This is a genomic window from Scandinavium sp. M-37 (genome assembly GCF_043558715.1).
Taxonomy (GTDB): Bacteria; Pseudomonadota; Gammaproteobacteria; order Enterobacterales; family Enterobacteriaceae; genus Scandinavium; species Scandinavium vulneris_A.
Genome location: NZ_JBIGIN010000006.1, coordinates 114,967 through 172,637 on the forward strand (window position 1 = coordinate 114,967; position 57,671 = coordinate 172,637).

At 57.3% G+C, this 57,671-nt stretch carries 36 protein-coding genes, 1 tRNA gene, 1 other RNA gene and 3 pseudogenes (2 of these 41 only partly in view); 27 read left to right on the forward strand and 14 right to left on the reverse strand.

The window, feature by feature from the left end; genetic code table 11:
• Positions 1-537: the 3' end of an ABC-F family ATP-binding cassette domain-containing protein gene (locus ACG0Z5_RS06875; protein WP_394446259.1), read on the forward strand. It extends 1,086 nt beyond the left edge of the window; the window shows 537 of its 1,623 coding nt (coding positions 1,087-1,623); the start codon falls outside the window, past its left edge; the stop codon is at positions 535-537.
• 32 nt (positions 538-569) lie between these two features.
• On the opposite strand, the gene ACG0Z5_RS06880 is transcribed toward ACG0Z5_RS06875, so the two are convergent.
• Together ACG0Z5_RS06880 and ACG0Z5_RS06885 are read right to left on the reverse strand one after the other, a co-directional pair.
• Complete coding sequence (locus tag ACG0Z5_RS06880; protein ID WP_319627166.1) at positions 570-860, reverse strand: HTH-type transcriptional regulator; 291 nt, start codon at positions 858-860, stop codon at positions 570-572.
• Between the two features lie 250 nt (positions 861-1,110).
• Entirely contained in the window at positions 1,111-2,478 is a 1,368-nt protein-coding gene (locus ACG0Z5_RS06885; RefSeq protein WP_394446260.1) for an MFS transporter, read from the reverse strand.
• A 387-nt stretch (positions 2,479-2,865) separates the two neighbouring features.
• Here ACG0Z5_RS06885 and ACG0Z5_RS06890 point away from each other — a divergent pair, with 387 nt between their 5' ends.
• Positions 2,866-3,576: a DUF3053 domain-containing protein gene (locus ACG0Z5_RS06890; RefSeq protein WP_319627164.1), complete on the forward strand. Its 711-nt coding sequence runs from the start codon at positions 2,866-2,868 to the stop codon at positions 3,574-3,576.
• Positions 3,577-3,623: 47 nt separating this feature from the next.
• Here the strand turns inward: ACG0Z5_RS06890 and ghrB are convergent, their stop codons facing one another.
• From ghrB to ACG0Z5_RS06920, 6 genes are all read right to left on the reverse strand, one after another.
• A complete protein-coding gene (ghrB, locus tag ACG0Z5_RS06895) occupies positions 3,624-4,595 on the reverse strand; it encodes a glyoxylate/hydroxypyruvate reductase GhrB (RefSeq protein ID WP_394446261.1) in 972 nt (323 codons plus the stop codon).
• A 22-nt stretch (positions 4,596-4,617) separates the two neighbouring features.
• Positions 4,618-5,898 (reverse strand): MFS transporter, encoded by a 1,281-nt coding sequence (locus ACG0Z5_RS06900; protein WP_394446262.1) that lies wholly within the window; start codon positions 5,896-5,898, stop codon positions 4,618-4,620.
• An 80-nt stretch (positions 5,899-5,978) separates the two neighbouring features.
• Positions 5,979-6,920, reverse strand: a complete 942-nt coding sequence (locus ACG0Z5_RS06905) for a sugar kinase (RefSeq protein ID WP_394446263.1) — start codon at positions 6,918-6,920, stop codon at positions 5,979-5,981.
• A 3-nt stretch (positions 6,921-6,923) separates the two neighbouring features.
• Complete coding sequence (locus ACG0Z5_RS06910) at positions 6,924-7,670, reverse strand: sugar phosphate isomerase/epimerase family protein (protein WP_394446264.1); 747 nt, start codon at positions 7,668-7,670, stop codon at positions 6,924-6,926.
• Positions 7,671-7,780: 110 nt separating this feature from the next.
• Complete coding sequence (locus tag ACG0Z5_RS06915) at positions 7,781-8,797, reverse strand: LacI family DNA-binding transcriptional regulator (protein WP_394446265.1); 1,017 nt, start codon at positions 8,795-8,797, stop codon at positions 7,781-7,783.
• 132 nt (positions 8,798-8,929) lie between these two features.
• Positions 8,930-9,592 (reverse strand): OmpA family lipoprotein, encoded by a 663-nt coding sequence (locus tag ACG0Z5_RS06920; RefSeq protein ID WP_394446266.1) that lies wholly within the window; start codon positions 9,590-9,592, stop codon positions 8,930-8,932.
• Between the two features lie 167 nt (positions 9,593-9,759).
• Here ACG0Z5_RS06920 and ACG0Z5_RS06925 point away from each other — a divergent pair, with 167 nt between their 5' ends.
• On the forward strand, positions 9,760-12,093 hold the full coding sequence (locus ACG0Z5_RS06925) for a molybdopterin guanine dinucleotide-containing S/N-oxide reductase (RefSeq protein WP_394446267.1): 2,334 nt from the start codon (positions 9,760-9,762) through the stop codon (positions 12,091-12,093).
• Here ACG0Z5_RS06925 and ACG0Z5_RS06930 read toward each other — a convergent pair.
• Both ACG0Z5_RS06930 and tag read right to left on the reverse strand, forming a co-directional pair.
• Positions 12,062-12,502: an N-acetyltransferase gene (locus ACG0Z5_RS06930; RefSeq protein ID WP_394446268.1), complete on the reverse strand. Its 441-nt coding sequence runs from the start codon at positions 12,500-12,502 to the stop codon at positions 12,062-12,064. The two genes, ACG0Z5_RS06925 and ACG0Z5_RS06930, sit on opposite strands and share 32 nt — an antisense overlap.
• The gene (gene tag / locus ACG0Z5_RS06935) at positions 12,480-13,061 is read right to left on the reverse strand and encodes a DNA-3-methyladenine glycosylase I (protein WP_394446269.1); all 582 of its coding nucleotides are present in this window, start codon (positions 13,059-13,061) and stop codon (positions 12,480-12,482) included. Before tag ends, ACG0Z5_RS06930 begins: the two co-directional genes overlap by 23 nt.
• A gap of 142 nt (positions 13,062-13,203) precedes the next feature.
• Between tag and ACG0Z5_RS06940 the strand changes: the two genes are divergently transcribed.
• The 8 genes from ACG0Z5_RS06940 (at position 13,204) to ACG0Z5_RS06975 (ending at position 30,230) form a co-directional block, all read left to right on the forward strand.
• Positions 13,204-13,914 (forward strand): autotransporter domain-containing protein, encoded by a 711-nt coding sequence (locus tag ACG0Z5_RS06940; protein ID WP_394446270.1) that lies wholly within the window; start codon positions 13,204-13,206, stop codon positions 13,912-13,914.
• 232 nt (positions 13,915-14,146) lie between these two features.
• On the forward strand, positions 14,147-15,349 hold the full coding sequence (locus ACG0Z5_RS06945) for an MFS transporter (protein ID WP_394446271.1): 1,203 nt from the start codon (positions 14,147-14,149) through the stop codon (positions 15,347-15,349).
• 244 nt (positions 15,350-15,593) lie between these two features.
• The gene (gene eptB / locus ACG0Z5_RS06950) at positions 15,594-17,276 is read left to right on the forward strand and encodes a kdo(2)-lipid A phosphoethanolamine 7''-transferase (RefSeq protein ID WP_394446272.1); all 1,683 of its coding nucleotides are present in this window, start codon (positions 15,594-15,596) and stop codon (positions 17,274-17,276) included.
• Between the two features lie 90 nt (positions 17,277-17,366).
• Positions 17,367-17,443 (forward strand) — tRNA-Pro (locus ACG0Z5_RS06955).
• A gap of 34 nt (positions 17,444-17,477) precedes the next feature.
• Positions 17,478-17,611, forward strand: a non-coding RNA gene (locus ACG0Z5_RS06960) — RtT sRNA.
• A 428-nt stretch (positions 17,612-18,039) separates the two neighbouring features.
• Complete coding sequence (locus ACG0Z5_RS06965) at positions 18,040-19,701, forward strand: ShlB/FhaC/HecB family hemolysin secretion/activation protein (protein WP_394446273.1); 1,662 nt, start codon at positions 18,040-18,042, stop codon at positions 19,699-19,701.
• Between the two features lie 12 nt (positions 19,702-19,713).
• Positions 19,714-29,802: a hemagglutinin repeat-containing protein gene (locus tag ACG0Z5_RS06970; RefSeq protein ID WP_394446274.1), complete on the forward strand. Its 10,089-nt coding sequence runs from the start codon at positions 19,714-19,716 to the stop codon at positions 29,800-29,802.
• Between the two features lie 8 nt (positions 29,803-29,810).
• Entirely contained in the window at positions 29,811-30,230 is a 420-nt protein-coding gene (locus ACG0Z5_RS06975) for an SMI1/KNR4 family protein (protein ID WP_394446275.1), read from the forward strand.
• Positions 30,231-30,276: 46 nt separating this feature from the next.
• Here ACG0Z5_RS06975 and ACG0Z5_RS06980 read toward each other — a convergent pair whose 3' ends face one another.
• Positions 30,277-30,702 carry a SymE family type I addiction module toxin gene (locus ACG0Z5_RS06980; protein WP_394446276.1) on the reverse strand — a complete coding sequence of 142 codons (426 nt, stop codon included), beginning with the start codon at positions 30,700-30,702 and terminating at the stop codon, positions 30,277-30,279.
• A gap of 319 nt (positions 30,703-31,021) precedes the next feature.
• Between ACG0Z5_RS06980 and ACG0Z5_RS06985 the strand changes: the two are divergent.
• The 9 genes and pseudogenes from ACG0Z5_RS06985 to dppF all read left to right on the forward strand — a co-directional run.
• Positions 31,022-33,736: pseudogene (locus ACG0Z5_RS06985) on the forward strand (hemagglutinin repeat-containing protein); the annotation flags it as partial.
• Between the two features lie 309 nt (positions 33,737-34,045).
• Positions 34,046-34,375 (forward strand): annotated as a pseudogene (locus tag ACG0Z5_RS24070) (toxin glutamine deamidase domain-containing protein); the annotation flags it as partial.
• Positions 34,375-34,653, forward strand: coding sequence for a YrhB domain-containing protein (locus ACG0Z5_RS06995; protein ID WP_271130389.1), 279 nt, complete (start codon positions 34,375-34,377; stop codon positions 34,651-34,653). The pseudogene ACG0Z5_RS24070 and the gene ACG0Z5_RS06995, both read left to right, overlap by 1 nt.
• 88 nt (positions 34,654-34,741) lie before the next feature.
• Positions 34,742-35,051, forward strand: a pseudogene (locus ACG0Z5_RS07000) (integrase core domain-containing protein); the annotation flags it as partial.
• A gap of 599 nt (positions 35,052-35,650) precedes the next feature.
• Complete coding sequence (gene dppA, locus ACG0Z5_RS07005) at positions 35,651-37,258, forward strand: dipeptide ABC transporter periplasmic-binding protein DppA (RefSeq protein WP_394446277.1); 1,608 nt, start codon at positions 35,651-35,653, stop codon at positions 37,256-37,258.
• Between the two features lie 165 nt (positions 37,259-37,423).
• Positions 37,424-38,443 carry a dipeptide ABC transporter permease DppB gene (gene dppB / locus ACG0Z5_RS07010; RefSeq protein ID WP_394446278.1) on the forward strand — a complete coding sequence of 340 codons (1,020 nt, stop codon included), beginning with the start codon at positions 37,424-37,426 and terminating at the stop codon, positions 38,441-38,443.
• Positions 38,444-38,452: 9 nt separating this feature from the next.
• Positions 38,453-39,352 (forward strand): dipeptide ABC transporter permease DppC, encoded by a 900-nt coding sequence (dppC, locus tag ACG0Z5_RS07015; RefSeq protein ID WP_319627143.1) that lies wholly within the window; start codon positions 38,453-38,455, stop codon positions 39,350-39,352.
• Positions 39,353-39,362: 10 nt separating this feature from the next.
• Positions 39,363-40,346: a dipeptide ABC transporter ATP-binding protein gene (gene dppD / locus ACG0Z5_RS07020; RefSeq protein WP_319627142.1), complete on the forward strand. Its 984-nt coding sequence runs from the start codon at positions 39,363-39,365 to the stop codon at positions 40,344-40,346.
• Complete coding sequence (dppF, locus tag ACG0Z5_RS07025; protein WP_394446279.1) at positions 40,343-41,356, forward strand: dipeptide ABC transporter ATP-binding subunit DppF; 1,014 nt, start codon at positions 40,343-40,345, stop codon at positions 41,354-41,356. The genes dppD and dppF overlap by 4 nt, the downstream gene beginning before the upstream one ends.
• Before the next feature lie 156 nt (positions 41,357-41,512).
• Here the strand turns inward: dppF and bcsG are convergent, their stop codons facing one another.
• Genes bcsG through bcsE form a run of 3 tightly spaced genes read right to left on the reverse strand, consistent with a single transcriptional unit; the run spans position 41,513 to position 44,938 of the window.
• Positions 41,513-43,192: a cellulose biosynthesis protein BcsG gene (gene bcsG / locus ACG0Z5_RS07030; protein WP_394446280.1), complete on the reverse strand. Its 1,680-nt coding sequence runs from the start codon at positions 43,190-43,192 to the stop codon at positions 41,513-41,515.
• Positions 43,185-43,382 carry a cellulose biosynthesis protein BcsF gene (gene bcsF / locus ACG0Z5_RS07035; protein ID WP_394446281.1) on the reverse strand — a complete coding sequence of 66 codons (198 nt, stop codon included), beginning with the start codon at positions 43,380-43,382 and terminating at the stop codon, positions 43,185-43,187. The genes bcsG and bcsF overlap by 8 nt, the downstream gene beginning before the upstream one ends.
• Complete coding sequence (bcsE, locus tag ACG0Z5_RS07040) at positions 43,379-44,938, reverse strand: cellulose biosynthesis protein BcsE (protein WP_394446282.1); 1,560 nt, start codon at positions 44,936-44,938, stop codon at positions 43,379-43,381. Before bcsE ends, bcsF begins: the two co-directional genes overlap by 4 nt.
• Before the next feature lie 218 nt (positions 44,939-45,156).
• Between bcsE and bcsR the strand changes: the two genes are divergently transcribed.
• From bcsR to hmsP, 7 genes are all read left to right on the forward strand, one after another.
• Positions 45,157-45,345 (forward strand): cellulose biosynthesis protein BcsR, encoded by a 189-nt coding sequence (gene bcsR, locus ACG0Z5_RS07045; RefSeq protein ID WP_394446306.1) that lies wholly within the window; start codon positions 45,157-45,159, stop codon positions 45,343-45,345.
• Positions 45,346-45,355: 10 nt separating this feature from the next.
• On the forward strand, positions 45,356-46,108 hold the full coding sequence (gene bcsQ / locus ACG0Z5_RS07050; protein ID WP_394446283.1) for a cellulose biosynthesis protein BcsQ: 753 nt from the start codon (positions 45,356-45,358) through the stop codon (positions 46,106-46,108).
• A complete protein-coding gene (gene bcsA / locus ACG0Z5_RS07055; protein ID WP_394446284.1) occupies positions 46,105-48,723 on the forward strand; it encodes a UDP-forming cellulose synthase catalytic subunit in 2,619 nt (872 codons plus the stop codon). Before bcsQ ends, bcsA begins: the two co-directional genes overlap by 4 nt.
• Before the next feature lie 10 nt (positions 48,724-48,733).
• Positions 48,734-51,112, forward strand: coding sequence for a cellulose biosynthesis cyclic di-GMP-binding regulatory protein BcsB (gene bcsB / locus ACG0Z5_RS07060; RefSeq protein WP_394446285.1), 2,379 nt, complete (start codon positions 48,734-48,736; stop codon positions 51,110-51,112).
• A 6-nt stretch (positions 51,113-51,118) separates the two neighbouring features.
• The gene (gene bcsZ / locus ACG0Z5_RS07065) at positions 51,119-52,225 is read left to right on the forward strand and encodes a cellulose synthase complex periplasmic endoglucanase BcsZ (RefSeq protein WP_394446307.1); all 1,107 of its coding nucleotides are present in this window, start codon (positions 51,119-51,121) and stop codon (positions 52,223-52,225) included.
• The gene (bcsC, locus tag ACG0Z5_RS07070) at positions 52,207-55,521 is read left to right on the forward strand and encodes a cellulose synthase complex outer membrane protein BcsC (RefSeq protein ID WP_394446286.1); all 3,315 of its coding nucleotides are present in this window, start codon (positions 52,207-52,209) and stop codon (positions 55,519-55,521) included. Before bcsZ ends, bcsC begins: the two co-directional genes overlap by 19 nt.
• Positions 55,522-55,673: 152 nt before the next feature.
• Positions 55,674-57,671, forward strand: the 5' portion of a protein-coding gene (gene hmsP, locus ACG0Z5_RS07075; RefSeq protein WP_394446287.1) for a biofilm formation regulator HmsP. The gene runs 9 nt beyond the window's last position; 1,998 of the gene's 2,007 nt are visible here — the first part of the coding sequence; its start codon is at positions 55,674-55,676; the stop codon falls past the right edge of the window.

The following is a 57,671-nucleotide window of genomic DNA, read 5'->3' on the forward strand; positions in this document are numbered from 1 at the left end:
TGGCGTCTCGACGGCCCGATGCGGGTGGCGCTCCGTGGTCCGAACGGTTGCGGAAAAACCACCTTACTCAAAACCATTTTGGGCCTGGAATCCCCGGCGAGCGGCAGTTGCAAACTGTCAGTCAATGCCGCCTGGCTCGATCAGCATCTGAGTCAGCTCAGTCTGTCGCAGTCGGTGATGGAACACTTGAGTCTCGCGGATACGCCGCTGGAAGAGGGCGTACTGCGCAGCCGCCTGGCACAGCTGCAGTTGACCGCAGATAAGGTGGGATTACCGCTATCATCGCTCAGCGGCGGTGAGCGCCTGAAGGCCGCCCTTGCCAGCGTGCTCTGGCGGCGGGAAGCTACCCAACTGCTGCTCCTGGATGAACCGACCAATCATCTGGACCTGGCGTCGACGCAGGCCATCGAAGCCGCGCTGGCGAACTTCCCCGGTGCGATGCTGGTGGTGTCTCATGACGAGGCGTTTTTAAAGGGTTTGAAGCTGACCCACAGCCTTGAATGGCAGGCGTCAGGCTGGGTGTTCAGTGAGAGGTAAACAAAAACCCCCGCAAGGCGGGGGTCGTCACTTCATTCCATCAGCTGCTTACTTAATCGTGGATCGGCCTGAATCAAGCGCATCAGCTTCAGTTCGGCGGGCGACGGTTTCTCTCGTCTCGACTCCCACTCCTGCACCATGGCAACGCTGACGCCCATCGCACGGGCAAAATCATCAATTTTCAAACCGGAGCCTTTACGCAGTTGCTCAAACTCAGTAAAGGCTGTGGGCTTTTGGGTCAGGGTAATTCTCTGCGAATCGTCTTTGAAAATGATTTGTTCAAGACTGCTCAACAGTTCAAACATAGGATCTTTAGATTCCATTGAGAACTCCTCTACATCACACGGTGGATACGTGAACAACTCAGAGCCTCTTAAGAATAGTCAGTAAAAAGGATGAGGAGTGGTCACGGAGGTGACTATTCGTGCGATATCGGTTCCCTGACCCGTTTCAGCCCTGGGCAGACGCCGACTAATTATTTGATAAAGAAACGGGAAAGTTATTCAGAACGTTTTTTGTAAATCGTTAGTAAATATCCGGCAAAGGCGGGTGCTGGCACCCGCCGCGTGCGTATCAGGCTTTTTGTGTCGCCTTAGGGAGATCGCTGGTGGTGTTTGCGGCCTGACGATTTGGGCGGGTCAGGGCGTATTTCACCATTAACGCCGTGGCCGATAGCAGCGCCGGAATAGCCAGCAGCATAAAGATGGTTTCAAACGACAGCTGGGCCTGCATCAGGAATACGCCGCTGAAGGCTCCGAGAATGCCACCGAAACGCCCGATGCCGAGCATCCACGCCACGCCGGTCGCCCGGCCCTGAGTCGGGTAGAAACCTGCCGCGAGCGCGGGCATTGACGACTGCGCGCCGTTCATAATGCTGCCCGCGATAAACACCATCACCCCCATCAGCACCAGGCTACTGGTGGAGAATCCGACCAGGCACACGAATACCCCGGTCAGCAGCCAGCCGACGGCCACCACTTTATTCGGATTGAATTTATCCATCAGCGCGCCGAGCACCAGCACCCCAATCCCGCCGCCGAGGGGGAACAGGGCGGTGATAATCGAAGCCTGGCTTAGGGTGGCACCCGTTTCGCGGATCAGCAGCGGCAGCCAGCTGGTGAGTAAATAGAAAATCAGCAGGCCCATAAAGTAGGTCAGGCACAGCATCACCGTGCCGAGCGCGTAGCGTGGGGAGAAAATCACGCCGAGAGCCGTTTTATCCGGCATGCCGCCGGTTTCATGCAGTACAAAGTGGGGATCGGCGGGCAGCGGGGCGATGCGTCGCAGAATGGTCGCCACCTGTGCCTGCGATTTGTTTTTCGCCACCAGATAGCGCACCGATTCCGGCAGCAGGAAAATCAGCACCACCGCTAAGATCAACGGCATGACGCCGCCGAGGATCAGCACGCTCTGCCAGCCGTAAAGCGGAATAAGCCAGGCCGAAATAAACCCGCCCAGCGACGAGCCAATCGGGAAGCCGACGAACATCAGATTGACCAGCAATGCCCGACGGCGTTCCGGCGCATATTCACTCATCAGCGTGGCAGCGTTAGGCATTGCCGCTCCGAGGCCCAGCCCGGTCAGGAAGCGCAGCAGCGTCAGCTGATTGAGGCTGGTTGCCGCCGCGGTCAGCAGGCTGAAACTACCGAAGACGATAATGGAAAGGATCAGCACTTTTTTACGGCCAATGCGGTCCGCCATCGGGCCTGCGGTCAGGGCACCCACCGCCAGCCCGACCAGCGCGGCGCTCATTACCGGGCCGAGGGCGGATTTTTGCACCCCCCATTCCTGCACAAGGTCAGAGGCGATAAAGCCGATGATGGCGGTGTCGAACCCGTCCATCGCGACGGTGATAAAGCACAGCACGAGGATCATCCACTGGTATTTGGTGAATGGGTTGTCGTTAATAAAGGCCTGGATATCGGTTGTTGTTTTGGTCATGGCGCGATTCCTGGGAGGTAAAATGTGCGATTACCGAACATCTATCCGTTAATCGTTCATTCAATCAAACCATCCGCGCGCTTTTTCGACAACGGGGTGGGCGGGGGAAGCGTGCGATTATCGTCCGTCGCGTGGCGATGATAATGCGGGCGATGAAGAAAAGAGTAGTCTTTCAGCAAGTTAAGCGTGAAGTGGCGCAGAGCGATAAAGATGTGATTTGTGATGTGGGCAACAAATAATTAACATTTATCCCGCGAGAGGAAAGTGTGCGACTTTTCCCTGCGTGATTGAAGGAAAGTCTATCCTGCGAGGCGCTCGTCGACTATCCTTGTCAACGTCAGGCACGTGTGTGCCAGTTTGCGCTTTTTTGGCTGAAGGAGTATGAAAATGGCGACAGGAAAGTCCTGCTCTCGCTGGTTTGCGTCTATTGCGGCGTTATTGATGGTAGTTAGCCTGAGTGGATGTTTCGATAAAGAAGGCGATCAGCGCAAAGCGTTCATCGACTTCCTACAGAATTCCGTGATGCGTAGCGGCGAACGTCTGCCAACGCTGACCACCGATCAGAAAAAACAGTTCGGTCCATTCGTCTCCGATTACGCGGTGATTTATGGCTACTCACAGCAGGTGAGCCAGGCGATGGATGCTGGTCTGCGTCCGGTAGTGGACAGCGTGAATGCCATTCGCGTCCCGCAGGATTACCTGACCCAGCGTGAACCGCTGCGTCAGGCCAATGGTTCGCTCGGCGTACTGAGCCAGCAGCTGGAAAACGCCAAAATGCAGGCCGATGCGGCCCATGCGGCGCTGAAACAGAACGACGATCTGAAGCCGGTCTATGACCAGGTGTACAACAAAGTCGTGACCTTGCCAGCCAATGCGATGCAACCGCTGATCCCGGCGGCACAGATCTTCACCCAGCAGCTGGTGCAGGTGGGCGATTTTATCGCGCAGCAGGACACCCAGGTGAGCTTCGTTGCCAACGGCATTCAGTTCCCGACCTCTCAACAGGCGAGCCAGTACAACTCGCTGATTGGTCCGCTGGCTTCCCAGCACCAGGCGTTTAATCAGGCCTGGACCGCGGCGGTTAACGCCACGCGTTAAGTGAAATAGCCGGGCGGCACCTCTGCCAGCCCGGCTCCTCTCTTCCGTCAAGCCACCTGCGGGTTGACGCAGTTTTTCTCCACGTTACCGTTCAGCGCATCAATCAGATTATCTACCGCCGTGGCCGCCATGTTGTAGCGCGTCTCATGCGTTGCGGAGCCAATGTGCGGCAGCGCCACCACGTTAGGCATCGACAGCAGCGGAGACTCTACCGACAGCGGTTCCTGCTCGAAGACATCCAGCCCTGCGGCCAGAATCTCGCCCTCTTTCAGCGCGGCGATCAGCGCTTTCTCGTTCACTACCGGGCCACGTCCGGCGTTGATAAATATCGCCGAGGATTTCATTTTGGCGAACTGCGCCGCGCCGAAGAGATGACGCGTTTCGTCAGTCAGCGGCAGGATAGAGCAGACAAAATCGGCTTCCTGCAACAGGGTGTCGAGGTCACAGTGGCGGGCGTTGAAACGCTCCTCGGCCTCCTTGTGCTGGCGACGGGCGTTATACAGCACCGGCATCCCGAAGCCCAAGTTCGCGCGTTGCGCCAGCGCCAGACCGATTCGGCCCATGCCGACGATGCCGATGGTTTTATGATGCACATCGGTGCCAAACCAGTCCGGGCCGATGCTTTTGGTCCATTCACCGGCTTTGACGCGTTCGGCCACTTCCACCACCCGACGCGCGCTGCTGAGGATCAGCGCCATCAGCGTATCGGCCACCGTTTCGGTCAGCGCGGTGGGGGTGTGCATCAACAGCACCTTGCGGGCGTTGAGCGCCTCGACGTCGAAATTGTCGTAGCCCACGGAAATGGTCGACGTAGCCCGCAGGGCGGGCATACTGTCCAGCAGCGCGGCGTCCACTTTTTCACTTGAGCCGAGCAGGCCCACGGCCTCTTTAAATGTCTGCGCGTGACTGCGGACGGTCTCTTCCCTCAGGTCGTGGACGCGGGTCACCGTGAAGTGGGCTTCCAGGCGGCGTAATAAGTTGTCAGGTAACTTTTTGTAGAGAATGACGGACGGTTTCATTCCTCTCTCCAGTGTCAAAGGTTCAGGCGTGGCGTGCGCCGACAGGGATTGTCTGATTATTAGCAGGCTTAACAATTAAAGTCAGCCACACAGAGACGAAAAGTGCCACCCCCATAAAAATGTAGGAGGCGGACGGCGAGCCGGTGGCCCCATTAAGGTAACCGACAAACCATGAGCCGAAGAACGAGCCGAGGGCGCCCATGCTGTTGATCAGCGCCATCGCGCCACCGGCGACGTTACGCGGCAGCATCTCCGGCACAATCGCAAAGAAAGGCCCGTATGGGGCGTACATCGCGGCCCCGGCAATCACCAGCAGGGTGTAAGAAATCCAGAAGTGATCGGCCCCAACGGCCCACGAGCCGATAAAGGCGCAGCCCGCGATCAGCAGCAGCGGCCAAACGAACAGCTTGCGGTTTTGCATTTTGTCCGATGCCCATGAGGCAAGGATCATCGCCACGGTGGCGGCCAGATAAGGCACCGACGACAGCCAGCCCACTTCCACCATGCCTAAGTTTTCCCCGCCGCTGCGGAGTATCGATGGCAGCCACAGTACAAAACCGTACACCCCAATACTCCAGGCGAAATATTGCAGGCACAGTAAAATCACGTTGCGCGAGCGGAAGGCCTCGCCATAGTTCCGCACCGCTTTGATGCCTTGCTGTTCGCGATCGAGCTGTTGCTGTAAATCGGTTTTTTCGGCCTCGGACAGCCAGCCAACTTGGGTCGGTTTGTCTTTCACCAGCACCCACCAGCAGAACGCCCAAATCACCGCCGGAATGCCCTCGAAGATAAACATTTCCCGCCAGCCGAAGGACTGGATCAGGTAGCCGGAGACCACCGACATCCACAGTACCGTCACCGGGTTGCCGAGGATCAGGAACGTATTGGCGCGCGAGCGTTCTGATTTCGTGAACCAGTTACTGATATAAATCAGCATTGCGGGCATGACTGCGGCTTCCACCACCCCGAGAATAAAGCGGATCGCCGCCAGCATTGGGATGTTGCTTACCATCCCGGTGAGCGACGCGCAGCCGCCCCACAGGATCAGGCAGACGAAAATCAGCTTGCGCACGCTACGGCGTTCGGCGTACACCGCCCCGGGGATCTGGAAGAAGAAATAGCCGAGGAAGAACAGCGCCCCGAGCAGCGAGGAGACGCCTTTGGTAATGCCGAGATCGTCATTAATCCCGGCGGCGGAAGCGAAACTGAAGTTTGCGCGGTCGAGATACGCCAGGCTGTACGTGATAAACACGATTGGCATGATGTACCACCAGCGTTTGGTTGCATGGCTTGAACGGTTCATAAGCGAGCCTCTGTTGGTGAGGTGTGTGCTACCGCTGTTTGTAGGGTACAGGGTAGCGTTGTTGGGTCATGTTCTGAGCGTTATGCCTCGCCGAGCGCGTCCCGAGTGGGCAGACCTTCGCTGTCGCCCTGCACCTGAATCGCCAGCGAACCAATTTTGTTCCCGCGCGTAACGGCCTGCGCCACGGTTTTCCCTTCCAGCAGGGCGCTAATCACCCCCACGGCAAAACCATCGCCTGCACCGACGGTATCGACGACGTTTTCGACTTTTACCGCTGCGATAGCGCCTTTTTCACCGCTTGCGGTTTGATACCACGCCCCGTCGGCTCCGGTTTTAATCACCACCGTTTTCACGCCCCGGCTGAGGTAAAACTCAGCAATGCCTTCGGGCGAGCGCTCGCCGGTGAGGATCTGCCCCTCTTTTTGACCCGGCAGCACCCAGTCGGCCTGGCAGGCGAGTTGATTGAGCTTCTCGACCATCTCGGCTTCACTTTTCCACAGCACCGGGCGCAGATTCGGATCAAAAGAGAGTGTTTTCCCGGCTTTTTTCATGACCTTCGCGGCATGATCGAGTAATTCAAATGAACTGGCTGACAACGCCGCCGCCACGCCGCTGAGATGCAAATGACGAGCGCGAGTGAACAGCTCGAGGTTAAAATCGTCCGGGCTGAGGTGGCTGGCCGCCGAGCCTTTGCGGAAGTATTCCACAATGGGATCGGTTCCATTTTCAACTTTAGATTTGAGCTGGAACCCGGTCGGATAGCGCCCGTCGAGGGTGACGCCTGCGGGGTCGATCCCTTCCTTTTGAAGGGATTCCAGCACGAACTGGCCGAAGCTGTCATCGCCCACGCGGCTGACCCAACTGACGTTCAGCCCCAGCCGTGCCAGGCCGGTAGCGACGTTCAGCTCGGCACCCGCAATACGTTTCACAAAGGTTTCACCCTGGCTGAGCGGGCCGGGTTGCTGGGCGACAAACATCGCCATGGCTTCGCCAATGGTAATGACATCCAGTGCCTGATTCATGGCTTACTCCTCGCGTAACCAGTGGACATAACGCCGGGTGACGGCAACCAAATCCTCGCCCTCGAGCGGGAACTCAATGCCACGCGGCACGTCGTTGGGTAAGGATTGCAGCAGGGCAGCCCAGCGCGGATCGGCATCCGGCGGCACGGCACGCCAGCCGTTGTGATGCGGGACCGCGGCTTTGACATGCACATAGCCCACCGACGGCGCCAGATGACGCGCGGCCTGTTCAGGGGAATCACCCAGCCACAGCCAGTTGCCCATATCAAAGGTTAGCCTGACCGATAAATTCTTCACCTGAACGGCGGCCTGGAAGCGCTGCATCGGGGCTAGCTTGCCGTATTCACTCTGATCGTTTTCCACCACCAGCGGAACGTTGCACTCCGCCAGAATAGCGCGCAGCGTATCCAGCGTGGTGGGCTGGGTGAAATTGCCGAGCGACAGTTTCAGCCACAGCGCGTTAAGGGCTTTGGCTTCCCGCAGCAGGGCATGAAGACGTGGGTTCAGGCTACCGTCAGCCTCGAACAGCGCTTCTGGCGCGGAATAACAGGCCAGCAGTGAGTGTTGGGCGATGTCTGCGCCCAGCAGCGGCAGGGCGTCAATGTCCTGCGGGGTGAACAGTTCACGGCGAATTTCAACGCCGTCGGCACCCGCGGCGGCAATCACGGGCAAAACGGCACGCTGACCGCCCAGAGCCTGCAGACGATCGTGGCCGTAAGCGGCGGTGACAACGATAATTTTTCTGGCCATCCGGTCACTCCAGAGCGAAAAGAGAAGGGGTTTCTCTTTAATACGCTAGATGGAACCGGTTCCAAAGAAAAGATCGGCTTGCCCGAATTATGATCGCCATCACACGGGAATTAGCGGCTGGTGGATCCGCGGACGATCAGTTCGCCCGAGAAAACCTGCTCGCGAATAGGTTCGTTGCTGCCTTCGATCCGGCGTACCACCTGCTCTACGGCGGCATGGCCGATTTTCCAGGTGGGCTGTTTGAGGGTGGTGATGCCCACGCCCGCCAGTTCGGCCCATTCCAGCTCGTCAAAGCCGAGCAGGCCGATGTCGCTGCCCCAGTGCAGGCCGAGGCGTTTGAGCGAGCGGGCCACCTGTAACGTCAGTGCGCCGTTGGCAGAGATAACCGCTTTGCGCATTCCGCGATGGGTAGCGTGGAACTGGCGTAGGGCGTTATCAATCATCGCCCCGTCGTTGAGCGGCACTTCGCTGTTTGCGGCGCTGATCCCCGGATAGCGGGCCAGCGTAGCGTGAAATGCGGCCAGACGCTCCCGGCGCGTATTGACGCTGCCGAGCGGTTCGCTGAGAAACAGCAGCGCTTCGAAGCCCTGCTCGACCAGGTGTTCGGTGGCGGTGGTGGCGGCCTGGGTGTTATCCAGCCCGACCACGTCGCAGGCGAAATCAGGAATTTTACGGTCGATAAGCACCATTGGCAGCGCCGACTGTTGCAGACGATTCAGCCCTTCCTCATGCATCCCCACGGCGTTGACCACGATCCCTTCCACCTGATAACTGCGCAGCAGGTCGAGATAATGGCGTTCCTGATCCACCTCGTTATTGGTGTTACAGACCAATGGGGTGAACCCTTGTTCGCGGCAAGCGGCTTCAATGCCGCTGAGCACGTTGACGGAATAGGGATTGGTGATGTCGGCGATGATAAGACCTATCAGACGGGTACGGCCATGCTTCAGGCCGCGTGCCATCAGGCTTGGGCGGTAATCGAGATTGGCAATTGCGGCTTCAATCCGCGCCAGAAGGGCATCGGAGAGCAGATGCTTTTCGCCATTAAGATAACGTGACACGCTGGTCTTGCCGGTTTTTGCCGCTTTCGCTACGTCGCTGATGGTGGCTCGTGCCTTGTTCGCCATGAGGGCTTCCTTCACCTGAATGTGTGAACACCTTAGCGCGAAAATAGACGATGGCAAGCCGTTAATCGCGGAGGGGTTATGGCAAGGCGAGGTGTTGACCGGGGGCGACAGCGCCGCCGCCCGGCACAACGATTACTGCAGCGGGCTGAGGGTGATTTCTACGCGACGGTTCTGCGCTTTGCCTTCGGCGGTGCTGTTGCTGGCGATAGGGTTCGCCGGGCCCATCCCGGTGGTGCGGATGCGGTTGGCGGCCACGCCCTGAGTGATCAGCGCGCTGGCGACCGAGTCGGCACGCTGCTGAGACAGGCGCATGTTCAGGTCCTGGCTGCCGGTGCTGTCGGTATAGCCCACCACATTCACGGCGGTTTTTTCGTACTCTTTCAGCACCATTGCCACTCCGGTGAGGGTGTTGGCACCGGCCGGTTTCAGGTTGGCGCTGCTGCTGTCAAAGGTGACGTTATTTGGCATGTTCAGCACGATGCTGTCCCCGCTACGGGTGACGCTCACGCCGGTGCCCTGCATTTTCTCACGCAGTTTTGCTTCCTGCACATCCATGTAATAGCCCGCGCCACCGCCGACGGCGGCCCCGGCGGCGGCACCAATCAGAGCGCCTTTACCGCGGTCTTTCTTCGAGGAAGAGAGCATCCCGATGCCCGCACCCGCTAACGCGCCAATGCCCGCCCCAATGCCTGATTTCCCGGCTTCACGCTCGCCGGTATACGGGTTGGTGGTACAGCCTGAAAGGGCCAGCGCACCGCTTACCATTGCTGCAATCATGATCACGCGTTTTTTCATCTTCTTTCCTTAATCCTTTTTATTCTTTGCCAGCGCAGACGTGGCGGTTGATTATGACGTGCGATTGTGTGGAAAATTCCAGAACGATCCGAAAATGTGTAAATAAATCGAACGGTGATGAAAAATACGCCGTCGCAACACCTGCATCCGTTAACCAGGAGCCCGTTTTGGCAAACTCATCTACAACAAAAACCGTTCTGACCGCCGCCCATTGGGGGCCGATGCTGGTCGAAACCGATGGCGATACCGTGCTGGCCTCGCGCGGCGCATTATCGGGCACGTTTGAGAACTCGCTGCAAAGCGTGGTCCGTGACCAGGTACACAGCAAAACGCGGGTGCGCTTTCCGATGGTGCGTAAAGGTTTCCTCGCCTCACCGGACAGCCCAAAGGGCGTGCGCGGCCAGGATGAGTTTGTCCGTGTAAGCTGGGATCACGCGCTGGATTTGATTCATCAGCAACATCAACGCATTCGCACCGCCCATGGCCCGGCGTCGATTTTCGCCGGATCATACGGCTGGCGCTCGAACGGGGTATTGCACAAGGCTGCCACTCTGTTGCAGCGTTACATGAGCCTCGCAGGCGGCTACACCGGGCATCTGGGGGATTACTCCACCGGAGCCGCGCAGGCCATCATGCCGTACGTGGTTGGCGGAAATGAGGTGTATCAGCAGCAGACCAGCTGGCCGCTGATTCTGGAACATACCGACGTGGTGGTGCTGTGGAGCGCCAATCCGCTTAACACCCTGAAAATTGCCTGGAATGCGTCCGATGAGCAGGGTATTACCTTCTTCGACAAACTGCGCAACAGCGGTAAACGCCTGATTTGCATCGACCCGATGCGCTCAGAAACCGTCGACTTCTTTGGCGACAAAATGGAGTGGATTGCCCCGCACATGGGCACCGACGTGGCGCTGATGCTCGGCATCGCCCATACCCTGGTGGAAAACAACTGGCATGACGCAACGTTCCTGGAACGCTGCACCACCGGCTATGACCATTTTGCGGAATACCTGACCGGGGAACGCGACGGCGTGGCAAAAAACGCCGAATGGGCGGCAGAGATATGCGGCATTGATGCGACGAAAATTCGCGAACTGGCGCAGTTATTTCACGAAAATACCACCATGTTGATGTCCGGGTGGGGAATGCAGCGGCAGCAGTTTGGCGAGCAGAAACACTGGATGCTGGTCACGCTGGCGGCGATGCTGGGGCAAATTGGCACCCCGGGCGGTGGCTTCGGCCTTTCTTATCACTTTGCTAACGGCGGCAACCCGACCCGGCGTGCGGCGGTTCTGGCGTCGATGCAGGGCAGCGTGGCCAATGGCACCGATGCGGTGGATAAAATCCCGGTGGCGCGCATTGTTGAAGCCCTGGAAAACCCCGGCGCGCCGTATCAGCACAACGGCATGGACCGCCATTTTCCGGATATTCGTTTTGTATGGTGGGCGGGCGGGGCCAACTTTACCCATCATCAGGACACCAACCGGCTGATCCGCGCCTGGCAGAAGCCGGAACTGATCGTCATCTCCGAGTGTTTCTGGACCGCTGCCGCGCGTCATGCGGACATCGTCCTGCCCGCGACCACCTCGTTTGAACGCAACGATTTGACCATGACCGGCGACTACAGCAATCAGCATCTGGTGCCGATGAAACGCGTGGTGTCACCGCGTGATGAGGCGCGGGATGATTTTGAGGTCTTCGCCGAGCTCAGTGAACGCTGGGAAACGGGCGGGCGCGAACGCTTTACCGAAGGCAAAACCGACCTGCAATGGCTGGAGACCTTCTATCAGATTGCCGCGCAGCGCGGGGCCAGTCAGCAGGTGACGCTCCCGCCGTTCCCGTCGTTCTGGGAGGCCAATCAGCTGATAGAGATGCCGCAGAGTGAGCAGAACGCGCAGTTCGTGCGCTTCGCCGCCTTCCGGGACGATCCGCAGGCCAATCCGCTGAAAACCGACAGCGGCAAGATTGAGATTTACTCGCAGCGTATCGCCGGATTTGGCTATGCCGATTGTCCAGGCCATCCAACCTGGCTTGAACCAGATGAATGGCACGGCAACGCGCAGCCAGAACAGCTTCAACTGCTGTCGGCGCATCCGGCGCACCGGTTGCACAGCCAGCTTAATTACACCTCGCTGCGCGAGCGTTATGCGGTAGCCGGGCGTGAGCCGCTGACGCTTCATCCTGATGATGCTAGCGCGCGCGGGATTGCCGATGGCGACCTGGTGCGGGTGTGGAACGGGCGCGGGCAGGTGTTGGCCGGGGCGGTGGTCACCGACGGCATTCGTCCGGGCGTGATTTGTCTGCATGAAGGCGCATGGCCAGACCTTGACCCTGAAGCGGGGGGCATTTGCAAAAACGGGGCGGTGAACGTGCTGACCAAAGATATCCCCAGCTCGAAGCTGGGGAATGGCTGTGCGGGAAATACGGCCCTGGTGTGGCTGGAGAAATACCGCGGACCGGCGCTGCCGCTTACAGCATTCGATCCGCCTGCCAGCGCATAATCCACGTCGGCTGCCGGGTTTCATCCTGCCATGCGCTGTCTTCAATCCGAAAACCCTGCGCATGGTAGAAATTCACCGCCCGGCTGTTTTTCTGATACACCTCAAGGCTTAAATCCGGGTAGCGATCGCAGACGTAGGCGATCAGCGCCCGGCCAATACCGCGCCCGATGCAGGCCGGGGTGACAAACAGCGCTCCGATAAAGCGCTGGTCCATCACGCTGATAAATCCCTGCAGCTCGCCGTCTTCTTCCCACACCCACGTATGGGCGGTGGGAAGATACACGTCGCGCACCAGCGGCTCGCTGTCGTACCAGTAACTTTCTTCAATAAACGGATGCGCGTAAATGGTGCTTTCCAGCCACAGCGTTAACAGCGGCTGGCGATCGCTACTTTGCCATTTGCGGATCATTATCCCCTCCTGGATAGCAGAAGCAGCCGGTGGTGTGGTCATTCACTAGCCCAGAGGCCTGCATGAAGGCGTAACAAATGGTGGTGCCGACGAACTTAAACCCGCGCTTTTTTAGCGCTTTTGCCAGCGCATCTGACGCGGGGGTGTGGGCGGGGATTTCTGCCAGGGTGGTGGCGTGCCTCACCTGCGGCTGGTTATCGACAAACGACCAGACGAAATCAGCGAAGGGTTCGCCGTTGGCTTCCATCGCCAAAAAGGCACGGGCATTACCGATGATGGCCTGAATTTTTCCCCGGTGACGAATGATCCCCGCGTTGAGCACCAGTTTTTCAACGTCTTCTTCATTCATTTCCGCCACTTTTTTCGGGTCGAAGTGGTGAAAGGCTTCGCGATAGTTTTCACGTTTTTTCAGCACCGTTATCCACGAAAGCCCCGCCTGCTGACCTTCCAGACAGATCATTTCAAACAGTTTTTGGTTATCCCGCTGGGCGACGCCCCATTCGTTATCGTGATAGTCGATATAAAGCGGGTCCTGACTGACCCAACCGCAACGTTCCATCTGATTCTCCCACTGTTTGATATCGATGAAGAATTGTTCAACCTGCCTTGACGACAGAAATAAAATGACAATATTTAGTAATACGCAGTCGCGAAAAAAATCATAACAACAATGCCGGATTCGGCTCTTTCGGAGTCGCAAAATGAGTGTTAAGAGATGCAATGGCTTCCGGGGTGGTCTCTACCCGGTATCTGTTTTTGTGTGGATGTCGTTGGTGACATCTTCATTTGCCTGGCAACAGGAATATATCGTTACTGACCCACAAAGTAATACGCCTGAACGCTATACCTGGGATAGCGATCACCAACCGCGTTATGACGATATTCTGGCGGAGCGCATCAGCGCGGCGCAAATTCAGCCCGGCGTAGCCATGAATCTCCCTGATGATACACCGATGGATGCGACGCGCACCCTGAGCATGGTGTGGAATATCCCCCTGAGCGCGTTGTTCACCACCGGGCCGGTGGCGAGCTGGCACTATGACGGGTCCGCCACCTCAACCTGGAATGAGTTTGGCGACAGCGGGAGCAGCCCCACCGCGCTCAACGATCCGATGTGGCACGCCAGCATCAGTACCCTGGGCTGGCGCTTTGATTCACAGCCGCTGTGGGGCGTGCATCCGTGGGCGCAAATCAGCTACAACCAACAGTTCGGCGACAATCAGTGGAAAACGCAGTCGGGTTTAAATCGTACCCCGACCACCACGCAGGACGGTAACTGGATGGATGTCACCGTGGGAGCGGATATGCTGCTCAATCCGAGCATCGCCGCCTATGCGTCATTATCGCAGGCCGACAATTTGAGTGAAGGCCCGAACTACCTCTATATCATGGGCGTGAGCGCCCGTTTTTAACATTTATTCAGCGTTTTAAACACATCATGTTTTCCGTTGGTTCACAATGGCGGCGGCTTTTAGCGCGATAGTAAGCACTAACAAATCGCTTATTTCGTTTTCCGCAATGTCATTCATTCTCCCCTCAATGCATTTCATTCCGCACTGACGGCAGTTCATGCCTTTTTTAACCTGGCATGAACGGCACTTCGTTATTTTAGGCAGCAGTTAATCTTGATAAGGCAAATACGCGATGAACGCTGCAATCCGCCCTTCTACTCGCTGGCTGACGCTGGTCGGGACCATTATCACCCAGTTTGCACTGGGCTCGGTGTATACCTGGAGTCTGTTCAACGGTGCGCTGTCCGCGAAGCTGGATGCGCCGGTGAGTCAGGTGGCATTTTCCTTCGGCTTGTTAAGCCTCGGTCTGGCGATTTCGTCCTCCATCGCCGGGAAATTGCAGGAACGTTTTGGCGTGAAACGCGTCACGATGGCCTCTGGCATTCTGCTCGGGGTCGGTTTCTTCCTCACCGCCCATGCGAACAATCTGCTGATGCTGTGGCTGAGTGCGGGCGTGCTGGTGGGTCTGGCGGACGGCGCGGGCTATCTGCTGACGCTGTCGAACTGCGTGAAGTGGTTCCCGGAGCGTAAAGGGCTGATCTCTGCGTTTTCTATCGGGGCATACGGCCTGGGCAGCCTCGGCTTTAAGTTCATCGACACGCATCTGCTGGCGACCGTCGGCCTGGAGAAGACCTTTATTATCTGGGGCGCGATTGTGCTGGTGATGATTGTCTTCGGCGCGACCCTGATGAAAGACGCCCCGCAGCAGGAAGTGAAAACCACCAACGGCGTGGTTGAGAATGACTTCACCCTCGCGGAATCGATGCGTAAACCGCAGTACTGGATGCTGGCCGTGATGTTCCTCACCGCCTGCATGAGCGGTCTGTATGTGATTGGCGTGGCGAAAGACATCGCCCAGGGCATGGTCCATCTGGATGTGATGACGGCGGCGAATGCGGTGACCGTGATTTCCATCGCCAATCTGAGTGGCCGTCTGATACTCGGTATCCTGTCCGACAAAATTGCCCGTATCCGCGTGATTACTATCGGGCAGGTTATTTCCCTGGTCGGTATGGCAGCACTGCTGTTCGCCCCGCTGAACGCGGTGAGCTTCTTCGCGGCGATTGCCTGTGTCGCCTTTAACTTCGGCGGCACCATCACCGTGTTCCCATCGCTGGTGAGCGAGTTCTTCGGTCTGAACAACCTGGCGAAAAACTACGGTGTGATTTATCTCGGCTTCGGGATTGGCAGCATCTGTGGTTCGATTATCGCCTCCCTGTTCGGCGGTTTCTACGTGACCTTCTGCGTCATCTTCGCCCTGCTGATCCTGTCTCTGGCGCTGTCGACCACTATTCGTCAGCCAAAAAACCAGGTTCTTCAACAGGTTCACGCCTGATACTGCGAACCGGTTAACCCTCTCATAACACATTGCTGCAATTAATCATTCGGTCCGGGTAATTATTTTTGTAAATATTGCCCGGATCACACTTCCTGATGACACTTTTCCCTTCCGCTATGGTCTACTTGTGGCGCTTATAGACGTTTCTGATAACTGTTCCTTACGCGATTCCTTAATCTGCTTACTGTCATACCGATAGATAAGTCGGTTTTTGTACCCCCTTTCCCAGGGTTTTGCTTGAATGAAATATATTAAATCGTTAACGCAACAACGGCTGTGTCTGTTCCTTGCGCTCTACATCGGCCTGTTCCTGAATGGTGCGGTGCTGGTCCGTCGTCTGTTGGGCTACTTCGAAGATTTCTCCGCACAAAACGGAATTTTTGCCGTCATCGAACTCTGTGGTTCAGTCCTTGCCACCTTCTTCTTACTGCGCCTGCTGTCACTGTTTGGTCGCCGCCCGTGGCAGGTTCTTGCCTCGCTGGTGGTGGTTATCTCCGCAGCCGCCAGTTATTACATGACCTTTATGAACGTGGTCATTGGCTACGGCATCGTGGCCTCGGTGATGACCACCGACGTTGACCTGTCCAAAGAAGTGATGGGTCGCGGCCTGATGATGTGGACCGTGCTCTCAAGCCTGCCGCCGCTGTTCTTCATCTGGAGCAACCGCTGCCGCTATACGCTGTTGCGCCAGCTTCGCACCCGTGGACAGCGCGTGCGTAATCTTGCCGTGGTGCTGATGGCCGGGCTGCTGGTCTGGGCGCCGATCCGTCTGATGGATCGCCATCAAAAACAGGTTGAGAAAACGTCTCAGGGCGATATGCCGAGCTACGGGGGCGTGATCGCCAACTCCTATCTGCCCTCGAACTGGGTCTCGGCTCTGGGGTTATATGCCTGGGCGCAGGTGGATGAATCCTCTGACAGTCGCTCCTTAATCAACCCGGCGAAAAAGTTCACCTACGTGGCACCGGGTAAAGACCTGGATAACACCTACGTGGTGTTTATCATCGGGGAAACGACCCGCTGGGATCACATGGGCATTCTCGGTTATGACCGAAATACCACGCCGAAGCTGTCGCAGGAGAAAAACCTGGTCGCCTATCGCGGCACGTCCTGCGACACCGCCACCAAGCTGTCACTGCGCTGCATGTTTGTGCGCCAGGGCGGGGCGGAGGACAATCCTCAACGTACGCTGAAAGAGCAGAACGTGTTTGCGGTGTTGAAACAGCTGGGCTTTAGCTCAGACCTGTTCGCGATGCAGAGTGAGATGTGGTTCTACAGCAACACCATGGCCGACAACATCGCTTATCGCGAGCAGATTGGCGCTGAGCCACGTAACCGTGGCAAAGACGTAGCGGATAAACTGCTGCTGCCGGAAGTGGCGCAGTCGCTGGAAGGCCATCCGAACGGCAAGCATTTGATTATCCTGCACACCAAAGGGTCGCACTGGAGTTACTACCAGCGCTACACCCGTGATTTTGCCCAATGGCAGCCAGAGTGTGTCGGCATCAATGATTATTGCAGCAAGAAAGAACTGATTAACGCCTACGATAACTCAGTGCTGTACGTGGATACCTTTATCAGCGACGTGCTGGACCAGTTGCGCGATAAGAAGGCCATCGTCTTCTACGCTGCCGATCACGGTGAGTCGATCAACGAGAAAGAGCACCTGCACGGCACGCCGCGTAACCTGGCCCCGCCGGAGCAGTTCCGGGTACCCATGCTGGTGTGGATGTCTGATAAGTATCTGGAAAACCCCGCGCATCAGCAGGCGTTTAAACAGTTGAAGAAAGAAGCCGACATGAAGGTGCCACGTCGTCACGTGGAGCTATATGACACCATCATGGGCTGTCTCGGATACACTTCGCCAGACGGCGGGATCAACGAGAACAACAACTGGTGTCACGTTCCGGCAAAAGGTCAGTAAATCAATGGCGAGTTTATCGCCAATCAGTCTGGCTTTTGTGGAAAAGGGATTGACGGGGTAGCATCGCAGCAGTAAGATGCGCTCCGCATTCGGCGAGTAGCGCAGCTTGGTAGCGCAACTGGTTTGGGACCAGTGGGTCGGAGGTTCGAATCCTCTCTCGCCGACCACATTCGAAAAAACCGCTCTTTTGAGCGGTTTTTTTTCGTCTGGAATTTGACGAGGATGAGAAGCTCCGGGGAAGGAGGTTCGACTCGAGCGCAGCGAGAGAACGTTGCTTCAGCAACGGCCCGAAGGGCGAAGCCACGCAGTGGCGAGTCATCCTCTCTCGCCGACCACATTCGAAAAAACCGCTCTTTTGAGCGGTTTTTTTTCGTCCAAATTTTGACGCCCACTTGTAGGCCCGCGCAAGCGCAGCGCCGCCGGGCGCTCGCTTCCATTTCTATAAATAAACTTCCGTTATTATTTATCTTTGGCACTTATTCTTCCCAATACTTCCTGTTTTTGATGAACATCCGCAAGATATATCCTCTTGTGGCACGTTTATTAGAGGGATTAAGTATTAAGAATATGACTATTAAGCAATACTAAAATTTTAATTTAGTCATTTGAAAATGAATGATTTTTAGTTTTGTCTTTTTCTTAAAATGTCTTAACTAATAAGAATAACTTGTCCATACATTCACAAATGCAAAAAAGTGTGTTTAAAATGCGCTCACGCATAAAGCCAGAAGTTTCCTAATAACGATTATTAACAGGAACAGGGATGAAAGCTCTATATCCGGTATGGATATTATTGTTGTTGAGTCAGACGGCATCCGCCGCACTTCTGTCACCCGCCGATCGCGACAGCATTGAACAGCAGCAGCAACAGTTACTGCGCCAGAACCAGCAGCAGCGTGACGCGCTGGAGCAGGTACAGCCGTTGCCGAAACCCACTACGCCCGCAACGCCGGGAGTCCTCAAAGGCCCGTGCTTCACTATCCAGCGCATCGTGTTGGATGGGGCGACGTTGATTGATGAACGTCAGCAGCAAAAACTCTTCGCGCCCTGGCAGGGCGAATGCCTCGATATGGCGCGTATTAATGAGATCACTAATAGTGTTTCCGACTGGTATATCAGCCGGGGATATATCACCAGCCGAGCTTTCCTGACCGAACAGGATTTACGTTCAGGGGAATTACACCTGTTTGTGCTGGAAGGTCGACTGGAAAAAATCCGCATGGATAATGCCCCGGCGCGCGAACTGGCGATGACCTTCCCAGGACTGGAAGGCAAAATTCTTAATTTGCGCGATATTGAACAGGGCATGGAGCAAATTAATCGCACCCGGACCACACCGGTGCAGATTGAAATTCTTCCCGGCACTCAACAAGGCTGGTCGGTGGTGCATCTGACGGCCACGCCGGAATTTCCCCTCAGTGGCGCAGTCAGCTTCGATAATAGTGGGCAAAAAAGTACCGGAGTCGGGCAGATTAATGGCTCGCTGACCGGGAACAACCTGCTGGGACTGGCCGATAGCTGGTTTGTCAGCGGCGGTCGCAGCAGTGCGTTTTCAAATTCAAAGGATGCGCAGAACGTGGCCGCCGGGGTCAGTATTCCCTACGGTTACAGCCTGCTCGACTACAGCTACAGCTGGAACAACTACCTCAGCACCATTGATAACAATGGCTATCTGTGGCGTTCCAGCGGAGACACCGAGACGCATCGGGTCAATTTATCCCATGTGCTGTTCCGCAACGGCGACATCAAAACCGGCGTCTCTGTGGGCCTGAGCCACCGCATCAACCGAAACTATCTGGATGACGTGTTGCTCCAGAGCAGCAGCCGGAAGCTCACCAGCCTGCTGTTTGGCCTCAATCATACGCAAAAAATCCTCGGCGGGGTCGCGACCTTTAACCCGACCTTCAGCCGCGGCATGCCGTGGTTTGATGCGCAAAGTGACGGCAACCAGAATGGTGATTTACCGAAAGCCGAGTTCCGCAAATGGAGCCTGAACGGCAGTTACCAGCGGCCGGTCGCCAACGATTTGTGGTGGCTGGCGAGCGTTTACGGGCAGTGGACGCCGGACCGTCTGTACGGCAGCGAACGTATGACCATTGGCGGTGAAAGCTCCGTTCGCGGTTTTAAAGAGCAAAGTATTTCCGGGGATAACGGCGCGTACTGGCGGAACGAACTCAATTACACCCTGTTTACGCTGCCGGTTATCGGCCAGGTCAGCACGCTGGTTGCCCTGGATGGCGGCTGGCTGCATTCCGACAAACTGGACAGTTATGCGGGGGGCACCCTGTGGGGAACCGCCGCCGGGCTGAGTACCGCTAATCGTTGGGTTTCAACGTCGTTCACCGTGGGGCTGCCCCTGGTGTATCCGGACTGGCTTGGTCCGGATCATGTCAGCGTTTATTACCGCGTTGCCGTCGCATTTTAAGGATAAAAAAAGATGAATCAGCCTCCTGTCCGTTTGTCATTCCGTCTGCTGAGCTATGTGATTAGCGCCCTGATTGCCGGGCAACCGCTGTTGCCTGCGGTGGGCGCGGTGATCACGCCGCAGGGGAAAACCTCCACGGACAAGGCGGCAAACGGCGTGCCGGTGGTGAATATCGCCACCCCGAACGGGGCCGGGATTTCGCACAACCAGTTCAGAGATTACAACGTTGGCAAAGAGGGGCTGATCCTCAATAACGCCACCGGCAAACTCAATCAGACGCAACTGGGCGGGATAATCAACGGCAACGCGAACCTGAAAGCGGGCCAGGAAGCGAAAGGCATCATCAACGAAGTGACCGGCGGCAACCGGTCACAGCTTCAGGGTTATACCGAAGTGGCGGGGAAAGCGGCGAACGTGATGGTCGCCAACCCGTACGGCATCACCTGTAACGGCTGTGGGTTTATCAACACCCCGCAGGCCACGCTGACCACCGGGAAGCCGGTCTTTGACGCGCACGGTAATCTGCAGGCGCTGGATGTCAAAAAAGGTAGCATCAGCATCGAAGGCCAGGGCATTGACGCCAGCCACAGCGATGCATTGTCGATTATTTCCCGCGCCACAGAAGTGAATGCTGCTATCCATGCCAAAGATTTAAAGGTGATTGCCGGGGCAAACCGGGTGAATGCCAACGGCAGCGTGCAGGCGCAGCAAGGCGAGGGCGCGGCCCCAAGGGTCGCGGTGGACACCGGGGCGCTGGGCGGCATGTACGCCAACCGGATCCATCTTATCTCCAGTGAGAAAGGCGTCGGCGTTAACCTCGGCGACCTGAACGCCCGCCAGGGCGATATCACTCTCGATGCCAACGGTAAACTGACGGTTCACAACAGCCTTGCCAGCGGCGCAATCGCGGCGAAGGGGCAGGATATCGCCCTGACCGGCGACCATAAAGCGAGCGGCAATATTGCACTCGACAGCCAGGGCGATATCGCGTTGGGGAATGGCTCGCTGAACAGCGATCAGGATCTGGTGCTGAACGCCAACGGCAGTCTTACCCAGCGCAATGAAAAACTCACCGCCGGGCGGGACGTGTCGCTTGCGGCGAAAAATATCAGCCAGGATGCCGGGAGCCAGGCCAACGCCGCGCGCCATATCACCGCCAACGCCCGCGATAACCTGATCAACCAGGGGCAGATGACCGCCGGGCAGAACCTGAACGTCAACGCCAGCACCCTGACCCAGAGCGGCAAAATGCTGGCAGGCGGGAACGCACAATTGAACGCCAGCACGCTGACTAACAGCGGCCAGATGCAGGGCAATGCCCTGGCGGTGAGCAGCACGACCCTCAATAACAGCGGTTCGCTGTTGAGCGGCACGACGCTGAACGTTCAGACGCAGGATTTCACGCAAACAGGTAGCGCGGGCGCGAAGGGCAAGGCCGACATTACCGCCAGTCGCAGCCTGACCAACAGCGGTTCGCTGGTGACGGATGACGCGCTGACCCTGAAGGCCGGAAACGTTACGCAGAACGGTACGCTCTCGGGGGGTAAAGCGCTGACGCTGAACGCCAGTACCCTGAGCAGCGGAAAATCGTCCCTGACCCACAGCGGTAACGCGCTCTCCGTTCAGACCACAACGGCGACACTGGACGGTGAGTTCAGTGCGGGCGGGGATATACAGCTGAGCGCTGACCGGCTCAGCACCGTCGGCGGCGCCCAGGTTCAAAGCGGCAATAACCTGAGCATCACCGCCCGTGAGGCTTCGCTTGCCGGTACACAGGCGGCCAGAAACGCGTTGGCCGTGAACGCCAGCGGGACGCTGAACCACAGCGGCAACAGCAGCGCGAACGCCGTCACGCTGAATGCCCCGGAATTGAATAACAGCGGTACGGTGGTGGGATCGACCCTGCGCTCGCAGTCGCAGACGCTGACCAACAACGGCATGCTGCAGGGCGACAACTTGCTGGCGCTCGGCACGGATACCCTGAACAACCTGCATAACGGCACTTTGTACAGCGCCTCCGCGCTGACGCTGGATATCCCGGATATCACCAGCCACGGCGTGATAGCCAGCGATGCCGCTCTCACCGTGCGCGGCGACACGCTCATCAACAGCGGGCAGGTGCTGGGCAGTGCGCTCTCTTTTGACCTCCGTTCGCTCAGCAACAGCGGGGCGCTGCAAAGTGATTCCCAGCTTACCCTGAACGGCGGCACCTTCAGCAACAGTCAGAGCGGGACGCTCTCCAGCGCCGGGGAGATGGCTCTCACCGGGACGGATATCAGCAACAGCGGGCTCATTACCAGTGACCGTGGCCTGACGCTGAATGCCTCCTCATTGACGAACCCCGGTAAAATCACCGCCAACGCGCTGGAGGTGAATGCCGACACGCTGCACAGCGACGGGCTGTTGCAGGGTACGAACGAACTGACGCTGTCAGGGGATAGCCTCTATCAGGGGGCGGGGGGACGTTGGCTGACGGCGGGGGATTTATCTCTCACGGGCAACACGCTGACCACCGCGGGCACTACCCAGGGTCAACAGCTTAGCGTCAATGCCGGAGACTGGACCAGCCCCGGCTCGGTGCTCGCCACCGGTGCGCTCGAGGCCACCCTGCGCGGCACTTTGCTGAACAACGGGGACCTGATGAGTCAGGGCCAATTCACTCTTCAGGCTCCGACGCTGACCAACCACGGCAAGATCCTCTCCGGCGGTGAGATGCGGCTTAGCGGCACGCAGTTCACCAGCGACGGCAGCTTACAGGGCGACACCCTGGGGCTAACCTACAACGGGGTGAATAACCAGGGCACGGTCATCGGCCTGCGCGAGCTGACGCTAAACGGCAACGGGACGCTGAATAACGGCGGCAGCCTGTTGAGCCAGGGCACGCTTGCCATCAAGGCGGGCGAGGTTACCAACAGCGGTCTCTGGCAGGGGCAAAATATGACCCTCGACGCGGCCCGTTTGAATAACAGCGGGGCTATCCAAAGCGCGCTGGATTTGGCGCTGACCCTCAGCGGGGACGTGATAGCGGCCACGGGCAGTAAAATCACCGCCCTTGGCGAGGCGCGCATTACCGGCAAAGCCTTGAGTAATCAGGGCCTGATCAGTGCCTCAACGCTTGCCTTACAGGGCGATTCCCTGACCAACAGCGGTGAAATCAGCGGCGTGAAAAGCCTGAGTGCCGATCTCAACGGGGCGCTGCAACAGCAGGGCAAACTGCTGACCGGTGGTGCGCTGTCGGTTGCGGCAGCCGATATCACCAACAGCGGGCAGATTCAGGGAGCCAGCACGCAGCTTCGGGCCAACCGTCTCGATAACAGCGGCCGGGTTCAGGGCGACAATGGCCTCACGCTCACCCTGCTTAATGCGCTGACCAACCGCGCCAGCGGCGTTATTCTCAGCCCGACGACGTTGAACATCAGCGCCCCGGTCTTCACCAATGACGGCACGATTCAGGGCAACGGGCAAACGACCCTCACCGCTGCGACGCAAACCCGCAACAACGGCAAAATGCTCTCCGGCAGCGACCTCACCCTGACTACGGCTGACTACGGCGGGAACGGTTGGCTGCAGGCCACCAATCTGGTGCTCAACGTCGCGAAGCTTGCCAACGGCGGCACGGTGATGGCGACGAATAAGGCCACCCTCAGCGGGACGACGTTCAACAACGCCGGGATGTTCCAGGCCGGGATGCTGGACGTGAATTACCAGACCCTGAATAACAGCGGCACGCTGTTGGGCAACCAGGGCATGCGGTTGACGGGCAACACCCTCAACAACAGTAACGGTAAACTGTTCAGCGGCGGCGATATGATGGCGGATGTCGCCTCCCTGAGCGGCATCGGACAACTGGTGGCGCTGGGTAATCTGACCCTGAAACTCACCAACAGCTTCACGGCGCAGGGCGTGATTGCGGCGAACAAACAGCTTTCGCTGACCAGCCAGGGCGATATCACCAACGGCGGGACGCTGCAGGGGAATGGCATCACCCTGAATGCGGCGGGCAACCTGAGTAATAACGGACACATCACCGCCGGTTCGGGAACGACCGCGCTCAGCGGTCGCAGTGTGGCGATGAACGCCAGCGGCAGCCTGCAGGCGGGCGGCGATGTCAGCCTGACCAGCCTCGGCAATATCACCCTGGACGGTTTCACGGGCACGGCAGGCAATCTTGTGCTGAACGCGCCTGCGGCCATTATCAACACCGCCCTGCTGTATGCAGGCAAAAATCTCTCTCTGTACGGCAACAGCATCCAGAACCTGCGCGGCGATATTCTGGCGGGCAACAATCTGCTGATGCAAAAGAATGCCTCCGGTGCGGCGAACGCGGAGGTGATTAATACCTCTGGCTCGATTGAGACCCAGACCGGTGATATCACGATTAACACCGGGCATCTGTTGAATCAGCGCGATGGACTGGAGACGAAAACAACGCAGATTGAGGGGGCTCAGACCATTGCCGGAATGGGTGATGCCACGATTAGTGTCGATATCAGCCAACTGGCGGACGGCACCTATGGCATGACCAGCCGGGTGATGGAGCGTCAGGTGGGGCCATGTAACGGTCACGGGGCCTGTAACTACATTCACTGGAATCAGTTCTCTTACGCGATGTTCCAGGAGACTGCCGAGCAGCGGTTTATCGGCAGCCAGACACGTACCGATGTGACCAGCACAGGTGGCGCGGCACGCATCGCATCAGGCAATAATCTGACGATCAACGCCAGCACGATGGATAACCTGGCGAGCAATATTCTGGCTAACGGTGATATCCGATTGGCAGGGAACACGCTTAACAACCAGAGCTGGCAGTCGGGAACGACAACCGACTGGTATGTTTATCAGTATGCCACCGACAGGCTGGGGTATGCGGTAAACCCAATGAACGGCTACCCAACGGACGGTAATAATTACAACGATGTGATGCCGACCAGCACCAAGCTGGGGTTTCAGCTTATCGGGCATGACAGCACTACCGAGCAGGGCGAAATCTATCGCTCCGTCATCCAGGCGGGGGGCAATGTTAACGCGAATTTTGCCAGCGATATCAGTAACACCAACACCACCGCCAACGCGGGCAAAATCAGCAACACCATTACCGCGCCAAGCCTGAACACCCCGTCGGCGCAAAGCATCGGCGACGGTGCCAGCCAGCAAGCGCTGGACGATGCCGGAACGCTGGCGATAACCACTCCGACCTGGCAGGACGCAGGTAATAACGGACAGTCGATTGCCGATGGCACCGGCCTGGCGCCTGCCGGGATCGACGACAGCTATCCGCTGCCTTCCGGTAAGAACGGTTATTTTGTTCCGTCGAGCGACCCGGACAGCCCGTATCTGATCACCGTCAATCCGAAACTGGACGGCCTTGGTCAGGTGGATCAAAGCCTGTTTGGTGACCTGTGGAAACTGCTCGGCATGAATCCGGGGGCGGCCCCACGAGAAACCAACAGCCAGTACACCGACACCAATCAGTTCCTGGGCTCGTCGTACATGATGGACAGGCTGCATCTCAACCCGGATAACGACTACCGATTCCTCGGCGATGCGGCGTTTGATACCCGATACGTGTCGAACTACGTGCTGAACCAGACCGGCAGTCGCTACATCAATGGCCTGGGCTCCGATCTGGACCAGATGCGTTACCTGATGGACAGCGCCGCCGAGGCGCAGACCTCTCTTGGCCTGAGGTTCGGGGTGGCACTCACCGCTGACCAACTGGCCGCGCTCGACCACAGTATCCTGTGGTGGGAGACCGCCACCATCAACGGTAAGACGGTGATGGTGCCGAAAGTCTACCTGTCACCCAAAGACACCGAAGTGCATAACGGCAGCGTGATCGGTGGCAACACTGTGCAGCTGGCAGGCGGCAAGGTGACCAACGACGGCAGCTCGCTGCTGGCACAAAACGGGCTGACTATCGACAGCAGCAACAGTCTCGATAACCTCAATGCCGGGCTTATCAGCGCAGGCGGCGGGCTGAACCTGAGCGCGCTGGGCGATATCAACAATATCGGTTCCGCGATCAGCGGCAAAACCGTCCAGCTCGAAAGTACCACCGGCAGCATCAACAACATCACCCGCACCGAACAGTGGCGTGGCGGCAGCAGTGGCCGCAACGGCAGCGTGTTCATCAGCGGCACCGACGTGGGTGAAACGGCGTCGATCAGCGCCACCGATGGCCTTTCTATGGCGGCGGCGAAAGACATCAATATCACTGGGGCGAACGTTAGCGCGGGTGGCGACCTGGCGATGGGCGCAGGCGGCAACATCAATATTGCCGCCAATCAGCTAAACGACACCAGCAGTGCATCCGGCTTCTGGGGGCAGAAAAATACCCGCTCTGCATCGACAGAAAATGAGGCCAGCAACATCACCGCAGGCGGCAATCTGGGGATGCAGGCCGGGAACGATCTGACCGTGACGGGCAGCGCCCTCAGCGCTGGAAAAACGGCGCAGCTGGTGGCGGGCAATGACCTGAACCTCAACGCGGCAGATAACAGCCAAAGCAGCCAGCGCGGCAGTAAAGAAACCCATCACAGCAGCGCAGACCGCACCACGGTGAGTGCGGGCGATAACGTGACGCTGGTCGCGGGCCGGGATATCACCAGCCAGGCCGCAGGCATCGCGGCTGAAAATAACGTCGGCATCCAGGCCGGGCGCGATGTGAATCTGCAGGCTGAGGCAACGGTCGATGGCAGCAGCACGCGTGAGAAAAAGAAGACGGTCATCGACGAATCCGTGCGCCAGCAGGGAACCGAAATTGCCAGCGGTGGCAACACCACGATCCTCGCCGGACGTGATGTGAATAGCCAGGCGGCACAGGTCACGGCCAGCGGTGATATTGGCGTGGCCGCCGGGCGCGACGTGAATCTCACCACCGCCACCGAAAGTGACTATCACTACAAAGAACAGACTAAGACTAAAAAAGGGTTCCTTAGCAGCAAAACGACACATACCATCGAAGAGGACAGCGCCACCCGTGAAGCGGGCACCCTGCTGAGCGGCGATAATGTTCAGGTGCAGGCGGGCAACAACCTGCTGGTGAAAGGCTCCTCGGTGGTCGGCGACGGAACGGTCGCGCTGGGAGCCGGGAATAATGTCGATATCGTGGCAGCCACCAACACCGACTCGAGCTGGCGCTTTAAGGAAGAGCACAAAAGCGGCCTGATGGGCAGCGGCGGGATCGGTTTCACCATCGGCAGCAGCACCACTAAACATTCCCTGCGCGAAGAGGGAACCACCCAGAGTCAGAGCTTCAGTACCGTGGGCTCGACGGGCGGTAGCGTGGTGATTTCCGCCGGGAAGCAGGCGCATATCGGCGGTGCGGACCTGATTGCCCAGAAAGATCTCTCGGTGGTGGGCGACAGCGTGCTTATCGACCCGGGCCATGACAAACGGACTCGTGACGAGACGTTTGAGCAGAAGAAAAGCGGTCTGACGGTGGCCCTCTCCGGGACCGTGGGCAGCGCCATCAACAATGCCGTGAGCGCCACGCAGGATGCACAGGATGAGAGCGACGGGCGTCTGGCGGCACTCAAGGCCACCAACGCGGCGCTGTCGGGGGTTCAGGCCGGGCAGGCTGCGCAGGCCGCAGATGTCACCGGTGACCCGAACGCGATGGGCGTCAGCCTCTCCCTCACCACCCAAAAATCCAGGTCGCAGCAACATGCTGAGAGCGATGCGGTGGCGGGCAGTACGCTGACGGCGGGCAACAATCTGGCGGTGATTGCGACCGGGAAAAACAAGGGCGACCACAGCGGCGACATTGTGATTGCCGGGAGCCAGCTGAAAGCCGGGGGCGACACCCTGCTGAGTGCTGAAAATGACATTCTGCTGAGCGGAGCCGCCAACACCCAGCAAACCAGCGGGAAAAACAGCAGCAGCGGTGGTGGCGTGGGGGTCAGTATCGGGGCCGGGGGCAACGGCGCCGGGATCAGCGTTTTCGCCAATGTGAATGCCGCCAAAGGCAAGGACAAAGGCAACGGCAGCGACTGGACCGAAACCACGGTTGACAGCGGTAAAACCGTCACGATTGAAAGTGGGCGGGACACCACGCTGAACGGGGCGCTGGTTAACGGCAATAAAATCATTGCCGATGTCGGTCGCGACCTGTGGATGAGCAGCCAGCAGGATAACAACGACTACGACAGCAAACAGACCAGCGTCGCAGCGGGCGGCAGCTTCACCTTCGGGTCGATGACCGGCTCCGGGTATATCAACGCCAGCCAGGACAAGATGAAGAGCCGCTTCGACTCGGTGGCAGAGCAGACCGGGCTGTATGCGGGTAGCGGCGGATTCGATGTCACGGTGGGGAGTCACACCCAGCTCGACGGGGCAGTGATAGCCTCCACGGCGAGCGCAGACAAAAACAGTCTGGATACCGGCACGCTGGGCTTCAACGATATCCACAACGAAGCGGATTTTAAGACTGAACACTCGGGCATCAGCCTCAGCGGTGGCGGCAGCTTCGGAGGAGACTTCCAGGGCAACATGCCGGGCGGGATGATATCTGCGGCCGGGAACAGCGGCCACGCGGAAGGGACGACCCAGGCGGCGGTGGCGAACGGCACCCTCACCATTCGCGACAAGGATAACCAGAAGCAGGACGTGGCAGACCTGAGCCGTGACACGGTGCATGCCAACGACAGCATCAGCCCAATCTTCGACAAAGAGAAAGAGCAGAAGCGCCTGCAGGAAGTGGGTCTCATCAGCGATATTGGCGGCCAGGCGGCGGATATCGCGCGGACGCAGGGTGAGATAAACGCGCTGGAGAAAGCGAAAAGCGAATCGAAAGCGACACTTCCGGATAACCCGACAGAAGAACAGCGGCAGAGCTATCTGGCCGAACTGCGTAACACGCAGGCTTATAAAGATGAAATGCGGCAATACGGCACCGGCAGCGATATGCAGCGCGGTATCCAGGCGGCGACCGCCGCACTTCAGGGCCTGGCGGGGGGGAATATTGCTGGCGCGCTGGCAGGGGCATCGGCGCCGGAGCTGGCGAACATCATTGGTCACCAGGCCGGTATTGATGACAATACGGCAGCCAAAACGATTGCGCACGCGATCCTCGGCGGCGTGACGGCGGCGATGCAGGGTAACAGCGCCGCCGCAGGAGCGGTCGGTGGTGCCTCGGGGGAACTGGCCGCCAAAGCGATTGCCGGAATGCTGTATCCGGGAGTGAAGGATCTGGATACGCTGACAGAAGACCAGAAACAAACGGTCAGCACGCTGGCGAGTATCTCTGCGGGAATGGCCGGAGGTCTGGCAGGCGGCGACACGGCAGGCGCAGCGGCAGGGGCAAGTGCCGGGAATAATGCGGTTGAGAATAACTCGCTCAGTGATATTGCAGAAAACCAGGCGTCGGGAACATCACAGGCAGAACGGTATCAGAAAGCACAGGATGGACTGAAGAAGGCGACTGAAGAGTTTAAAGCGAAGAACTGCGCCGGACTCAGTGCTGACGCATGCGGTGCTAAAATGGATGCGCACCGGGATGAATTGCTTGCAGGATTTGCAGAAGCTGGCAGCGATTTTATCCCTGTCTACGGTGATATCAAGAGCTTCCAGGAAGCAGACAGTGCATTAGGCTATCTGGCGGCCGTTGTCGGAATCATGCCAGGGCTTGGTGATGAAGTCGGTGCTCTGATGAAAGGGGCTGACAAAGCCCTTAAAGCGGGCGATCTCGAAACAGCATCAAAACTGATCTCTAAAGCTAGCGATGATGTCAGTTCTGCGAAATACTTTGGTCAGGAGAGAAAGTTCTGGTCTTCCGAACCCATTAAGGTTAAAGGGAATAAAGTTTATCAACGTAATGATTTATTTGACCCTGGTTATGTTGACCCTAAGTCAGGGAAAACAAATCTTGAGTTGATGCAGGGAGGACGTGCACCGATTGGCACTGATGGGAAACCAGTAAACCTGCATCATATGTTGCAAAGTCAAGATGGGCCTATTGCAGAAGTAACCCAAGGTTTTCATAAGGATAATCATAGCATTATCCATATCAATGATAACAGTATACCTTCTGGTATAAATCGCTCAGAATTTAACAAATGGCGCTCTGATTATTGGAAGCAGCGAGCTAACGGTTTCAAATAGGTGACGGTATGACTAATAGCTTGAATGAGGTTATTGAAGAGTTAAAGACAGTATCTGGTGGTGAGCGGAATAATATTCCTTTGCCGGATGATGTCCTCATTTCTCAATATGAAAAAGATATGGGTTTTTCTTTTCCATCCGACTACAGGAAGCTTCTTCAGGAAGTTGGTAATATATATTATGGAACAATCGAGCTATTATCTGTTACAGCAGATAAAGAGTTTTACGGTGAGTTGTCAACTGCTATGAAAGATGCAATAAGCATCGGTGTGCCTGAATCATGGTTACCAATTTGCGAAGATAATGGTAGTTATTATTGTCTGGATCAACAAGGTCGTGTCCGATATTGGACTGGCGATGGTGGCAGCGAAGAGCAGTGGCCTAATTTAGCCTCTTGGGTGAAAGACGTATGGATCGATGGCAACTGAGATAAATGTAATCCCGCCCCCTTAAAGGCGGGATCCCCATCACCCTCTACCGCTTCTCAAGCGCCACCTTCGCCATCACGCCCTGCAAAAACGTCATGACCTGCTGCCGATCTTTTTCCGGCAGATGCGTTACGTTATTCAACACCTTCATCAGCGGCGTTTCCTGCGGGCGGGTGGTGATCACCAGGCAACCGGGCATCACGCGGATATCCAGGTTGGTGCCGGTCGTAAACCCGGCTTCTTCCATCCAGCGGCCATTCAGACGCAGACTGGCGCTGCGGGTATAGCGCTTGGTCATATTGGTCCGACGGTCGTAATGCCGAACACTGACATAACTGACTGACATGCGGCGTAAGGGCTTAGAAATACCGTCATTTTTGCGTGCTGCGTCGCGGTTTTCTGAAATAACAGGCAAAGCGTTTGAAACTGTTTTGGCAATAGCGACTTCTGGCTTAAAATTTTTGGCAGCCATAATCAACTCCTTCTTAGTTGCTTGTGGTCAGCGGTATGGAAGTGTTTCCAGCACTTTCATATCGCGCTCTTTAATAAAATGAATAAAAAATCTCCGTCACTCTCCTTTAACGACTCACCCTTTTCTCTTCGCCTATTATATCGCACTGAATAAAAATACAGTGTATGTGAAATAGATAAATTTAATAAATGCGGCGTTGCTTCAGAAAACAAGGCCGAAATAGGTAACGTTTCATTTTAAGTATTACTACTAATATATTTCACTTATAGCAGGTTCATTACAACTACAGCAGATAACCTCAATGCCGGGTTGTTCGAGCGACGTGAATCTCACCCCCGCCACCGAAAGTGACTATCACTACAAAGAACAGACTAAGACTAAAAAAGGGTTCCTTAGCAGCAAAACGACACATACCATCGAAGAGGACAGCGCCACCCGTGAAGCGGGCACTCTGCTGAGCGGCGATAATGTTCAGGTGCAGGCGGGCAACAACCTGCTGGTGAAAGGCTCCTCGGTGGTCGGCGACGGAACGGTCGCGCTGGGAGCCGGGAATAATGTCGATATCGTGGCAGCCACCAACACCGACTCGAGCTGGCGCTTTAAGGAAGAGCACAAAAGCGGCCTGATGGGCAGCGGCGGGATCGGTTTCACCATCGGCAGCAGCACCACTAAACATTCCCTGCGCGAAGAGGGAACCACCCAGAGTCAGAGCTTCAGTACCGTGGGCTCGACGGGCGGTAGCGTGGTGATTTCCGCCGGGAAGCAGGCGCATATCGGCGGTGCGGACCTGATTGCCCAGAAAGATCTCTCGGTGGTGGGCGACAGTGTGCTTATCGACCCGGGCCATGACAAACGGATCCGCGACGAGACGTTTGAGCAGAAGAAAAGCGGTCTGACGGTGGCCCTCTCCGGGACCGTGGGCAGCGCCATCAACAATGCCGTGAGCGCCACGCAGGATGCACAGGATGAGAGCGACGGGCGTCTGGCGGCACTCAAGGCCACCAAAGCGGCGCTGTCGGGGGTTCAGGCCGGGCAGGCTGCGCAGGCCGCGGATGTCACCGGTGACCCGAACGCGATGGGCGTCAGCCTCTCCCTCACCACCCAAAAATCCAGGTCGCAGCAACATGCTGAGAGCGATGCGGTGGCGGGCAGCACGCTGACGGCGGGCAACAATCTGGCGGTGATTGCGACCGGGAAAAACAAGGGCGACCACAGCGGCGACATTGTGATTGCCGGGAGCCAGCTGAAAGCCGGGGGCGACACCCTGCTGAGTGCTGAAAATGACATTCTGCTGAGCGGAGCCGCCAACACCCAGCAAACCAGCGGGAAAAACAGCAGCAGCGGTGGTGGCGTGGGGGTCAGTATCGGGGCTGGGGGCAACGGCGCCGGGAGCAGCGTTTTCGCCAATGTGAATGCCGCCAAAGGCAAGGACAAAGGCAACGGCAGCGACTGGACCGAAACCACGATCGACAGCGGTAAAACCGTCACGATTGAAAGTGGGCGGGACACCACGCTGAACGGGGCGCTGGTTAACGGCAATAAAATCATTGCCGATGTCGGTCGCGACCTGTGGATGAGCAGCCAGCAGGATAACAACGACTACGACAGCAAACAGACCAGCGTCGCAGCGGGCGGCAGCTTCACCTTCGGGTCGATGACCGGCTCCGGGTATATCAACGCCAGCCAGGACAAGATGAAGAGCCGCTTCGACTCGGTGGCAGAGCAGACCGGGCTGTATGCGGGTAGCGGCGGATTCGATGTCACGGTGGGGAGTCACACCCAGCTCGACGGGGCAGTGATAGCCTCCACGGCGAGCGCAGACAAAAACAGTCTGGATACCGGCACGCTGGGCTTCAGCGATATCCACAACGAAGCGGATTTTAAGACTGAACACTCGGGCATCAGCCTCAGCGGTGGCGGCAGCTTCGGGGGAGACTTCCAGGGCAACATGCCGGGCGGGATGATATCTGCGGCCGGGAACAGCGGCCACGCGGAAGGGACGACCCAGGCGGCGGTGGCGAACGGCACCCTCACCATTCGCGACAAGGATAACCAGAAGCAGGACGTGGCAGACCTGAGCCGTGACACGGTGCATGCCAACGACAGCATCAGCCCAATCTTCGACAAAGAGAAAGAGCAGAAGCGCCTGCAGGAAGTGGGTCTCATCAGCGATATTGGCGGCCAGGCGGCGGATATCGCGCGGACGCAGGGTGAGATAAACGCGCTGAAGAAAGCGAAAAGCGAATCGAAAGCGACACTTCCGGATAACCCGACAGAAGAACAGCGGCAGAACTATCTGGCCGAACTGCGTAACACGCAGGCTTATAAAGATGAAATGCGGCAATACGGCACCGGCAGCGATATGCAGCGCGGTATCCAGGCGGCGACCGCCGCACTTCAGGGCCTGGCGGGGGGGAATATTGCTGGTGCGCTGGCAGGGGCATCGGCGCCGGAGCTGGCGAACATCATTGGTCACCAGGCCGGTATTGATGACAATACGGCAGCCAAAACGATTGCGCACGCGATCCTCGGCGGCGTGACGGCGGCGATGCAGGGTAACAGCGCCGCAGCCGGAGCGGTCGGTGGTGCCTCGGGGGAACTGGCCGCCAAAGCGATTGCCGGAATGCTGTATCCGGGAGTGAAGGACCTGGATACGCTGACAGAAGACCAGAAACAAACGGTCAGCACGCTGGCGAGTATCTCTGCGGGAATGGCCGGAGGTCTGGCAGGCGGCGACACGGCAGGCGCAGCGGCAGGGGCAAGTGCCGGGAAGAATGCGGTTGAGAATAACTCGCTCAGTGCGAAGGACGAGAAGAAACGCCAGGATACACAGTGGTCTCTGCCGTATATCAAGGATGCCAGCGAAAAAGCGAAAGCTGAAAAGCTGGTAGCTGACCTTGATGCGAAAGATAAAGCATTCGACGCGGCGCTGGACAATGCGTGTCAGGGGCTATCTTCATTAGCCTGCCAAGGTATGCGTCAGGAACTTGCCGTGATGGGCAAGAGTTATGACGAGCAGATGGACGGGCAGTATGTCGGCACAATGGGCAGCGTGTACAAGGAAGGCGCCGATAAAATCGCCGGGCAGCAGTGGCAGTATGCCACCGCCGATGCGAAAGCCCAGCGCGATGCTGATGTTCAGCATATAGCGCAGAACTGGGGCGTCAGCCCGGAAACCGCCTCAACACTGTACGATACGATGACGGTTGTGCATACCACAGCGGCGATTGGTGGTGCGGTATATGGGATGAAGGGAACTGGTGCAGCAGGTGAATCCGCAGGGACAATAAGAAATGTTAACCCCGGTTACCCAGAGGCAGGACGCACCCATAACTGCGTAAACTGCTCCATTGCAACTGATGCTACTTTATCTGGAAATCCTGCTTCAGCATTACCTATAAACTCAACTAAAGGTGTGCCGCTAACCGTCCTGGAGCAGCAATATGGTTCTAAGTTCAAATATGTTTCTACCTCTAACAGTATTACTCAACAGATGAGCAATGCTGGATCAGGATCAAGAGGCATTGTTTATGGATCATACGGCCCTGGCCAGCCAGGCCATGTATTTAATGTTGTTAACCAAAATGGGACAGTCAGATTCCTTGATGGTCAGACCGGAAAAGCAGCAGATCTTAGCCAGTTCAAGTCATTCCAACTACTGAGAACGAATTAATGATTAGTTTTACTGAGGCGGTAGAAAAAGCTAATGCGTATCTAGAGGATACTGAAGACCCTGTTGTTATTACTCTTCAGGGGCGTTTTTCTGAAGGATGGTTCTTTTGTTTTGAATCAAAAAAATTTCTTGAAACTGGAGATTTTTCAGCTCAATTAGCTGGTAATGCTCCGTTTATTATTGATAAAGACAGCGGCGAACTTTATGTATTTGGAACTGCATATCCTCTAGAAAAATATTTACAGGACTACGAAGAAGAGAAAAATCGTCCGTCCTAAATAGAAAATCCCAGCCCTCAGTGGCTGGGATTGTTTTACCTGTCAGCCAACAGCATCCAGATAATGACTTGACTCTTAGAAGGGCGTCCAGGGCAGTCATTATACAAGCAGGCAGTTCCGGCAGTTATTGTGGCGGTACCGGATCAAACAGAGTATGAGTCGACGTGGAAACTGCTGGGATAACAGCCCGATGGAGCGCTTCTTCAGTAGTCTGAAGAATGAATGGGTGCCAGTGATTGGTTACGTAAGCTTCAGCGATGCTGCCCATGAAATAACAGATTATATCGTTGGGTATTACAGCGCACTCAGGCCGCATGAATATAACGGCGGGTTACTTCCCCAACGAATCGGAAAATCGATACTGGAAAAACTCTAAAGTGGTGGCCAGTTTTTGTTGACCACTTCAAATGAACCTGCCTGCTATACACACTTACCATAACCGTCAAAAATCCTCACCATCCTCTCTTCGCATCGTCAGATAACCGTTTTGTGACATATTCCATTGTATTTTTTTATATTTGGTTAGCCTTTTTATTGCGTTACTTATAGATAACCTCAGCATTTTCGCCTGTGCGTTTTAACGTTCACGCTATTAATCGCTCAGATTATCGCCATTTCGCCAGAAATTTTCAGCAATTAGCACAATTGTTAATCACTGGTTATTGCAAAGTGTGAAGATGATTGTGCTGCTGTTAAGCGCGTAGCATAAATTTCCCTGCTGAAAATACCTGTCTGAACTTTTTTTAATCTTTGTCAGGCCATTCTCACCGTTGATGTAAATCCCGGTTACCTGTATTGACGTTTGCACATTCTGTTGACAGATTGTAGGGCATGAGGGGCATTTCAGGGAGGATCTGCGCTGCTACTCAGTCGCTCTTCTGAAAGGAATCTCCAACCCTTTTAACGCCTTCGGGCACCACCGACCAGACCGGGTAAAAAACATATAAAGGCCTGGCGGAAAAACACAACAAACAAACATCACATTTGGAGCAGAATAATGAGTATTTCCTTGAAAAAGTCAGGGATGCTGAAGCTTGGTCTTAGCCTGGTGGCGTTGACTGTAGCAGCAAGCGTACAGGCCAAAACCCTGGTTTACTGTTCTGAAGGCTCGCCGGAAGGCTTTAACCCACAGCTGTTCACCTCTGGTACAACCTACGACGCCAGCTCCGTTCCTATTTATAACCGTCTGGTTGAATTCAAAACCGGCACCACGGAAATTATTCCGGGTCTGGCAGAGAAGTGGGAAGTCAGTGAAGATGGCAAAACCTATACCTTCCACCTGCGTCAGGGCGTGAAGTGGCAGGACAACAAAGATTTCAAACCGACGCGTGACTTAAATGCCGACGACGTCGTGTTCTCCTTCGACCGTCAGAAGAATGACAAAAACCCGTACCACAAAGTCTCTGGCGGCAGCTACGAATACTTTGAAGGCATGGGCCTGCCGGACCTGATAAGCGAAGTGAAGAAAGTGGACGATAAAACCGTTCAGTTCGTGCTGACTCGCCCGGAAGCGCCGTTCCTCGCAGACCTGGCGATGGACTTCGCGTCTATCCTGTCAAAAGAATATGCTGACAACATGCTGAAAGCCGGTTCGCCGGAGAAAATTGACCTGAACCCAATCGGTACCGGTCCGTTCCAGCTGCAGCAGTACCAGAAAGACTCCCGTATTCTGTACAAAGCCTTCCCGGGCTACTGGGGCACCAAGCCACAGATCGACCGTCTGGTGTTCTCTATCACCCCTGATGCGTCCGTCCGTTACGCCAAACTGCAGAAAAATGAATGCCAGGTGATGCCGTACCCGAACCCGGCTGACATCGCTCGCATGAAGCAGGACAAAAACATCAACCTGCTGTCGCAGGCGGGTCTGAACGTTGGCTACCTGTCGTTCAACACCGAGAAGAAACCGCTGGATGAAGTCAAAGTTCGTCAGGCGCTGACCTACGCGGTGAACAAAGAAGCGATCATCAAAGCCGTTTATCAGGGTGCAGGCGTTGCTGCCAAGAACCTGATCCCACCGACCATGTGGGGCTATAACGACGATGTTAAGGACTACACCTACGATCCGGAAAAAGCCAAAGCCCTGCTGAAAGAAGCAGGCCATGCCGATGGCTTCACCATCGACCTGTGGGCGATGCCGGTTCAGCGTCCATACAACCCGAACGCTCGCCGTATGGCTGAGATGATTCAGGCTGACTGGGCGAAAGTGGGCGTGAAAGCTAACATCGTGACCTACGAGTGGGGCGAGTACCTGAAGCGCGCCAAAGCGGGTGAGCATCAGTCGGTAATGATGGGCTGGACCGGCGACAATGGGGATCCGGATAACTTCTTCGCGACCCTGTTCAGCTGTGCTGCGGCGAAAGACGGTTCTAACTACTCTCGCTGGTGCTACAAGCCGTTTGAAGACCTGATCCAACCGGCGCGTGCGGCGGAAGATCACAACAAGCGTATTGAACTCTACAAACAGGCTCAGGTAGTGATGCATGACCAGGCTCCGGCGCTGATCATCGCTCACTCCACCGTATACGAGCCGGTGCGTAAAGAAGTCAAAGGCTATGTGGTCGATCCATTAGGTAAGCACCACTTCGAAAACGTCTCCATCGAATAATAAGTAATTTGTTCCCCCTCTCCCTCTGGGAGAGGGCTGGGGTGAGGGTGCCGCGTCAATGCCCCTCACCCTGACCCTCTCCCCTAAGGGGCGAGGGAATTTATGTTTGTGAGCAATACAGATGCGCTGTCGCCAGGCAGTGTGTCATGAGAGAGAGTCCGGGTTATGTTGCAGTTCATCCTCCGACGTCTGGGATTAGTCATCCCGACCTTTATCGGTATTACCCTGCTGACCTTTGCCTTTGTCCATATGATCCCGGGTGACCCGGTGATGATTATGGCCGGTGAGCGCGGTATATCCCCTGAGCGTCACGCACAGCTTCTGGCTGCATTGGGCCTTGATAAGCCAATGTGGCAACAGTATCTCCATTACATCTGGGGTGTGCTTCACGGCGATTTAGGCATTTCACTGAAAAGCCGTCTGCCGGTGTGGGACGAGTTTGTTCCGCGCTTTAAAGCCACGCTGGAACTTGGCGTTTGCGCCATGATTTTCGCGGTTGCCGTCGGGATCCCGGTCGGTGTCCTCGCTGCGGTAAAACGCGGCTCCATCTTCGACCACACCGCCGTGGGCCTCGCCCTGACCGGTTATTCAATGCCGATTTTCTGGTGGGGCATGATGCTTATCATGCTGGTGTCGGTGCAGTGGAATCTGGCCCCGGTCTCCGGGCGTATCAGCGATTCGGTGTTCCTCGACGATACCCTGCCATTGACCGGCTTCATGCTGATTGATACCGCCATCTGGGGCGAACCGGGCGACTTCATTGACGCCATCGCGCATATGGTGCTGCCTGCGGTGGTGCTCGGCACTATCCCGCTGGCGGTGATTGTGCGTATGACCCGTTCGGCGATGCTGGAAGTGCTCGGCGAAGACTATATTCGTACCGCGCGTGCGAAGGGCCTGACCCGGATGCGCGTCATCATCGTCCATGCGCTGCGTAACGCCATGCTGCCGGTGGTGACGGTTATCGGTTTGCAGGTCGGCACGCTGCTGGCCGGGGCGATCCTGACCGAAACCATCTTCTCCTGGCCGGGCCTTGGGCGCTGGCTGATTGATGCTCTGCAACGCCGTGATTATCCGGTGGTGCAGGGCGGGGTCCTGCTGGTGGCGACGATGATTATCCTCGTTAACCTGCTGGTCGACCTGCTGTACGGCGTGGTGAACCCGCGTATTCGTCATAGGAAGTAAGGGGCCATCATGTCACAAGTCACTGAAACTAAAGTTGCTGCACCGGTGCCCATGACCCCGTTGCAGGAGTTCTGGCACTACTTTAAACGTAATAAAGGCGCGGTGGTCGGTCTGGCATATGTGGTGGTGGTGATGATCGTCGCCATTTTCGCTAACGTCCTCGCCCCGTATAACCCGGCGGAGCAGTTCCGTGATTCGCTGCTGGCCCCGCCGTTCTGGCAGGAAGGCGGCACGCTGTCGCACCTGCTCGGCACCGACGATGTGGGCCGCGATGTGCTGTCGCGTCTGATGTACGGCGCGCGTCTGTCGCTGCTGGTCGGCTGTCTGGTGGTGGTGCTGTCGCTGGTGCTGGGGATTATCCTCGGTCTGGTGGCGGGCTACTTCGGCGGCATCGTCGATAACATCATCATGCGCGTGGTCGACATCATGCTGGCCCTGCCGAGCCTGCTGTTGGCGCTGGTGCTGGTGGCGATATTCGGGCCGTCGATAGGTAACGCCGCCCTGGCGCTGACCTTCGTGGCCCTGCCGCACTACGTGCGTTTAACCCGTGCGGCGGTGCTGGTCGAGGTTAACCGCGACTACGTGACCGCATCTCGCGTGGCGGGTGCGGGCGCGATGCGCCAGATGTTCGTCAATATTTTCCCAAACTGCCTTGCGCCGCTGATTGTTCAGGCGTCGCTCGGTTTCTCGAACGCCATTCTCGATATGGCCGCTCTTGGCTTCCTTGGCATGGGTGCGCAGCCGCCAACACCGGAGTGGGGCACCATGCTCTCCGATGTGTTGCAGTTCGCGCAAAGCGCCTGGTGGGTCGTGACCTTCCCGGGTCTGGCGATCCTGCTTACGGTGCTGGCATTTAACCTGATGGGCGACGGTCTGCGTGACGCGCTGGATCCCAAACTGAAGCAGTAAGAGGCACGAGATGGCGTTATTAAATGTAGATAAATTATCGGTGCACTTCGGTGACGAAGGCACCCCGTTTCGCGCCGTGGACCGTATCAGCTATAGCGTAAAGCAGGGCGAAGTGGTCGGCATCGTCGGGGAATCTGGTTCCGGCAAATCCGTCAGCTCGCTGGCGATTATGGGGCTGATTGATTACCCGGGCCGCGTGATGGCGGACAAACTGGAGTTTAACGGTCGCGACCTGAAGCGCATTTCCGAGAAAGAACGCCGCCAGCTGGTGGGCGCGGAAGTGGCAATGATTTTCCAGGATCCAATGACCAGCCTTAACCCGTGCTACACCGTAGGTTTCCAGATTATGGAAGCGATTAAGGTGCATCAGGGCGGCAACAAGAAAACGCGTCGTCAGCGCGCCATTGACCTGCTGAACCTGGTGGGCATTCCCGATGCGGCTTCGCGTCTGGACGTGTATCCGCACCAGCTCTCTGGCGGGATGAGCCAGCGCGTGATGATTGCGATGGCGATTGCCTGTCGTCCGAAGCTGCTGATTGCTGATGAACCGACCACCGCGCTGGATGTGACCATTCAGGCGCAGATCATCGAGCTGCTGCTGGAACTGCAGCAGAAAGAGAACATGGCGCTGGTGCTGATCACCCACGACCTGGCGCTGGTGGCGGAAGCGGCACACAAAATCATCGTGATGTATGCAGGCCAGGTGGTGGAAACCGGGGCCGCGCAGGATATCTTCCGCGCGCCGCGGCATCCGTATACCCAGGCGCTGCTGCGTGCGCTGCCGGAGTTTGCCCAGGATAAAGCGCGTCTGGCCTCGCTGCCGGGCGTGGTGCCGGGCAAATATGACCGCCCGCTGGGTTGTCTGCTCAACCCGCGCTGCCCGTATGCCACCGACCGATGCCGCAGTGAAGAACCGGAACTGAACGCCGTCGACGGCGGTCGTCAGTCCAAATGCCATTACCCCCTCGATGATGCCGGGAGGCCAACACGATGAGTACGCATGAGGCCACCTCGCAACAGCCGCTGTTGCAGGCTATCGACCTGAAAAAACACTACCCGGTGAAGAAGGGCATTTTTGCCCCGGAGCGCCTGGTGAAAGCCCTCGACGGCGTGTCGTTCACCCTCGAACGCGGTAAAACGCTGGCGGTCGTGGGCGAATCCGGCTGTGGTAAATCCACCCTGGGCCGCCTGCTGACGATGATCGAAATCCCGACCGGCGGCGAACTTTACTATCAGGGCCAGGATCTGCTTCAACCCGACGCCACCGCGGAAAAGCTGCGCCGTCAGAAAATCCAGATTGTGTTCCAGAACCCGTATGGCTCGCTGAATCCACGCAAGAAAGTCAGCCAGATCCTTGAAGAGCCGCTGCAAATTAACACCAGCCTGAGCAAGACGGAGCGCAAGGAAAAAGTGCTGGAAATGATGGCCAAAGTGGGCCTGAAAACCGAGCATTATGACCGCTATCCACACATGTTCTCCGGCGGTCAGCGCCAGCGTATCGCCATCGCGCGTGGGCTGATGCTCGACCCGGACGTGGTGATTGCCGATGAACCGGTGTCGGCGCTCGACGTTTCCGTCCGTGCGCAGGTGCTGAACCTGATGATGGATTTGCAGCAGGACATGGGCCTGTCGTACGTGTTCATCTCCCACGACCTGTCGGTGGTTGAGCACATTGCCGATGAAGTGATGGTGATGTACCTCGGCCGCTGTGTGGAAAAAGGCACCAAGGAGCAGATATTCAGCAATCCGCGTCATCCGTACACCCAGGCGCTGCTGTCCGCGACACCACGCCTGAATCCGGACGATCGCCGCGAGCGTATCAAGCTGACCGGCGAGCTGCCTAGCCCGCTGAATCCGCCGCCGGGCTGCGCGTTCAACGCCCGCTGCCGTCGTCGCTTTGGCCCCTGCACCCAGCTCCAGCCGCAGTTGAAAGACTACGACGGTCAACTGGTGGCTTGCTTCGCGGTGGATCAGGACGAGAACGGTGAGAAGCCGCTGGTCTGACGCTTATCGGGCCTACAGAGACCGTAGGCCCGGCAAGAGTAGCGCCGCCGGGCGCGTGAGCACGTTGACAGCAATCTGACCGGAGCCTAAGGCTCCGGTTTTTTTATATTAAAAAACCCGCCATCACAGCGGGTTTTTTGTTGTTACGCGGAACGATTACTGTGGGTAAGGCACCCAGTCGCCGCCGTTGAGACGGACATACGGTTTGCCCTGGTACTGGATAACCACCGCGTTGGAGTTCTCGGAAACCGGAGCGGTTTGTGGCAGGTCGCTGGTGTATTGCTCCCAGTTGACGCTGTCTTCGGTGAACATTTTGCCGTCGAGCGCGCGGGCAACCAGTTCCGAAATCGCCAGATAGCTGCTCGGCTGATCGATTTCAATGGCGGCACCCTGATGCGGGGCTTTCATGCCGAAGAATTTAATCGCTGCCGGTACGTTGGTGATGTTTGGGCTGGGGATATCACGCAGGCCGGATACCTGCATTTTATCGCCTTTCAGCGCGCCGCCGTGCTCCGGCGCAATCACCACCATCACCTTCCGGCCTGATTTTTCCAGCTCGGTAAAGAAGGTATCCAGTTCATCAAACAGCTTCTGGGCACGCACTTTATAGTCGGCGGTTTTGCTCTGGCCTGCGAAATGGTTTCCGTCGTGCAGCGGCAGGATATTGAAGAAGGTCGCCGTACGCGCGCCATCCTCTTTACCTTCCCCTTCCTGCCAGCGCTTCAGCACCGCCAGGTCGTCATATACCGGGGAACCGTCGAAGGCCTGTAAATTGACCGGGAGCCCTTTCTGGTCCATCAGTGGGGCCTGCATATCGCCGTAGTTGCGCAGCTCTTTCAGGAAGTCGCCAAACACGCCGTTGTGGCCGAGCATCAGCTGGGTTTTAAAGCCCAGCGAGGCCAGGTTATCGAACAGATAACACTGCTTGGCGGCTGGCGAATAAAGATTGGTATGCGACGGCTGACCGCAGCTGGCGCGCAGCAGACGAATCGCCGCCGGGCCGCTGTAGGAGGTCGCGGAGTTAAAGTGTTTGAACACGATATCAAAGTGCGACCACAGCGGATGCTGGGCCAGACCGGCGGCTTCAATATCATCCCAGGAGAGGGAACAGATGTTGATCACCAGCAGTTCGAACGGTTGTGCATCTTCCGGTAACGCCGTCGGGAAAGTGGTCTGGCGCTTTTCTTCCGCCGCGTAGAAGCTCGACAGCCACGCGTTCAGGTTGGCCGACGTTGGCGGGGCGGTTTGTGCAGGCATATCGCCGACCACCGGTTTCGCGTTCGCCGTTGCCACCGTGGCCGCCGCAGTGCCGCCGGTGGTGGTCACCGTGCCGGTGTTTTGCCCGCCAGGGAACAGCGAAAAGTTCGGGCCCACCACGGTGATGAGATTCAGCCAGACCATAATGACGACCGTAAAGACCGTCACGCGTAGCCACTGGGATAAAAACAGCCACGCGACCAGCAGGACGAAGAACAGCCCCACCATCTGCCAGTTAATGAAGCGCGTCACCAGGTCGACAATATAATCCATGCTGAAGCCCGCCAGCTGCGAGCCCTGGCTCATAATGCTTTCCGGGCCAGGCAGCCAGGTATCGTGCCAGAACAGCGCAATCCCTACCGGAATGGCAATCCAGTGCCGCAGTTTATGCAGTTTGCGGTTGGGGATCGGCAGCAGCAGAAACGCCATGAACACCAGGTTCTGTAGCGCATGAAAATTAAGGTATCCCGCCCACAGCAGGCCAAACTTCACCAGAAAGTAGAAGTTCCATCCAGAAAGGCCGCGCCAGTATTGCCAGAATGGCGATGAGGAGACGGCGGTTTGAGTTGGGTTAGTCATCGTTTTGCTTTGCCTTGACGAGATCTGACCGGCGCAGGACACCAGCCGGTTTTACGTAACGGGGTCTGAAGAACATCAACCGAAAGGTTGTTTCGATGCGGCGGAAAAAGTGACGCGCGATGTATCCCAAAGGGAAAAAAATCAGGGCGCACAGCACAACCAGCTGAATAATATCGGCAATAGACATCATTGTGGTTGTCCTCCCTGGGCGTCAGTCAGACGGTGTGGTTCCGGGTAGCGCCGCCAGCTGCGCCCATCGTGGACGGCGTTCATCACCTTGTTCTTTTCAGTGGTTACCGGCAGCGGCGCGGTCCAGCGGTCGGCTGTCACTGCGCTCATTTCCACGATTTCGGCCGTAATCTGCTTATCTTCGAACCAGATCATACGGTTAGAGAAGATATCGCCGGTCGGTAACGGGAAGATGTGATTTAAGGCAGTGTCGAGGTCATTGATGCGACAGAAGGTCAAAAACATCACCAGGCGGTTATCGCCAATGGTCATGATATCGCCCAGGCGGTTGGGGCGGCACAGGGTTAATGCCTGCTCCACGCGCAGGCCCGGCACCGGGCGCAGCGCCACCATGACCCCTTTATTATCGGCAGGCAACAGTGGGTTGTTCATGATGTTGTGTACCGCTTTACAGAAGATATCCCACTTCTGATAACCGCGCAGTTTCAGCGGCTGGGTCATCGACAGCAGGGTGCCAATCTCATCCGGCACGTAGCGCTGGAACTGCTGTTTCTGCACGCTTTCAATCAGCGTCAGACAGCGGGAAAGCGGAGTATTCCACGGCACCACCAGATTCGCACCGCAGCCCAGGAGTAAGCGTTCGTCGGTAGCACGCAGGCTGGCGGTGATTTCACGCACCACAATTTTCATCGCACTGCCGCGCTGACGGCGCAGGGTGTGAATGTCATGCGCCAGCTGTTCAATCTGGCTGGTTTGTTCCACGGTGAAAATGACGGTGGCGGCCTGCGCGGAGCGGGCGGCATTAAACACCGCATCGTTGGTATCAAACACCGTCCAGTGTTCGGACAAGGGGGGAGCGCCTTCAAGGGCACTTTTGGTGCTGAGCACATCTTTTTCGTCACTGCGCGGCTGAACGACCGTTTCTTCCTGCTCCGCCAACTGCCAGGTATTACCACTGTTATTGACCTGTAGCTGCTGGCGGGCGCTGACGCCTTTGTCATTAGCCCAAAACGCAATATCCAGCAGGTGGCTATCCCCCAGGAAACGCAGGCTCGCCAAACCGGAAAGGGCGCGATATTCAGCCAGCAGGAGTGAGATCTGAGAATCCGTATTGTTTCCCGGATTTAGGATAAGTAACGAGCAGCCGTAGTATTTGGCCCAGCTCTGGGTGCTATTCAGCCATTTTTTGATGCGCTCTGGCGGGATATTCTGCCAGGCATTATCTGAACACAACAGGATAAATAAATACCCGGCCGGATCTAATGAGCAAAGCAGATCCTGGCGCAGCGAGTATAGACCATTTTCATTTTTTGGCATGTTGAACAGGCGTATTTTCTCAGGGCCGTGAGATGCATTTAGTTTTACTAATTTGTGGGGTTTTTCCCCCATCGTAATTGCGGCGACTTTCGCGTCAGAATTCTGTGCCGCAATCGTCTGATTCATTAGGCTCACGGCGTCTTCACGACGTTCAACGTTCATCCACCAGACACCACCCAGAGGCATATGGCTAACTTCGTCCCATAAGGACTGGATTCCAAGTGAAAATACAGGGTCCACGGTGTCCCTCGTGTTCAGGTTTGACTACGTAGTAGTTTACTAGCAAAAGTCTCAGATTAAACCTAACATTGAAATTAAAGAGTAACAGTCATAGCATGTTAACGAATCCCCCGTTCGGACAGAGTGTATCTCGCTGATGAACCCGTGTTTTAGTTTCTTGAATCAAAGGAATGTCCGATACGTTTATCCACCAAATGTCCGATGAAGGGTCAAAAGAAATGTCTGAAAATGAACTCCGGACAAAGTCAGATTCAATGCCTGGTTACACCTTCCAAAATGATTTTTTGGCTTTAAGTCGGGCATTTTCATTGCCTGAAATAGATTATACCGATATTTCCCAACGCGAGCATCTTGCCGCCGCCTTAAAGCGCTGGCCATTGCTGGCCGAGTTTGCAGAACAAAAATAAGGAAGCCTGAATGGCCATTTTGGGATTACAGGGCCTGCGAGGCGGCACCGGAACCACGTCGCTGACCGCCGCGCTGGGTTGGGCGTTGCAGACGCTGGGCGAGACGGTTCTGATTATTGATGCCTGCCCGGATAATATGCTGCGCTACTTCTTCAATGACGACATTGCTCACCGTGATGGCTGGGCGCGTGCGCTGCTTGACGGTCAGGACTGGCGAGATGCCGGGATGCGCTATACCTCTCAACTCGATTTTCTGCCGTTTGGCCAGCTTTCTCTAGCGGAACGGTTAAATGTTAACGTTTTGACACCGGTTCTGAATCAGGCGGCTGAGATTGTCAAAACGCTGCACCCGCAGGGAGCGCGTCGCTGGATCCTGATTGATCTCCCGCATGACGTTGCGCCGTGGATGCAGCCGTTGATCGAAGCCTGTCATCACATGCTGACCATCGTCAATCCGGATGCCAATGCGCATATCCGTCTGCATCAACAAATCTTGCCCAAACATGGCCACATTCTGATTAACGATTTACGTATCGGCAGCCATGTCCAGGATGACATTTACCGTATCTGGCTGCAAAGCCAGCCGCGCATGTTGCCGGTGGTTATCCATCGTGATGAATCTATCGCCGAGTGCCTGGCCGCCAAGCAGCCGCTGGGGGAATATCGCGGTGATTCTCTGGCGGCGGAAGAAGTGATCACTCTCGCCAACTGGTGTGTGATGCACTACGCCGGGATGCACGAGGCGATGGAGCAGGCGCCATGATACGCCTTACCGCCCTTTTGCTGGCACCGCTTGCGGGGGCGCGTCTGCGCGCGCGTTACCTCGACTATCGGCAGCACAACGCGTCCTGGCTTGGGGCGACACTGGGCTGTTTCTGGGTGGCGCTGGCGTGGCTGTTGTTTCCCTTAGAGCACCCGCGCTGGCAGCAGATCCGCGCCAACCATCATACCTACTACCCCCATATCGACGCCCATCGCCCGCGCCCGCTCGACCCGGTACGCTATCTGCTGCAAAGCCTGTGGCTGCTGGCGACCCGCCCGATGGGAGAGCGAAAGAATTTCAACTGGAAAGGGCTGAAGGTGCTAAGCGGTGCGCGCGGGCGTTACCATCAATGGATGGAGGATTTGCCCGAGCGGATGAGTAAGAAAACCGAGCACATAAACCATAAAAAGGAACTGGCCCACGTCAACCCGAAGCTGCGCAAACTGATCCTCGGCGTGGTGGTGGGGGGCTCGCTGCTGCTGGCGCTGGTGTGTGTCACCCAGCCGTTTAATCCGCTGTCACAGTTTATCTTCCTGCTGCTGCTGTGGGGCGTGGCCTTACTGGTGCGCCGGATGCCGGGGCGTTTCTCGGCGCTGATGCTGGTGGTGCTGTCGCTGACGGTCTCCTGCCGCTATATCTGGTGGCGCTATACCTCGACGTTGAACTGGGACGACCCGGTCAGCCTGGTGTGCGGCCTGACGCTGCTGTTTGCCGAAACCTACGCCTGGATAGTGCTGGTGCTGGGGTATTTCCAGGTCATCTGGCCGCTCAACCGCCAGCCGGTGCCGCTGCCGAAAGACATGGCCCTGTGGCCGTCGGTCGATATCTTTATCCCGACCTATAACGAAGACCTCAACGTGGTGAAAAACACCGTCTATGCGTCGTTGGGGATTGACTGGCCGAAGGACAAACTTAAAATTTGGATCCTTGATGATGGCGGTCGCGAGGAGTTTCGTCAGTTCGCCAAAGACGTGAACGTGGAGTACGTGGCGCGTACCACGCATGAACATGCCAAAGCGGGCAATATCAATAACGCCCTGAAGCTGGCGAAAGGCGAGCTGGTTTCTATTTTCGACTGCGACCACGTGCCGACACGTTCTTTCCTGCAAATGACCGTCGGCTGGTTCCTGAAAGATAAGAAACTTGGCGTGATGCAGACCCCGCACCACTTCTTCTCACCTGATCCGTTCGAGCGTAACCTCGGCCGTTTCCGTAAAACGCCGAACGAAGGCACGCTGTTCTACGGTCTGGTGCAGGACGGGAACGACATGTGGGATGCGACGTTCTTCTGCGGTTCCTGCGCCGTTATCCGCCGTGGCCCGCTGGATGAAGTCGGTGGCATTGCGGTTGAAACGGTCACCGAAGATGCGCACACCTCGCTGCGCTTACACCGTCGCGGCTATACGTCGGCCTACATGCGTATCCCACAGGCGGCCGGTCTGGCAACCGAAAGCCTGTCGGCGCACATTGGGCAGCGTATTCGTTGGGCGCGCGGGATGGTGCAAATCTTCCGTATGGATAACCCGCTGTTCGGCAAAGGGCTGAAGTGGTCCCAGCGCATCTGTTATGCCAACGCCATGCTGCACTTCTTGTCCGGCGTGCCGCGTCTGATCTTCCTCACCGCGCCGCTGGCGTTCCTGCTGCTGCATGCCTATATCATCTACGCCCCGGCGCTGATGATTGCCCTGTTCGTGCTGCCGCATATGATCCACGCCAGCCTGACCAACTCGAAGATTCAGGGCAAATATCGCCACTCGTTCTGGAGTGAGATTTACGAAACGGTGCTGGCCTGGTATATCGCCCCGCCGACCATCGTGGCGTTGATTAACCCGAAAATCGGCACCTTTAACGTGACGGCGAAGGGCGGTCTGGTGAAAGAGGAGTACGTCGACTGGGTTATCTCCCGGCCCTATCTGTATCTGGTTATCCTCAATCTGGTCGGTATCGCCGTGGGTATCTGGCGGCACTTTACCGGCCCGGAAAATGAAATTCTGACCGTGTGGGTCAGTATCGTGTGGGTGTTCTACAACCTGATTATTCTCGGCGGCGCGGTGGCGGTGTCGGTGGAAAGTAAGCAGGTGCGTCGCTCCCACCGTGTTGAAATGAAAATGCCTGCGGCGATTGCCCGGGAAGATGGACACCTGTTCTCCTGTACGCTGCAGGACTTCTCCGACGGCGGCGTGGGCTTGCAAATCAACGGTCAGGCGCAGGTGCTGGAAGGGCAAAACGTTAGCCTGCTGCTCAAACGCGGCCAGCAGGAGTATGCCTTCCCGATGCAGGTCACCCGCGTGATGGGCAGCGAAGTCGGCCTGAAACTGCTGCCGATGTCGACCCGTCAGCATATCGATTTTGTTCAGTGTACCTTTGCCCGCGCCGATACCTGGGCGCTGTGGCAGGACAGCTATCCGGAAGACAAACCGCTGGAGAGTATGCTGGACATTTTAAAACTGGGGTTCCGTGGCTATCGCCACCTGGCGGAATTCGCGCCGCCTTCGGTGAAATTTATCTTCCGATCGCTTCTGGCTCTGGTTGCCTGGGTTGTCTCTTTCATACCGCGCCGCCCGGAGCGCAACGCGGGAACGACACTGCCTGAACCGGCTATGGCTCAACAATGATGACTATACGATGAAAAGAAAACTTTCCTGGATGTGCGCAGCGGCAGTGGGTGTGAGCGCTTTTATCCCATTGACAACCTATTCCGAAACGACGGCAGCCGATGCTGCGCCTGCCACCGCGGCAGACGCGGACCCTACGACGGCAGCGCCGGTTCCGGCTACCGCCACGCCGGGGATGGTCAGTCCAACGGTGACTGACCCGGCAGCGGTCAGCGCTGATGCGGTGGCAACCCCTGCGGTGGTTGAAAATTCGCCTACTCGCGACGTGAAGCTCAGCTTCGCCCAAATCGCGCCCGCACCGGGCAGCATGGTGCTGAAAGGCGCCAACCCAACCGGCTCAGTGCAGTTCGGCACCCGCAGTGACGAAGTGGTCTCCAAAGCGGTGCTGAATCTGGTGTATACCCCCTCGCCCGCGCTGCTGCCGGTGCAGTCGCAGCTGAAGGTGTATCTCAACGATGAACTGATGGGCGTGCTGCCGGTCACCAAAGAACAGCTGGGTAAAAAAGTGATGGCCCAGGTCCCGGTCGACCCGCTGTTCATCACCGATTTAAATAACGTGCGTCTGGAGTTTGTCGGTCACTACCGCGACGTGTGTGAAAACACCGCCAGCACCACACTGTGGCTGGATGTGGCGCGTAACACCTCGCTGGACATGACGCTCGAGCAGCTGAATGTCAAAAACGATCTGTCGCACTTCCCGGTGCCGTTCTTTGATTCCCGTGATAATCGTCCGTTGAATCTGCCGATCGTCTTTGCGGGTACACCGGATATTAACCAGCAGAAAGCGGCGGCGATTGTCGCCTCGTGGTTTGGCTCACGAGCGGGCTGGCGTGGTCAGACCTTCCCGGTGCTGTATAACCAGGTGCCGGACCGCAACGCCATCGTCTTCGCCACCAACGATAAACGCCCGGACTTCCTGCGTGACTATCCGCTGGTGAAGGCCCCGACGATCAGCATGATCGACAACCCGAATGATCCGTACAACAAGCTGCTGGTGGTGTTGGGTCGGGATGACAAAGATCTGTTGCAGGCTGCAAACGGTATCGCCGCAGGTAACATCCTGTTCCGTGGCGAAAGCGTCACCGTCGATGACATTAAATCGCTGCTCAAGCGCAAGCCTTACGATGCCCCGAACTGGGTGAATACCGAGCGCGCAGTCACCTTCGGTGAGCTGAAATCCTACGACCAGCAGCTGCAGTCCACCGGGCTGGAACCGGCGTCGATTAACCTGTCGCTGAACCTGCCGCCGGATTTGTATCTGCTGCGCAGCAACGGTATCGATATGGATCTGAAGTATCGCTATACCCAGCCCGCCATCAAAGACAGTTCGCGGATGGATATCAACCTCAACAACCAGTTCCTGCAATCCTATAGCCTGAACAGCAGCCAGGACACGCACAGCCTGCTGATGCGTCTGCCGATCGTTCAGGGTCTGATTGACGGCAAAAACGAAGTGTCGATCCCGGCGCTGCGTCTGGGGGCGGTGAACCAGCTGCGTTTCGACTTCCAGTACACCAACCCGATGCCGGGCGGGACGGTTGAAAACTGCATTACTTTCCAGCCGATCAAGAACAACGTGGTGATTGGGGACGATTCAACCATCGACTTCTCCAACTACTATCACTTCCTGGCAATGCCGGATCTGCGCGCGTTTGCCAATGCGGGCTTCCCGTTCAGCCGCATGGCGGATCTCTCCGACACGCTGATTGTGATGCCGAAAAATCCAACGGCTGACCAGGTCAGCACCCTGCTGGACAGCGTGGCGACCATCGGGAGTCAGGTGGGCCTGACCGGCGCGAACCTGAAGCTGACCGACGAACCGGGCGAGATGCAGAAGCAGGATGCAGATATCCTGCTGATCGGTTCCATTCCTGACAAACTGAAAGACGACCAGCATATCGAGCTGCTGGTGAACGCCACCCAAAGCTGGGTGAAAACCCCGGTGCGGCACAATGCCTTGTCCTCTGTGACGCTCGATAACTATGAACGTCAACCGATGTCGCAGACTACCGTGAGCTCCAAAGGCCCGATGGCGGCGATCATTGGCTTCCAGTCTCCGTACCACGATCAGCGCAGCGTCATTGCGCTGATGGCCGACAGCCCGCGCGGCTCCGAGCTGCTCAATCAGGCGCTAAACGACAGCGGCAAACGGGCGGCGATGTTTGGTTCGGTGTCGGTTATCCGTGAGTCTGGCGTGAACAGCATGCGCGTGGGCGACGTGTATTACGTCGGCCACCTGCCGTGGTACGAACGCGTGTGGTTCGCCCTCTCCAACCACCCGATTCTGTTATCGATCCTGGCTGCGCTGAGCGTGGTTCTGCTGGCGTGGGTGCTGTGGCGTCTGCTGCGCATCATTAGCCGCCGCCGTCTTGATCCGGATGATGAGTAAACGATGATGAAAGGTGTACGCCAGGGCTGCCTGGCGCTACTCACGCTGGTGACGTTGCAGGCCTCAGCCGCCTGCGACTGGCCCGCGTGGCAGCAGTTTAAGAAAGACTATATCAGCGACGGCGGGCGCGTTATTGACCCGAGCGACGCGCGCAAAATTACCACCTCCGAAGGGCAGAGCTATGCGATGTTCTTCGCCTTAGCGGCCAATGACCGCGCGGCGTTTGCCTCACTGTTCGACTGGACGCAGAACAACCTGGCACAAGGCGATATCAAAGCCCATCTACCGGGCTGGCTGTGGGGTAAAAAAGAGGACAACAGCTGGAGCGTGCTTGACAGCAACTCCGCCGCCGATGGTGACGTGTGGATTGCGTGGTCGCTGTTGGAAGCCGGGCGCTTGTGGAAGATGCCAGCGTACAGCGAAGCCGGTAAAGCGCTACTGTCGCGGATTGCCAGTGACGAAGTGGTGAAAGTCCCGGGCCTGGGCTCGATGCTGCTGCCGGGCAAAGTCGGCTTTGTCGACGATGCGGGCTGGCGTTTCAACCCAAGCTATCTCCCGCCGCAGTTGGCGAACTATTTTGTGCGCTACGGCGCGCCGTGGAATGCCATCCAGGCGACCAATCTGCGGCTGCTGCTGGAAACCGCGCCGAAAGGCTACTCGCCAAACTGGGTGCGTTTTGACAAGAAAAAAGGCTGGCAGCTCAAGCAGGATAAATCGCTGCTCGGCAGCTATGACGCGATCCGCGTCTATCTGTGGATCGGGATGTTGAACGACGCCGACCCGCAAAAAGCACGGCTGCTGGCGAAGTTCAAACCGATGGCATCCCAAACAGAAAAGGCGGGCTTACCGCCAGAAAAAATCGATATCGCCACCGGGAAGGTGGAAGGAAACGGGCCGGTGGGCTTCTCCGCATCGCTGCTGCCGTTCCTGCAAAATCGTGATGCTCAGGCGCTACAACGCCAGCGCGTCGCCGATAATTTCCCCGGCAATGACGCCTATTTCAGCTATGTTTTGACCCTGTTCGGACAAGGATGGGATCAACATCGTTTTCGTTTCACCGCCCGCGGTGAGCTTTTACCTGACTGGGGCCAGGCATGCGTAAGTTCTCATTAAGTTTACTCAGCCTCTCGCTCGGCATTGCGCTATCGCCTGTCGCCCATGCCGCGCCGACTACTGCACAAGAACAACTCATGAGCCAGGTGCGCCTCGGGGAATCCGCCAAGCGCGACGACCTGGTGCGTCAGTCGTTGTACCGTCTCGAGCTGATTGCGCCTGACGATCCCCAGGTGATTGCCGCCCGAATGCGCTATCTGCTGCGTCAGGGTGATGCCGCAGGCGCGCAGAAGCAGCTCGACCGCCTGAAAACCCTGGCCCCGGATTCCGAGGCCTATAAGTCTTCCCAAAGCGAACTGAAACTGTCCAGCGGCAAAGGCCGTCAGGCGTTGCAGGAAGCGCGTTTGCAGGTCACTACCGGGCACGTACAGGAAGGGATCGCCCAGTACGACCAGCTGTTTAACGGCACGCCGCCGGACGGCGACATGGCGGTGGAATACTGGACCGCGGTGGCGAAACTGCCCGCCCGTCATAAAGAGGCGGTCGGCAAACTGCAGACCCTGAATGTAAAGTACCCGGGCAACGTCCAGCTGCAAACCACGCTGGCGAAAACGTTGTTCAGCGATAACCGCAGCGCGGAAGGCTATGCCGTGCTGGAGCAAATGGCGAAATCGAGCGCCGGGCGCAATACGGCAGCCGATATTTGGTATGACCAGGTCAAGAATAGCCCGGTTAACGACAGCAGCGTCAAAGCGCTTCAGCGTTTCCTGACCGTATTCGCCACCGGCGATCTGGCCGATCAGGCGCGGACCCAGTTAGCGGAGCAGCAAACCCAACTCGCCGATCCGACGTTCCGTGCCAAGGCTCAACAGGAGGCGAAAGCCGCCGCCGTGGCTGAGGCACAGGCCAGCCAGCCGCAGACCTGGGAAATCGTCTGGCCGCTGATCCGCAAAGGCGATGCGGCGCTGAAAAGCCAAAATCTCGACCAGGCGCAGCGCTTTTATCAGCAGGCACAGCGGGTAGATAACACCAACAGCTATGCGGTGCTGGGCCTCGGCGACGTGGCGATAGCCCGCAAAGATAACGCCGCGGCTGAACGTTACTACCAGCAGGCATTGCGCCTGGATCGCGGCAATAGCAATGCGGTGCGCGGCCTGGCGAATATCTATCGCGCGCAGTCGCCTGAGAAGGCGACGGCTTTCATCGAGAGCCTGTCTGCCAGCCAGCGCAAAAGCATTGATGATATCGAACGTAGCCTGACCAACGACCGTCTGTCACAGCAGGCGGAAGCGCTGGAGAATCAGGGCCGCTGGGCGCAGGCCGCTGAGGTTCAGCGGCGCAGGCTGGCGCTCGATCCCGACAGCGTATGGATCACCTATCGTCTGGCGAAGGATCTGTCCAGCGCCGGGCAGCGCGGCGAAGCCGACAGTTTGATGATGAATCTGGCGCGTCAGAAATCGGGCGATCCGGAGCAGGTCTACGCCTACAGCCTGTATCTCTCGGGCAACGGCCAGGACATGGCGGCGCTGTCACACCTCAACGCCCTGCCGAAAAGCCAGTGGAATGACAATATTCAGGAACTGGCCGACCGTTTGCAGTTCGATCAGGTGATGCAGAGAGCCAATCTGCTGCGTGACAACGGGCATGAGGACCAGGCGATTGCGCTGCTGAAACAGCAGCCCCCGTCGACGCGAATTGATTTAACCCTCGCCGACTGGGCGCAGCAGCGGGGCGACACCCGCACGGCGGTGACCGAATACAACGCGGTGTTGGCGAAAGAGGCCAGCAACGAGGATGCACGTCTCGGTCTGGCGGAAGTGTATGCCGCGGCGGGCAATGATGCCGCCGCGCGCGAACAGCTGGCCACGCTGAACCCACCTGCGGCGGGTGAAACGCGCTCGCTCAATACCCAGCGGCGGATGGCGCTGGTGGACGCCAGTCTGGGCGATACCGCGCAGGCCCAGCAGATTTTCAATTCTATTGTGCCGCAGGCAAAAGCACAGCCCGCCTCGATGGATACGGCGCTGGTCCTGCGGGATAGCGCGCGCTTCCAGGTGCAGACCGGCCATCCGCAGCAGGCGCTGGACGGTTATAAAGATGCGATGGTGGCGGCGGGCATTACCCCGACCCGTCCGCAGGATAACGACACCTTTACCCGCCTGACGCGTAACGATGAGAAAGATGACTGGCTCAAGCGTGGGGTGCGCAGCGATGCGGCGGACCTCTATCGTCAGCAGGACTTGAACGTCACCCTCGAGCATAACTACTGGGGCTCCAGCGGCACCGGGGGCTATTCCGACCTGAAAGCGCACACCACCATGCTGCAGGTGGATGCCCCGTTGGCCGATGGGCGCATGTTCTTCCGAAGTGATTACGTCACCATGAACGCCGGGAGCTTCTCCACCGACAGCAACGGCGATTACTCGCCGAACTGGGGCACCTGTGGCGAAGTGGCCTGTCACGGCGGGGATAAGAGCCAAAGCGACAGCGGCGCGAGCGTGGCGGTCGGCTGGCATAACGCTACCTGGAATTTTGACATCGGCACCACGCCGATGGGCTTTAACGTGGTGGATGTGGTCGGTGGCCTGAGCTACAGCAGTAGCATTGGCTCACTGGGCTACACGGTGGAAGGCCATCGCCGCCCGATTTCCAGCTCGCTGCTGGCGTTTGGCGGACAGAAAGACACCAATACCGGCACCACCTGGGGCGGCGTTCGCGCCGACGGGGGCGGGGTCAGCCTGAGCTATGACAAAGGCGAAGCCAATGGCGTCTGGGCCTCTTTGAGCGCCGACTCGTTGACCGGTAAGAACGTGGAAGATAACTGGCGCGCCCGTTGGATGGCCGGGTATTACTACAAACTGGTGAACGAAAATGATCGCCGGGTGACCGTCGGCCTGAACAACATGCTCTGGCATTACGACAAAGACCTCAGCGGCTATAGCCTCGGCCAGGGGGGCTACTACAGCCCGCAACAGTATGTGTCGTTTGCGGTGCCGGTGAACTGGCGTCAGCGCACGGAAAACTGGAGCTGGGAGCTGGGCGGTTCGGCTTCGTGGTCGCACTCGAAAAATAATTCGCAGGCGCGTTATCCTAAGCAAAATCTGTTGCCAGCCAATTATCCGAATGCAGGACAGATTGATGACGGCAGCAGCAGCAACGGCTTCGGGTATACCGCTCATGCGTTAATCGAGCGACGGGTAACATCCAACTGGTTTATCGGTGCGGCAGTCGATATTCAGCAGGCGAAGGATTACACCCCAAGCCACGCGCTGTTGTACGTCCGCTATTCTGCCGCGGGTTGGCAGGGTGACATGGACCTGCCTCCGCAGCCATTGGTGCCTTACGCCGATTGGTAACGGAATAGGCTTAAATACGTTTTCATTCATCCCGATGATGGAACACTTAGCGTATAATGTGCCGGAAATCACGTAATGCCGGGTTCAATTGTGCTAACCCGGCATTACCGTGATGCGCCAAACGGCGTGGTTTCACTCTGGGGAGAGTTCTTTTGCGCGTTAGCCGCTCACTCACAATTAAACAGATGGCTATGGTGGCAGGTGTCACCATGGTGTTTGCGTTCGTCTTTTGCGCCATTTTGCTGTTCCATTTTGTGCAACAAAACCGTTTTACCACCGCCACCCAGCTGGAAAGCGTGGCCCGGGCGGTGCGTGAACCGCTGTCCGCCGCGATCCTGAAAGGGGATATTCCCGAAGCGGAAACCATTCTCGGACGCATCCAGCCCGCGGGGATTGTCAGCCGGGCCGACGTGGTGCTGCCCAATCAGTTCCAGGCCCTGCGGATGCGCTTTATTGAAGAGCGCCCGGTGCCGGTGATGATTACCCGGCTGTTTGAGCTGCCGGTGCAGATTTCACTGCCGATTTATTCGCTGGAACGCCCGGCTAACCCACAGCCGCTGGCCTATCTGGTGCTGCAATCAGACTCGTACCGCACCTATAAATTCGTGATGAGCGCACTTGCAACGTTGGTGACTGCTTACTTACTTTTAGTGTTGATGCTGACCGTGGCGATCACCTGGTGCATCAACCGCCTGATTGTGCGCCCGCTGCGCGCGCTGGCTCGCGAGCTGAACGATCTCCCGGCGGATGAGCGGGTTGGCCATCAGCTGCCGCTCCCGCGCCTGCATCATGACGATGAAATCGGCATGCTGGTGCGCAGCTACAACCGCAATCAACAGATTATCCTGCGCCAGCACACCGAGCTGTGCAGCCACTCCACCCGTTTCCCGGTCTCTGACCTGCCGAACAAGGCATTCTTACTCGCGCTGCTCGAGCAGACGGTGGCGCATAAGAAGACCACCGCGCTGATGATCGTTGCGTGTGAGACCTTACAGGACACCGCTGGCGTGTTGCAGGAAAGCCAGCGCGAGATGCTGCTGCTGACGCTGGCCGAGAAACTTAAATCGGTGATTTCGTCGCGCATGGTGCTGGCTCAGGTCAGCGCCTATGACTTCGCGATTCTGGCGCACGGGGTGAAAGAGCCGTGGCACGCGATTACGTTAGGTCAGCAAGTACTCACTATCATAAATGAGCGTTTGCCGTTGCAGGGCATTCAGCTGCGTCCGAGCGCCAGCATCGGCATCGCCATGTTCCACGGCGAACTGAACGCCGAACAGCTTTACCGCCGGGCCGTCTCCGCGGCCTTTACCGCGCGGCGAAAAGGCAAAAACCAGATTGAGTTTTTCGACCCAGCGCAGATGGAAAAAGCGCAACAGCGGCTGACCGAAGAGAGCGATATTCTTTCCGCCCTTGATAATCAGCAGTTTGCAGTGTGGCTGCAACCCCAGACCGACATCGCCAGCGGAAAGGTGTGTAGCGCGGAAGTGCTGCTGCGCCAGCGCCAGCCGGACGGGAGTTGGGAGCTGCCAGCCGATCTTATCGAGCGCATCGAAGCCTGCGGTCTGATGGTCACCGTGGGCTATTGGGTGTTGGAAGAATCCTGTCGCCAGCTGGCGGCGTGGCAGAGTCGCGGCATTATGCTGCCGCTGTCGGTCAACCTGTCGGCGCTGCAACTGCTGCATCACGATATGGTGGCCGACATGCTGGAACTGCTCAGCCGTTACCGTATCGCGCCCGGCACGCTTATCCTGGAAGTGACGGAAAGCCGTCGAATTGACGACCCGAAAGCCGCGGTGGCTATCCTGCGTCCGCTGCGCAATGCAGGGGTGCAGATTGCGCTGGACGATTTCGGCATGGGCTACGCGGGCCTGCGCCAGCTTCAGCACTTGAAATCGCTGCCGGTGGATATCCTCAAAATCGACAAGATTTTTGTCGATTCCCTACCGGACGATACCAGTATGGTATCGGCCATTATCCAGCTGGCGCGCAGCATGGACCTGAGCATTGTGGCGGAAGGCGTGGAAAATGACGCCCAGCTGGCGTGGCTGAAGTCCGCCGGGGTGGATATCGCCCAGGGCTTCCTGTTTGCCCGCGCAGTGCCGCCGGACGTGTTCGAACAGCAATACCTCTCAACGCAAACTGACGATGTA

What these genes read in the sequence shown, in the direction of transcription:
- ACG0Z5_RS06880 (WP_319627166.1), bottom strand. Translation starts at nt 860, where the DNA reads ATGGAATCTAAAGATCCTATGTTTGAACTGTTGAGCAGTCTTGAACAA.
- ACG0Z5_RS06995 (WP_271130389.1), top strand. Translation starts at nt 34,375, where the DNA reads ATGATTAGTTTTACTGAGGCGGTAGAAAAAGCTAATGCGTATCTAGAG.
- eptB (WP_394446272.1), top strand. Translation starts at nt 15,594, where the DNA reads ATGAAATATATTAAATCGTTAACGCAACAACGGCTGTGTCTGTTCCTT.
- ACG0Z5_RS06920 (WP_394446266.1), bottom strand. Translation starts at nt 9,592, where the DNA reads ATGAAAAAACGCGTGATCATGATTGCAGCAATGGTAAGCGGTGCGCTG.
- ACG0Z5_RS06885 (WP_394446260.1), bottom strand. Translation starts at nt 2,478, where the DNA reads ATGACCAAAACAACAACCGATATCCAGGCCTTTATTAACGACAACCCA.
- bcsF (WP_394446281.1), bottom strand. Translation starts at nt 43,382, where the DNA reads ATGATGTCTATTGCCGATATTATTCAGCTGGTTGTGCTGTGCGCCCTG.
- ACG0Z5_RS06970 (WP_394446274.1), top strand. Translation starts at nt 19,714, where the DNA reads ATGAATCAGCCTCCTGTCCGTTTGTCATTCCGTCTGCTGAGCTATGTG.
- ACG0Z5_RS06945 (WP_394446271.1), top strand. Translation starts at nt 14,147, where the DNA reads ATGAACGCTGCAATCCGCCCTTCTACTCGCTGGCTGACGCTGGTCGGG.
- bcsZ (WP_394446307.1), top strand. Translation starts at nt 51,119, where the DNA reads ATGAAAGGTGTACGCCAGGGCTGCCTGGCGCTACTCACGCTGGTGACG.
- bcsA (WP_394446284.1), top strand. Translation starts at nt 46,105, where the DNA reads ATGATACGCCTTACCGCCCTTTTGCTGGCACCGCTTGCGGGGGCGCGT.
- bcsC (WP_394446286.1), top strand. Translation starts at nt 52,207, where the DNA reads ATGCGTAAGTTCTCATTAAGTTTACTCAGCCTCTCGCTCGGCATTGCG.
- bcsB (WP_394446285.1), top strand. Translation starts at nt 48,734, where the DNA reads ATGAAAAGAAAACTTTCCTGGATGTGCGCAGCGGCAGTGGGTGTGAGC.
- bcsQ (WP_394446283.1), top strand. Translation starts at nt 45,356, where the DNA reads ATGGCCATTTTGGGATTACAGGGCCTGCGAGGCGGCACCGGAACCACG.
- ACG0Z5_RS06890 (WP_319627164.1), top strand. Translation starts at nt 2,866, where the DNA reads ATGGCGACAGGAAAGTCCTGCTCTCGCTGGTTTGCGTCTATTGCGGCG.
- ghrB (WP_394446261.1), bottom strand. Translation starts at nt 4,595, where the DNA reads ATGAAACCGTCCGTCATTCTCTACAAAAAGTTACCTGACAACTTATTA.
- dppA (WP_394446277.1), top strand. Translation starts at nt 35,651, where the DNA reads ATGAGTATTTCCTTGAAAAAGTCAGGGATGCTGAAGCTTGGTCTTAGC.
- ACG0Z5_RS06930 (WP_394446268.1), bottom strand. Translation starts at nt 12,502, where the DNA reads ATGATCCGCAAATGGCAAAGTAGCGATCGCCAGCCGCTGTTAACGCTG.
- dppD (WP_319627142.1), top strand. Translation starts at nt 39,363, where the DNA reads ATGGCGTTATTAAATGTAGATAAATTATCGGTGCACTTCGGTGACGAA.
- bcsG (WP_394446280.1), bottom strand. Translation starts at nt 43,192, where the DNA reads ATGACTAACCCAACTCAAACCGCCGTCTCCTCATCGCCATTCTGGCAA.
- ACG0Z5_RS06975 (WP_394446275.1), top strand. Translation starts at nt 29,811, where the DNA reads ATGACTAATAGCTTGAATGAGGTTATTGAAGAGTTAAAGACAGTATCT.
- ACG0Z5_RS06900 (WP_394446262.1), bottom strand. Translation starts at nt 5,898, where the DNA reads ATGAACCGTTCAAGCCATGCAACCAAACGCTGGTGGTACATCATGCCA.
- ACG0Z5_RS06910 (WP_394446264.1), bottom strand. Translation starts at nt 7,670, where the DNA reads ATGGCCAGAAAAATTATCGTTGTCACCGCCGCTTACGGCCACGATCGT.
- ACG0Z5_RS06915 (WP_394446265.1), bottom strand. Translation starts at nt 8,797, where the DNA reads ATGGCGAACAAGGCACGAGCCACCATCAGCGACGTAGCGAAAGCGGCA.
- tag (WP_394446269.1), bottom strand. Translation starts at nt 13,061, where the DNA reads ATGGAACGTTGCGGTTGGGTCAGTCAGGACCCGCTTTATATCGACTAT.
- dppC (WP_319627143.1), top strand. Translation starts at nt 38,453, where the DNA reads ATGTCACAAGTCACTGAAACTAAAGTTGCTGCACCGGTGCCCATGACC.
- ACG0Z5_RS06980 (WP_394446276.1), bottom strand. Translation starts at nt 30,702, where the DNA reads ATGGCTGCCAAAAATTTTAAGCCAGAAGTCGCTATTGCCAAAACAGTT.
- ACG0Z5_RS06965 (WP_394446273.1), top strand. Translation starts at nt 18,040, where the DNA reads ATGAAAGCTCTATATCCGGTATGGATATTATTGTTGTTGAGTCAGACG.
- ACG0Z5_RS06940 (WP_394446270.1), top strand. Translation starts at nt 13,204, where the DNA reads ATGAGTGTTAAGAGATGCAATGGCTTCCGGGGTGGTCTCTACCCGGTA.
- bcsR (WP_394446306.1), top strand. Translation starts at nt 45,157, where the DNA reads ATGTCTGAAAATGAACTCCGGACAAAGTCAGATTCAATGCCTGGTTAC.
- dppF (WP_394446279.1), top strand. Translation starts at nt 40,343, where the DNA reads ATGAGTACGCATGAGGCCACCTCGCAACAGCCGCTGTTGCAGGCTATC.
- dppB (WP_394446278.1), top strand. Translation starts at nt 37,424, where the DNA reads ATGTTGCAGTTCATCCTCCGACGTCTGGGATTAGTCATCCCGACCTTT.
- ACG0Z5_RS06905 (WP_394446263.1), bottom strand. Translation starts at nt 6,920, where the DNA reads ATGAATCAGGCACTGGATGTCATTACCATTGGCGAAGCCATGGCGATG.